The 56,567-nt window shown below is 65.1% G+C and carries 51 protein-coding genes (1 of these 51 running past the window's edge); 26 read left to right on the top strand and 25 right to left on the bottom strand.

The features are described from left to right. On the top strand, nucleotides 1-1,145 hold a 1,145-nt coding region (locus AC0L20_RS31270), incomplete at its 5' end, for an anthranilate synthase component I (RefSeq protein ID WP_473294425.1). An 8-nt stretch (nucleotides 1,146-1,153) separates the two neighbouring features. Then, nucleotides 1,154-1,693: an adenine phosphoribosyltransferase gene (locus tag AC0L20_RS31275; RefSeq protein ID WP_007595035.1), complete on the top strand. Its 540-nt coding sequence runs from the start codon at nucleotides 1,154-1,156 to the stop codon at nucleotides 1,691-1,693. 39 nt (nucleotides 1,694-1,732) lie between these two features. Here the strand turns inward: AC0L20_RS31275 and AC0L20_RS31280 are convergent, their stop codons facing one another. The 8 genes from AC0L20_RS31280 to AC0L20_RS31315 form a co-directional block, all read right to left on the bottom strand. Continuing rightward, nucleotides 1,733-2,401, bottom strand: a complete 669-nt coding sequence (locus AC0L20_RS31280; RefSeq protein ID WP_473294426.1) for a hypothetical protein — start codon at nucleotides 2,399-2,401, stop codon at nucleotides 1,733-1,735. Between the two features lie 60 nt (nucleotides 2,402-2,461). Beyond that, on the bottom strand, nucleotides 2,462-3,217 hold the full coding sequence (locus AC0L20_RS31285; protein ID WP_027516412.1) for a P-loop NTPase family protein: 756 nt from the start codon (nucleotides 3,215-3,217) through the stop codon (nucleotides 2,462-2,464). Nucleotides 3,218-3,420: 203 nt separating this feature from the next. Further along, entirely contained in the window at nucleotides 3,421-4,683 is a 1,263-nt protein-coding gene (locus AC0L20_RS31290; RefSeq protein WP_473294428.1) for a M48 family metallopeptidase, read from the bottom strand. A gap of 32 nt (nucleotides 4,684-4,715) precedes the next feature. Continuing rightward, nucleotides 4,716-5,276, bottom strand: coding sequence for a LemA family protein (locus AC0L20_RS31295; RefSeq protein WP_473294430.1), 561 nt, complete (start codon nucleotides 5,274-5,276; stop codon nucleotides 4,716-4,718). A gap of 140 nt (nucleotides 5,277-5,416) precedes the next feature. After that, complete coding sequence (locus tag AC0L20_RS31300) at nucleotides 5,417-6,394, bottom strand: small ribosomal subunit Rsm22 family protein (RefSeq protein ID WP_473294435.1); 978 nt, start codon at nucleotides 6,392-6,394, stop codon at nucleotides 5,417-5,419. A 57-nt stretch (nucleotides 6,395-6,451) separates the two neighbouring features. Next, on the bottom strand, nucleotides 6,452-9,916 hold the full coding sequence (gene smc / locus AC0L20_RS31305; RefSeq protein WP_473294439.1) for a chromosome segregation protein SMC: 3,465 nt from the start codon (nucleotides 9,914-9,916) through the stop codon (nucleotides 6,452-6,454). Between the two features lie 217 nt (nucleotides 9,917-10,133). Next, nucleotides 10,134-10,808, bottom strand: coding sequence for a DsbA family protein (locus AC0L20_RS31310; RefSeq protein WP_456769691.1), 675 nt, complete (start codon nucleotides 10,806-10,808; stop codon nucleotides 10,134-10,136). A gap of 127 nt (nucleotides 10,809-10,935) precedes the next feature. Then, a complete protein-coding gene (locus AC0L20_RS31315) occupies nucleotides 10,936-11,430 on the bottom strand; it encodes a DUF721 domain-containing protein (RefSeq protein WP_106945134.1) in 495 nt (164 codons plus the stop codon). 122 nt (nucleotides 11,431-11,552) lie between these two features. Between AC0L20_RS31315 and mutY the strand changes: the two genes are divergently transcribed. Beyond that, nucleotides 11,553-12,653, top strand: coding sequence for an A/G-specific adenine glycosylase (mutY, locus tag AC0L20_RS31320; RefSeq protein ID WP_473294441.1), 1,101 nt, complete (start codon nucleotides 11,553-11,555; stop codon nucleotides 12,651-12,653). 68 nt (nucleotides 12,654-12,721) lie between these two features. Beyond that, nucleotides 12,722-13,141 carry a PaaI family thioesterase gene (locus AC0L20_RS31325; RefSeq protein ID WP_473294442.1) on the top strand — a complete coding sequence of 140 codons (420 nt, stop codon included), beginning with the start codon at nucleotides 12,722-12,724 and terminating at the stop codon, nucleotides 13,139-13,141. Between the two features lie 191 nt (nucleotides 13,142-13,332). Here AC0L20_RS31325 and AC0L20_RS31330 read toward each other — a convergent pair whose 3' ends face one another. Further along, entirely contained in the window at nucleotides 13,333-14,610 is a 1,278-nt protein-coding gene (locus AC0L20_RS31330) for a flavin-dependent oxidoreductase (RefSeq protein WP_473294443.1), read from the bottom strand. Nucleotides 14,611-14,737: 127 nt separating this feature from the next. Between AC0L20_RS31330 and AC0L20_RS31335 the strand changes: the two genes are divergently transcribed. After that, a complete protein-coding gene (locus tag AC0L20_RS31335) occupies nucleotides 14,738-15,358 on the top strand; it encodes a glutathione S-transferase family protein (protein WP_027568589.1) in 621 nt (206 codons plus the stop codon). A gap of 125 nt (nucleotides 15,359-15,483) precedes the next feature. On the opposite strand, the gene AC0L20_RS31340 is transcribed toward AC0L20_RS31335, so the two are convergent. Beyond that, nucleotides 15,484-16,401, bottom strand: coding sequence for a LysR family transcriptional regulator (locus AC0L20_RS31340; protein ID WP_473294445.1), 918 nt, complete (start codon nucleotides 16,399-16,401; stop codon nucleotides 15,484-15,486). A gap of 90 nt (nucleotides 16,402-16,491) precedes the next feature. Between AC0L20_RS31340 and AC0L20_RS31345 the strand changes: the two genes are divergently transcribed. Further along, entirely contained in the window at nucleotides 16,492-16,935 is a 444-nt protein-coding gene (locus tag AC0L20_RS31345; protein WP_473294446.1) for a nuclear transport factor 2 family protein, read from the top strand. A gap of 337 nt (nucleotides 16,936-17,272) precedes the next feature. Further along, nucleotides 17,273-19,282, top strand: coding sequence for a HAMP domain-containing methyl-accepting chemotaxis protein (locus AC0L20_RS31350; RefSeq protein WP_473294448.1), 2,010 nt, complete (start codon nucleotides 17,273-17,275; stop codon nucleotides 19,280-19,282). A 58-nt stretch (nucleotides 19,283-19,340) separates the two neighbouring features. Here the strand turns inward: AC0L20_RS31350 and AC0L20_RS31355 are convergent, their stop codons facing one another. The 4 genes from AC0L20_RS31355 to AC0L20_RS31370 form a co-directional block, all read right to left on the bottom strand. Beyond that, entirely contained in the window at nucleotides 19,341-20,027 is a 687-nt protein-coding gene (locus AC0L20_RS31355; protein WP_473294450.1) for a glutathione S-transferase family protein, read from the bottom strand. A gap of 132 nt (nucleotides 20,028-20,159) precedes the next feature. Beyond that, nucleotides 20,160-20,486, bottom strand: a complete 327-nt coding sequence (locus AC0L20_RS31360; protein WP_473294452.1) for a hypothetical protein — start codon at nucleotides 20,484-20,486, stop codon at nucleotides 20,160-20,162. Nucleotides 20,487-20,606: 120 nt separating this feature from the next. After that, complete coding sequence (locus AC0L20_RS31365; protein ID WP_106945123.1) at nucleotides 20,607-21,737, bottom strand: site-specific DNA-methyltransferase; 1,131 nt, start codon at nucleotides 21,735-21,737, stop codon at nucleotides 20,607-20,609. A gap of 120 nt (nucleotides 21,738-21,857) precedes the next feature. Next, nucleotides 21,858-22,148, bottom strand: a complete 291-nt coding sequence (locus AC0L20_RS31370) for a hypothetical protein (RefSeq protein ID WP_473294453.1) — start codon at nucleotides 22,146-22,148, stop codon at nucleotides 21,858-21,860. On the opposite strand from AC0L20_RS31370, the gene ypfJ reads away from it, so the two are divergent. Both ypfJ and moaB read left to right on the top strand, forming a co-directional pair. After that, on the top strand, nucleotides 22,147-23,082 hold the full coding sequence (gene ypfJ, locus AC0L20_RS31375) for a KPN_02809 family neutral zinc metallopeptidase (RefSeq protein WP_027516429.1): 936 nt from the start codon (nucleotides 22,147-22,149) through the stop codon (nucleotides 23,080-23,082). The genes AC0L20_RS31370 and ypfJ overlap by 2 nt on opposite strands. A 135-nt stretch (nucleotides 23,083-23,217) precedes the next feature. Then, nucleotides 23,218-23,781, top strand: coding sequence for a molybdenum cofactor biosynthesis protein B (gene moaB / locus AC0L20_RS31380; RefSeq protein WP_473294454.1), 564 nt, complete (start codon nucleotides 23,218-23,220; stop codon nucleotides 23,779-23,781). A 189-nt stretch (nucleotides 23,782-23,970) separates the two neighbouring features. Here moaB and AC0L20_RS31385 read toward each other — a convergent pair whose 3' ends face one another. Continuing rightward, nucleotides 23,971-24,897, bottom strand: a complete 927-nt coding sequence (locus tag AC0L20_RS31385; RefSeq protein ID WP_473294455.1) for a bifunctional helix-turn-helix transcriptional regulator/GNAT family N-acetyltransferase — start codon at nucleotides 24,895-24,897, stop codon at nucleotides 23,971-23,973. Nucleotides 24,898-24,959: 62 nt separating this feature from the next. Then, a complete protein-coding gene (locus AC0L20_RS31390; RefSeq protein ID WP_473294456.1) occupies nucleotides 24,960-25,535 on the bottom strand; it encodes a glycosyltransferase family protein in 576 nt (191 codons plus the stop codon). A 334-nt stretch (nucleotides 25,536-25,869) separates the two neighbouring features. Between AC0L20_RS31390 and AC0L20_RS31395 the strand changes: the two genes are divergently transcribed. Next, nucleotides 25,870-26,709 (top strand): RMD1 family protein, encoded by an 840-nt coding sequence (locus tag AC0L20_RS31395; RefSeq protein ID WP_456765579.1) that lies wholly within the window; start codon nucleotides 25,870-25,872, stop codon nucleotides 26,707-26,709. Here AC0L20_RS31395 and AC0L20_RS31400 read toward each other — a convergent pair. After that, nucleotides 26,703-27,887 carry an acetate/propionate family kinase gene (locus AC0L20_RS31400; protein ID WP_473294459.1) on the bottom strand — a complete coding sequence of 395 codons (1,185 nt, stop codon included), beginning with the start codon at nucleotides 27,885-27,887 and terminating at the stop codon, nucleotides 26,703-26,705. The two genes, AC0L20_RS31395 and AC0L20_RS31400, sit on opposite strands and share 7 nt — an antisense overlap. Before the next feature lie 8 nt (nucleotides 27,888-27,895). Further along, entirely contained in the window at nucleotides 27,896-30,310 is a 2,415-nt protein-coding gene (locus AC0L20_RS31405) for a phosphoketolase family protein (protein ID WP_473294461.1), read from the bottom strand. 212 nt (nucleotides 30,311-30,522) lie between these two features. Here AC0L20_RS31405 and AC0L20_RS31410 point away from each other — a divergent pair, with 212 nt between their 5' ends. From AC0L20_RS31410 to AC0L20_RS31425, 4 genes are all read left to right on the top strand, one after another. After that, nucleotides 30,523-31,686 carry a PA0069 family radical SAM protein gene (locus tag AC0L20_RS31410; RefSeq protein WP_473294462.1) on the top strand — a complete coding sequence of 388 codons (1,164 nt, stop codon included), beginning with the start codon at nucleotides 30,523-30,525 and terminating at the stop codon, nucleotides 31,684-31,686. 25 nt (nucleotides 31,687-31,711) lie between these two features. Further along, nucleotides 31,712-32,167, top strand: a complete 456-nt coding sequence (locus AC0L20_RS31415; protein WP_473294463.1) for a VOC family protein — start codon at nucleotides 31,712-31,714, stop codon at nucleotides 32,165-32,167. Nucleotides 32,168-32,244: 77 nt separating this feature from the next. After that, nucleotides 32,245-33,102 (top strand): ribonuclease HII, encoded by an 858-nt coding sequence (locus AC0L20_RS31420; RefSeq protein WP_473294464.1) that lies wholly within the window; start codon nucleotides 32,245-32,247, stop codon nucleotides 33,100-33,102. Nucleotides 33,103-33,200: 98 nt separating this feature from the next. Continuing rightward, entirely contained in the window at nucleotides 33,201-34,709 is a 1,509-nt protein-coding gene (locus tag AC0L20_RS31425; protein WP_473294466.1) for a glycosyltransferase family 39 protein, read from the top strand. Between the two features lie 120 nt (nucleotides 34,710-34,829). Here AC0L20_RS31425 and AC0L20_RS31430 read toward each other — a convergent pair whose 3' ends face one another. Further along, nucleotides 34,830-35,639: a uracil-DNA glycosylase gene (locus AC0L20_RS31430; RefSeq protein ID WP_473294468.1), complete on the bottom strand. Its 810-nt coding sequence runs from the start codon at nucleotides 35,637-35,639 to the stop codon at nucleotides 34,830-34,832. 135 nt (nucleotides 35,640-35,774) lie between these two features. Between AC0L20_RS31430 and AC0L20_RS31435 the strand changes: the two genes are divergently transcribed. From AC0L20_RS31435 to AC0L20_RS31445, 3 genes are all read left to right on the top strand, one after another. After that, nucleotides 35,775-37,436 (top strand): electron transfer flavoprotein-ubiquinone oxidoreductase, encoded by a 1,662-nt coding sequence (locus AC0L20_RS31435; RefSeq protein ID WP_473294470.1) that lies wholly within the window; start codon nucleotides 35,775-35,777, stop codon nucleotides 37,434-37,436. Between the two features lie 319 nt (nucleotides 37,437-37,755). Continuing rightward, on the top strand, nucleotides 37,756-39,558 hold the full coding sequence (locus AC0L20_RS31440; protein ID WP_027568607.1) for a tetratricopeptide repeat protein: 1,803 nt from the start codon (nucleotides 37,756-37,758) through the stop codon (nucleotides 39,556-39,558). A 28-nt stretch (nucleotides 39,559-39,586) separates the two neighbouring features. Continuing rightward, nucleotides 39,587-40,471, top strand: coding sequence for a 4-(cytidine 5'-diphospho)-2-C-methyl-D-erythritol kinase (locus AC0L20_RS31445; protein WP_473294471.1), 885 nt, complete (start codon nucleotides 39,587-39,589; stop codon nucleotides 40,469-40,471). On the opposite strand, the gene AC0L20_RS31450 is transcribed toward AC0L20_RS31445, so the two are convergent. The 5 genes from AC0L20_RS31450 to AC0L20_RS31470 all read right to left on the bottom strand — a co-directional run bounded on the left by AC0L20_RS31450 (nucleotide 40,468) and on the right by AC0L20_RS31470 (nucleotide 45,106). Next, complete coding sequence (locus tag AC0L20_RS31450) at nucleotides 40,468-41,328, bottom strand: alpha/beta fold hydrolase (protein WP_473294504.1); 861 nt, start codon at nucleotides 41,326-41,328, stop codon at nucleotides 40,468-40,470. The genes AC0L20_RS31445 and AC0L20_RS31450 overlap by 4 nt on opposite strands. A 7-nt stretch (nucleotides 41,329-41,335) precedes the next feature. Further along, nucleotides 41,336-41,968, bottom strand: coding sequence for a LysE family translocator (locus AC0L20_RS31455; protein ID WP_473294472.1), 633 nt, complete (start codon nucleotides 41,966-41,968; stop codon nucleotides 41,336-41,338). Nucleotides 41,969-42,012: 44 nt separating this feature from the next. Next, on the bottom strand, nucleotides 42,013-43,269 hold the full coding sequence (gene fabF, locus AC0L20_RS31460; RefSeq protein WP_473294473.1) for a beta-ketoacyl-ACP synthase II: 1,257 nt from the start codon (nucleotides 43,267-43,269) through the stop codon (nucleotides 42,013-42,015). A 1-nt stretch (nucleotide 43,270) separates the two neighbouring features. Next, nucleotides 43,271-43,786: a winged helix-turn-helix transcriptional regulator gene (locus tag AC0L20_RS31465; protein WP_473294474.1), complete on the bottom strand. Its 516-nt coding sequence runs from the start codon at nucleotides 43,784-43,786 to the stop codon at nucleotides 43,271-43,273. A gap of 312 nt (nucleotides 43,787-44,098) precedes the next feature. After that, complete coding sequence (locus tag AC0L20_RS31470; protein WP_007594965.1) at nucleotides 44,099-45,106, bottom strand: polyprenyl synthetase family protein; 1,008 nt, start codon at nucleotides 45,104-45,106, stop codon at nucleotides 44,099-44,101. Nucleotides 45,107-45,238: 132 nt separating this feature from the next. Here AC0L20_RS31470 and AC0L20_RS31475 point away from each other — a divergent pair, with 132 nt between their 5' ends. The 6 genes from AC0L20_RS31475 to glyS all read left to right on the top strand — a co-directional run bounded on the left by AC0L20_RS31475 (nucleotide 45,239) and on the right by glyS (nucleotide 50,829). Continuing rightward, nucleotides 45,239-45,466, top strand: coding sequence for a putative signal transducing protein (locus tag AC0L20_RS31475; RefSeq protein WP_007594964.1), 228 nt, complete (start codon nucleotides 45,239-45,241; stop codon nucleotides 45,464-45,466). Continuing rightward, complete coding sequence (locus AC0L20_RS31480; RefSeq protein WP_473294475.1) at nucleotides 45,459-46,229, top strand: tRNA1(Val) (adenine(37)-N6)-methyltransferase; 771 nt, start codon at nucleotides 45,459-45,461, stop codon at nucleotides 46,227-46,229. The genes AC0L20_RS31475 and AC0L20_RS31480 overlap by 8 nt, the downstream gene beginning before the upstream one ends. 211 nt (nucleotides 46,230-46,440) lie before the next feature. Next, nucleotides 46,441-47,349 (top strand): S49 family peptidase, encoded by a 909-nt coding sequence (locus tag AC0L20_RS31485; protein ID WP_473294476.1) that lies wholly within the window; start codon nucleotides 46,441-46,443, stop codon nucleotides 47,347-47,349. Between the two features lie 118 nt (nucleotides 47,350-47,467). After that, nucleotides 47,468-47,659, top strand: coding sequence for a hypothetical protein (locus AC0L20_RS31490; protein WP_473294505.1), 192 nt, complete (start codon nucleotides 47,468-47,470; stop codon nucleotides 47,657-47,659). 135 nt (nucleotides 47,660-47,794) lie between these two features. Next, entirely contained in the window at nucleotides 47,795-48,730 is a 936-nt protein-coding gene (locus tag AC0L20_RS31495; RefSeq protein ID WP_473294477.1) for a glycine--tRNA ligase subunit alpha, read from the top strand. Continuing rightward, nucleotides 48,730-50,829 carry a glycine--tRNA ligase subunit beta gene (gene glyS, locus AC0L20_RS31500; RefSeq protein ID WP_473294478.1) on the top strand — a complete coding sequence of 700 codons (2,100 nt, stop codon included), beginning with the start codon at nucleotides 48,730-48,732 and terminating at the stop codon, nucleotides 50,827-50,829. Before AC0L20_RS31495 ends, glyS begins: the two co-directional genes overlap by 1 nt. A 268-nt stretch (nucleotides 50,830-51,097) precedes the next feature. Here the strand turns inward: glyS and AC0L20_RS31505 are convergent, their stop codons facing one another. Continuing rightward, nucleotides 51,098-51,451 carry a DUF1236 domain-containing protein gene (locus tag AC0L20_RS31505; RefSeq protein ID WP_007594952.1) on the bottom strand — a complete coding sequence of 118 codons (354 nt, stop codon included), beginning with the start codon at nucleotides 51,449-51,451 and terminating at the stop codon, nucleotides 51,098-51,100. Nucleotides 51,452-51,674: 223 nt separating this feature from the next. Between AC0L20_RS31505 and AC0L20_RS31510 the strand changes: the two genes are divergently transcribed. The 3 genes from AC0L20_RS31510 to AC0L20_RS31520 form a co-directional block, all read left to right on the top strand. Next, a complete protein-coding gene (locus AC0L20_RS31510; protein ID WP_007594951.1) occupies nucleotides 51,675-51,830 on the top strand; it encodes a DUF3096 domain-containing protein in 156 nt (51 codons plus the stop codon). Nucleotides 51,831-51,926: 96 nt separating this feature from the next. Next, the gene (gene ppdK / locus AC0L20_RS31515) at nucleotides 51,927-54,917 is read left to right on the top strand and encodes a pyruvate, phosphate dikinase (RefSeq protein WP_473294479.1); all 2,991 of its coding nucleotides are present in this window, start codon (nucleotides 51,927-51,929) and stop codon (nucleotides 54,915-54,917) included. Between the two features lie 472 nt (nucleotides 54,918-55,389). After that, on the top strand, nucleotides 55,390-56,567 hold the 5' portion of the coding sequence (locus tag AC0L20_RS31520; RefSeq protein WP_473294480.1) for a cell wall hydrolase. The gene runs 277 nt beyond the window's last position; the window shows 1,178 of its 1,455 coding nt (coding positions 1-1,178); its start codon is at nucleotides 55,390-55,392; its stop codon lies off the right edge, out of view.

Below are 56,567 nucleotides of genomic sequence, written 5' to 3' on the forward strand. Positions count from 1 at the left end.
GTGATGCCGAGCAGATCCGCCAGCTCCTGAACTCCGAGAAGGACGAGTTCGAGCTCAACATGTGCACCGACGTCGACCGCAACGACAAGGCGCGCGTCTGCGTCCCCGGCACGATCAAGGTGCTGGCACGCCGGCAGATCGAGACCTATTCAAAACTCTTCCACACCGTCGACCATGTCGAAGGCATGCTGCGGCCCGGCTTCGATGCGCTCGATGCGTTCCTCACCCATGCCTGGGCCGTCACCGTCACCGGCGCACCAAAACTCTGGGCGATGCAGTTCGTCGAGGATCACGAGCGCTCGCCGCGCCGCTGGTATGCCGGCGCGATCGGAGCGGTGAATTTCGACGGTAGCATCAACACCGGCCTCACCATCCGCACCATCCGGATGAAGGAGGGCCTCGCGGAAGTGCGCGTCGGCGCCACCTGTTTGTTCGACTCCGATCCCGCCGCCGAGGACCGCGAATGCCAGGTCAAGGCCGCGGCCCTGTTCCAGGCGCTGCGCGGCGATCCGCCAAAGCCGCTGTCGGCCTTCGCGCCCGATGCCACCGGAAGTGGCAAGCGGGTACTGCTGATCGACCATGACGACAGCTTTGTGCATATGCTGGCCGATTACTTCCGCCAGGTCGGCGCCGAGGTCACCGTGGTCCGCCATGTGCATGCGCTCGACATGCTCAAGCAGAAGCAATGGGATTTGCTGGTGCTGTCGCCCGGGCCCGGCAGGCCTGAGGATTTTGGGATCAAGAAGACCATCGACGCGGCACTGGAGAACAAGCTGCCGGTGTTCGGCGTCTGCCTCGGCGTCCAGGCGATTGGCGAGTATTTCGGCGGCGAACTCGGGCAGCTCACGCATCCCGCCCACGGCCGGCCCTCGCGGGTTCAGGTGCGCGGCGGGCGGCTGATGCGCAATCTGCCGAACGAGATCGTGATCGGCCGCTATCACTCGCTCTATGTCGAGCGCGACAGCATGCCGGAGGTGCTATCCGTCACCGCCAGCACCGAGGACGGCGTCGCCATGGCGCTCGAGCACAAGACCCTGCCGGTCGCCGGCGTGCAATTTCATCCGGAATCGCTGATGTCGCTCAGCGGCGAGGTGGGCTTACGAATTGTCGAGAACGCGTTCCGTTTGGATGCGCGCGCTGATTGAGAGGCACCATGACTTTTGACCACGATCTGAAGGCGAGCGTCCGCACCATTCCGGACTACCCGAAACCCGGGATCTTGTTCCGCGACATCACCACGCTGCTCGCGGATGCGCGTGCGTTCCGACGCGCGGTCGACGAGCTCGTCAATCCCTGGGCCGGTAACAAGATCGACAAGGTCGCCGGCATGGAAGCGCGCGGCTTCATCATCGGCGGCGCGGTGGCGCACCAGGTTTCGGCCGGCTTCGTGCCGATCCGGAAGAAAGGCAAGCTGCCGCACACCACCGTGCGGATCGCTTACTCTCTCGAATACGGCATCGACGAGATGGAGATGCATGTCGACGCCATCCAGCCCGGCGAGCGCGTGATCCTGGTCGACGACCTCATCGCCACCGGCGGCACCGCAGAAGGCGCGGTGAAATTGCTGCGTCAGATCGGCGCCAATGTGGTCGCCGCCTGCTTCATCATCGACCTGCCCGATCTCGGCGGCGCCGCCAAGCTGCGCGCGATGGACGTGCCGGTGCGCACGCTGATGACGTTCGAGGGGCACTGAGCCAGGACGCCGAGGAATATCGCCCGGGTAAATTCTCGCCTAGGACCGTTGCAGGATCAGGCTGAGCTCGAGCTCGCGGAAGGCGAGATAGTTGCGCCGGGTCCACTGGTGCAGCTCGGTCGAGGCATCCTTCTCCTGGCGCAGATAGCCAGTGAAGGAGAAATTCAGGCGGCCGATATAGGTCTTGAGGAAGCCGGGCAGCGCAGGCAGGCGGAATACCCGTCCGGTAGCCATCGCCGCCGGCAGCTCGCCGCGTATGATGTGCTCGTTGTCCACCGTGATCAGATTGATCCGCGGGATCTGTTCGCGCAGCATCTCGTGGGCGCGAGCCGAGACGCGGTCGGTGTCGGCGACGAACAGGATCATCGGCGCGACGTGGCGGCGCGCCGCCTCTTTCAACAGGCCGATCTCCTCGGTCATCTTGAAGAACTCGTCAAAGGCGTGGAAGCCGAGGTCGATAACCTTGGCAACCCCGTCATCGACGATCACGCGATCCATCAGCTGCATCTTGCCAAAGGTGTCGATCACGTCGGCGGTTTCCGTGATCTTCGGCAGGTAGTCGAGCAGCGACGGCTCCTTCAGGTTGACGTCGAAGGCCGCGACGTTGCCGTTCTTGAGCAGCAAAAATTCGCTCAAAAGCCGCGCCAGCAGGGTCTTGCCGACCTGCGGGCGGGGCGAGCAAATGATGTAGAGGGGCGTCGCGGGCATCGCTAGCTATATCAGTCGAACTTGGCGACCAATCCAGCCGTATCCGCCCGGCTTGCGCAACTATTTTTCGCTGTTGCGGCTCCCGGATTTCGTCGAGCCGACGATATCGGTCAGCCGGATCCGGTCGAATTCGCTCCAGACGTTCGCAAGCCAATGCCGGACATAGCCGCGCAGCACGAACGAATAGTTCGCTGCCTCGTCGTTGATGCCCTTGTTGGCGACGAATTTCAGGAACGGGACGGAGGACACCTCGACCTGCTCATAGGCCATTTCGTTGAGCTTGGGGATGGTCAGCTCGGTCGCGTCCTTGATGCGGTTGAAATACGATTGGTAGGTCGCCTGATCCCACTGGAAGAACTGGGTATCGTTGATGAAGTTCTTCACCAGGAAGTATTTGGCACCCCCCATGAAGCCCGCGGTCTCGGCGATTTCGTCCAGAGAGGCGATCGAGGGTCCGAGGATGTGGAACACGGCAAAGGTGATCTGGCCGGCCTTGGCGGCGTCGAGGAAACCGATGTCGCGCAAGGAGGCGAGCGCCGGCGAGAGCAGGCCGGCGCGGACGTCGATCACGGTGACCGACGGGCTCGTCGCGTTGAGCGTATCGAAGATCTTCATCTGATCCGACGTCGTCGTCATGTCGACGATCTCGGTGATGTCAGGGTGGAAACGCTTCAGGGTTCCGCGCGGCGACTCAGTGTCGAAGGCGCGCGTCGGCACGTTGTTGGCGGAAAAATAATCGAGCAGGGTGCGCGACACCGTGGTCTTGCCGACCCCGCCCTTGTCCGCGCCCACCACAACCACTGCCGGCTTTGCCATTGCTGTCCCCTAACGCGCCCCCGATCGCGAAGTCGCAATCGGACGGGCCCCAAATCGATGTCGCAAAGATGTCCCAAGTCTGCTGTTGGGCGCGAACATGGCAGAAACAAGGGATAATTCAATTCCGCCGGGCCCAGTTACGGCAATTCCCGAGGTTTTTCCCAATCGCGACGAAACCCGCCGCGCATGGCGTCAAATCACGCTCAATGGCGGCCCCAAGGACCCATAGGATTTCCTGTGGGATTGCCCAAGGAATTACCTATCGGGTTGCTGCTGGCGGTTCCGGCTGAGCTGGGTGCGGGCACGGGCGGCGGGCTGGCTGCGCCGCCTGCGTCGTTCCAAGGACCTTGCCTGGGACCCTGGCGCAGCGGCGGTGGAGCGTCCCGCCGGTCAGCTTGCGTGTCTGGCTCCTCGGCCTCCTCGGTCTCGTCGGCGGAAGGCGGCAGCGGGCCAGGATCATGGCCGCCGGCGAACTTGACCAGTGCGTCGACCCGGGACTGCACCGACGGGTGGGTCGCGAACAAATCGGCAAAACCCTCGCGTGGATTGTCGACGCAGAGCTCCATCACTGCCGAGGTTGCGCCCGGTAGTTCGCCGCGGTTCTCGATCTTGCGCAGGGCCGAGATCATGGCGTCCGGGTTTTTCGTCAGCTCGACGGAGCCCGCGTCCGCGAGGTATTCGCGCGAGCGCGACAGCGCGAGCTTCACCACCTGCGACAGCAGCCAGGCCACCACGATCAGCACGACCGCGATGATGATGACGATCACCGCGCCGCCCCCCGAACTCTTGCTGTCGCCCGACGACGAGGACGATCGTGACGACGAGGAGGAGCCCGACGACCACGAGCCGCCAGAACCCCAGCTGAAATTCGTGAACAGGCGGAAGAACAGTTCGCCGAAGAACCCGACCACACCCGCAATGATGACGGCGACCACCATGAGCTGCACGTCGCCGTTCTTGATGTGGGTCAGCTCGTGGCCGAGCACCGCCTCGATCTCCTTGTCATCAAGCGCATTGAGGAGACCAGTGGTGACGGTGACCGAATATTGCCGTGGATTGAGGCCGGTCGCGAACGCGTTCAGCGCCGGGCTCTCCATGATCTTCAGCTTCGGCATCGTGATGCCGCGCGAGATGCAGAGATTTTCGAGCAGATTGTAGAGCCGCGGCTCTTCCTGCCGGGAGACGTCGTGGCCGCCGGTCACCGCGTCGATCATCGACTGGTGGAAGAAATAGGCGATCACGACCCAGGCCGCTGCCACGACGGTCGCAACCGGTGCGGCGACTTTCAGATCATAGAAGGCGCGTCTCAGATAATGGACGACGGTCTCGTCGCCGTTGATGACGACTTCAGCGATCAGCGCGCCGGCATAGACCAGCACATAGACCAGCGCGAACAGGCCGGCGAGCAGCAGCATCGAACGAAACTTGTTCGAGGCGATGTGCGTGTAGAGACCATACGCGGCCATGACGCGATGCCCTGCCGGCCTATCGGTTCAACTCAGAACTTCACCTGCGGCGTGGCCTCGACCTCGGTGCGGCTGGCACCGAGATCGAAGAAGTCCTTTTTGGTGAAGCCGATCATGCCGGCGAACAGAGCGGCGGGCATCTGCTGGATGCCGGTGTTGTATTCCTGGACCGCGTTGTTGAAGAAGCGGCGGCTGGCCGCGATCTTGTTCTCGAGATCGGACAGCTCGCTGGCGAGCTGCTGGAAATTGGCGTTGGCCTTCAGGTCGGGATAGGCCTCCGACAGCGCGATCAGGCGGCCGAGCGCGCCGGAGAGCTGGGTCTCGGCCGCGGACACTTGCGCCGGTCCCTGCGCCGACATCGCCGAATTGCGCGCCTTGACGACGTCGTCGAGCGTGCCGCGCTCGTGCGAGGCATAGCCCTTCACCGTCTCGACCAGGTTCGGGATCAGATCGTGGCGCTGCTTGAGCTGCACGTCGACGTCGGCAAAGGCCTGGCCGACGCGCTGGCCGAGCGCCACCAGCCGGTTGTAGGCGGCGAAGGCAAAGAACACGAGGACGACGATAACGCCGAGGACGATCCAGCCGGTCGACATGGAGAACTCCTGAAGGGGGGAAGAAGGCGGGCGCTAGGGTAGACCAAATTGGCGCGGAGCGAGAGCCCCGGCGCAGAGGGAAGGTAGGATTTGGTCGGATGAAGGACTATCCGAGTTCAAGGTGAAAGAGCCGGAGGAGGTTAACTTTCGGCAATGGCGGCATCGCCCCAGCGCCAGCGCCGAGCGCTCGCATAGGCGGCCTTGTCACGGCGCGGCACCTTCGTGATCGCGAGGCCTTCCCCGGTGCAGAGCTTGGCCGTGATCTCGGCCTTGCCGACATCCGGCGGCGCCAGCACGCGCGCGGCGCGGGTTGCGGGCGGCGTACGGGTCAGCGCCACGTAGATGAATCGCTCGTCCTCGAACGGCACCTCGGCGCCCTTGATCTGGCGGTGAGCCTGCGAGCGCGGCAAGCGCTGGGAGAAATGGCACCAGTCGGGCGCCGTCAGCGGACACGGTTTTTCGTGCGGGCAGGGTGCGGCGACATAGGCGCCCGCCGCGATCAGTTGCTGGCGCAAAGCGAGGATGCGGGCGTAGCCGGCAGGCGTGCCGGGCTCGATCACGACCAGCGCGTGGCGCGCTTTCGCCCACATCGTTTCCGCGAGCTTGCGTTGATCGCCCTCACTGAGCTCGCCGATGACATAGCTCGCAACGACGAGATCGGCTTGCGAGACCTCGGCGAGGTTCGCGCCGGCATCGCCCGGCAGATAGCGGCAATCCGCCAGACGCGTGCTGTCGCGCGCCAGATCGAGCGCGAGACGGCTCAGCGTGTCGTTGGCGTCGAGCAGGGTGAAATCTTGCAGCGACGAAAACGCCTCCGCCGCGGCCCAGCTCGCGGTGCCCGGACCTGCGCCGACGTCGAGCAATGTTTCCGGAGCGAAGCCCGGGGCGATCTCGGTCAGCGCATTCAGGCTCGCCGCCACCGCCGCGTAGGTCGCCGGCATGCGCGCGAGCGCATAGGCGAGCGCATCGGCCTCCGACTTGATCGTGCCGGAGCCGCCGCCTGTGCGATAGGTCGTCGAGATTTTCTGCGATCGCTGCGCGGCGTCGGTGCGGGAAAAGCCCTGCAGCTTGCCGTCGAGGGCCGCTTTCAGTTCGGCGGGGAGCGTCGGAGAGATCATGTTTGATCATCCGCTTTCGCGGATGACGACGTCAATGGGTGCGTGACGGGCGCGGGTTCACGCCACGTTCTGGTCGAGAATGTCCACCGCCTCTTGCAGGTTCACCGACACCAGCTGCGAGACGCCGCGTTCGGCCATGGTGACGCCGAACAGGCGGTTCATCCGCGCCATCGTGATCGGGTTGTGCGTGATGATGATGAAGCGCGTGTCGGTCGAGGCGGTCATCTCGTGCAACAGGTTGCAATAGCGCTCGACGTTGTGGTCGTCGAGCGGCGCGTCGACTTCGTCCAGCACGCAGATCGGCGAGGGATTGGTGAGGAACACCGCGAAGATCAACGCCATCGCGGTCAACGCCTGCTCACCGCCGGAGAGCAGCGACAGCGTCTGCGGCTTCTTGCCCGGCGGCTTGGCGATGATCTCGAGGCCGGCTTCGAGCGGGTCATCGCTCTCGATCAGATGCAGCGCGGCTTCGCCGCCGCCGAACAGCTCGACGAACAGGCGCTTGAAATGGTTGTTGACGACGTCGAACGAGGTCAGGAGCCGCTCGCGCGCCTCCTTGTTGAGGCTCTGGATACCCTGGCGCAGCCGCTTGATGGCCTCGACGAGGTCGTCGCGCTCGGTGACCAGACCGTTGTGCTGGGTCTCGACCTCGCGCAGCTCTTCCTCGGCGCGCAAATTGACAGCCCCCAGGCGCTCGCGATCGCGGCGCATTTTTTCGAGGTCGTCCTCGATGTCGTGCAGCGGCGGCAGCTCCGTGCCGGGTTCGATCTCGGCGAGGCCGGCAACGGCCTGCGGTTCGACTTCCAGCATGTCGCGGATCTCGCGCTCGATGTCCTCGAGCCGGCGCCGCGCGCCTTCCATGCGCTCCTCGGCGCGGGCGGTGGCCTCGCGCGAGCTCGACAGCGCCTCCAGCGTCAGCTTGGCGACGCGATCGGTCTCGGCCATCGCGTTTTCCGCGGTCGCCAGCGCGTCAGCGGCCATGCGGCGGTCGTTCTCGGCGTATTCGATCTCGGTGATCAGCGCGCTGCGCTTCTCCGCGAACACGGCCGGCGCGTTCTCGAGATCGCTGCGCTCGATCGTAAGCTCGGCAATGCGGGCCTGAATGGTGTCGATGTGGGAGGCCGCGCTCTCCTTGCGGTTCTGCCACTCGGTGCGTTCGGCGAGGATCGCCTGCAGGCGGCGGTCGGCCAGCTCGGCTTCGCGCGCCAGCGCCTGTGCCTCGGCGCGGACCTGGGCGGCCATGCGGCGATGGCCTTCGATGTCGCTGCGGACGGCGGCGAGACGGGTTTCGGTGTCCTCGCTCGACGGCAGCTCGGAGATCCCGGCTTCGGCGTATTCGTAGGCGGCTTCGGCCTCGGCACGGTCGGCGGCCAGGCGGCTGTGCGCTTCCGACAGCGTCGCCTTGCGCGCGGCGTGGCGGCTGATCTCGCGCTCGACCGTGGCATGGCGCTCGCGCGCGACGTTAAGCTCGCGCTGCGCGGCGCGCCAGGCTTCGCGGCTCGCACCTTCGGTGCTGGCGGCCATCTGCAGCTCGGCCTCGGCGTTCTCCAGCGCCTGACGCTTGATCTGCGCGTCGATGCGGGCCTGCTCCAGGTCGTTCTCGATATCGACGAGGCGGGCGCGCTCGGCAAGCCGCCGTGCTGCGCCGGTCGGCGCGTGGGCGGCTGCGACAAAACCGTCCCAGCGCCAGACGTCGCCTTCGGGCGACACCAGCCGCTGGCCGGTCTTGAGCTGCGAGACCAGCTCGGCGCCGCGCTCGCGCGGCACCACGCCGATCTGCGCCAGGCGGCGGGTCAGCTCGGCCGGGGCCTGCACGTGGCTGGCGAGCGGCGCGACGCCTTCGGGCAGTTCCGGATCGCCGTCGGTGACGCCGGCATTGGTCCAGCGCATCGGTGCGGACGGATCGACCGGCGCGTCGAGATCGTCGCCAAGCGCCGCGCCGATCGCCTTTTCGAATCCCTTGTCGACGGTGATGCCGTCGATGATCGGCGGCCACAGATTCTTGGTCTCGCCGTTGAGGATCTTGGAGATCGTGCGCGCCTCGGTATCGAGCCGCTGCACGCGCTTGTCGGCTTCGACCAGCGGCGAGCGCGAGGATTCCAGCGTCTGCCGCGCAGCGACATGCGCGGCTTCGCTGGCCTGAGCGGCGGCTTCCGAGGCTGCCAGCGTCTGCTCGGCGTTCTCGACCGTCGCGGTCAGCTCGTCGAGATCGCCGAAGCCACCGGTCGCCTCGGTGAGCTTCTGCTCTTCCGCCGCGACGTTCGAAATCTCCTGGTCGAGCCGGGCGAGCTTGTCGCGGTGGGTCCGAACGTTGGCTTCGAGTTGATTGCGCTTGGCGGTGAGGTCGGCGAGCGCGGTGGTGAGCTCGGCGAACTGCTGCTCGGTTTCTGTCAGCACCGCCTCGGCTTCGGCGACACGCTCGTCGACGCCGGAGCGCTTCTCGACGCGCGACTTGATCTCTTCCTTCAGCTCGGCATCTTCGGCGTCGAGACGCTGCAGCGCGACATCGGCATCCATGGTCTGCTGCTGGGCACGCGAGATGTCGCCTTCGAACTGTGCGAGGCGCCGCTCGAGCTCGGCGACGCGCTCCTTGGCGCGCTCTTCCTCGCGATCGAGCAGCTCGCGGGCGTTGGTCAGGCGCTGCAGCCCCGCCGCGGCGCGGGCTTCGGCATCGCGCAGCGCCGGCATTTCGGCAGCGCGGATCGCCTGGATGCGGGCGGCCTCGGCCTGGTGCTGGGTCCGCTCGGCCATCTCGCGGACGGCGAGATCGTGGGTGTGGCCGGATTCGTTGACGTCGGCATGGGCGCCGATCCAGCGCAGATGGAACAGGGTTGCTTCGGCCTTGCGCACCTTGGCCGCGACCTCGCGATAGCGCACGGCCTGGCGGGCCTGCTTCTTGAGGCCTTCCATCTGCCCCGCGAGCTGGCCGATCACGTCCTCGACGCGGGTGAGATTGGTTTCGGCCGCCTTGAGCCGCAGCTCGGCTTCGTGGCGGCGGGCGTGCAGGCCGGCGACGCCGGCGGCGTCTTCCAGCACGCGGCGGCGCTGCTCTGGCTTGGCCTGAATGATCTCGCCGATCTTGCCCTGGTGGACCAGGGCCGGCGAGCGCGCGCCGGTGGCGGCGTCGGCGAACAGAATCTGCACGTCGCGGGCGCGCACGTCGCGGCCGTTGATACGGTAGACCGAACCGGCCTCGCGCTCGATGCGGCGGGAAATTTCCAGAAGCTGGCTGTCGTTCATCGCCGCCGGCGCGGTGCGATCGGAATTGTCGATCGTCATCGTCACTTCGGCGTGGTTGCGCGCGGGGCGATTGCCGGAGCCGGCGAAGATCACCGCGTCCATGTCGGCGGCGCGCAGCGACTTGTAGGAGGTCTCGCCCATCGCCCAGCGGAGCGCCTCGACGAGATTCGACTTGCCGCAGCCGTTGGGGCCGACCACGCCGGTCAGGCCGGGCTCGATGACGAAGTCGGTGGCTTCAACGAAGGACTTGAAGCCGTGAAGGCGCAGGCGGGTGATTTTCATAAGCACGCATCTCTGTTGGCAGGCGCGAATCCCCCTGCCGGGACAATACCATGGAAGGCAATGTCGCTATCCGGGCGAGTCGCGCGAGGCGCCTCATGCGGCTGGACAATGGCCGCGGTGCGTCGCGAGGGCAACCGGCGAAAGCCGCTTTTCCCAAGGGATTTATGCCGGGAAAGATACGGTTATCGAGATGCGAATCAGAATCTTGACGAGCGAATCAGCTCTTGAGCAGCGGATTGATCTTCTTGGCGAATTCCTCGAACGAGGTCTCGCCCTTGATCTTCTCGCCGTTGACGAAGAACGTCGGCGTCGAATCGACCTTCAGAACGTCGCTGGCATATTTCTGGTCGGCGGCGATCTTGTCGAGCAGGGCCTGGTCCTTCAGGCAGGCCTCGACCTGCTGCTGGGTGAGACCGGCCTGCTTGCCGATCCGGGTCAGGGTCTCCGTGGTGTTCTTCATCACCCAGTCGTTCTGCTGGCGGAACAGCATGTCGGTGACGGCAAAGTATTTCGGCGCATCGCCATTGGCGATGCAGCGCGACAGCATCGAGCCGGCGGCGGCTTTGATGTCGAGCGGGAACTCGCGGAAGACGTAACGCACCTTGCCGGTGTCGATGTATTCCGACTTGATCTTGGGAAACACCTGCTCGTTGAAGGCCGCGCAATGCGGACAGGTCATCGAGGCGTATTCGGTGATGGTGACGGCGGCGTCCTTCGGGCCCAGCGCCATGTCGGGCAGCGACACCGGCTTGGCCACGTCGCCAGCCGCCGCCTGCGCCATGGCTTCAGGGATCATGGCATCGGAGATGAACCGCAGTGGCGAGAACCCGGCGAGCGCGGCAAGCCCGGTCAGCGACAGCATCGAGGTGAAGGCGCGGCGGGTGATGATCAAGGTCGGCTCCCGGATTGGCGTGGTCTCGCCCGAAATTCCCATTCAGACGGCCTGTCGCTAGCTTGAAACGTCGTTTGAGGCAATGGCGAGCGGCAAGGACAGGTCCAGTTTGGCCGCAGAATAAGGCTCAATTTCGCTTGATGGCGGCCCCGAGGCGCGCCAGCGCCGACTTCAATTGTTCATCTTCGATGTCGCCCAGGCGCTCAGCCACCTCGGCCACCGATTTGGCGTCCGGCGGGCCGGGTCGGGTTGGCCGCCGGGCGCGCGACAGTGGAGCCTGGCGGAAGGCCAGCTTGCCGACCGCGCTCCAGCCGAAGAAGCGGTTGACCCGCTGCAGGATCACATCGGCGGAGTGCTGGATCTCCAGCGCCATCGGCCCCTCGACTCGCAGCACCAGCGTGGCCGGCTCCTGCGGCTGGCCCTCGACCGGCCGCGGCCATTGCATCTTGAGCGGCTCGGCATGGGCCGCGATCTCCGGCCCGGCAATCTGCGCCCATCGCGTCACCAGTTCGCGCGCGGCAAAACCCTGCTTGGCATAGGCCTCGGCGAAGACGTCGTTGAGCAGGAGCGACAACGGCTTGGCGCTGATAGGACCGGGTTTCATGGGGCGAAGTTTGGACATGGGACCTTATAGCACTCCGGCGCGTCGGCCACAGGCTCTTCGCCGCGAAGAAAAACGTGGATGCCCGCGACAAGCGTGGGCACGACGTGGAGAGATCGGTGCATTGCCGCTACAGTGCGAACATGAGCCCCAAATCCGCCCTCAAGGCGAAATCGGAACCAGTTCCGCCGGAGACCTCGTCGCGCCCGCTCGCGCTGCTCCAATGGTACGACCGCCACCGCCGCCGCTTGCCCTGGCGCGCTGGGCCCGGCGAGGCATCCGACCCTTACCGCGTCTGGCTGTCCGAGATCATGCTGCAGCAGACCACCGTGAAGGCGGTCGGGCCCTATTTCGAAAAATTCGTCGCGCGCTGGCCTGATGTCACCGCGCTCGGGCGGGCCTCGCAAGACGACGTGCTGCGGATGTGGGCCGGGCTCGGCTATTATTCTCGCGCCCGCAATCTCCATGCCTGCGCGGTCGCGGTGACGCGCGAGCATGGCGGCACCTTTCCCGACACCGAAGCGGGCCTGCGCGCGCTGCCGGGCATCGGGCCCTATACGGCGGCAGCGATCGCGGCGATCGCGTTCGACCGCCGCACCATGCCGGTCGACGGCAATATCGAACGCGTGGTCTCGCGGCTCTTTGCAGTTGAAGAAGAGCTCCCGCAGGCCAAGCCGCTGATTCAGGAGTTGGCTGCGACGCTACTCGCCGATTCTCGCGCCGGTGATAGCGCACAGGCGCTGATGGATCTGGGGGCCTCGATCTGCACGCCGAAAAAGCCGGCCTGCTCGTTATGCCCGCTGAACGAGGACTGCACGGCGCGCGCGCTGGGAACGCAGGAAACGTTTCCGCGCAAGGCGCCGAAGAAGAGCGGCGCGCTACGGCGCGGCGCCGCCTTCGTTGTCACGCGCGGCGACGAGCTTCTCGTCCGCAGCCGTCCCGAAAAGGGTCTGCTCGGCGGCATGACCGAGGTACCGGGATCGGATTGGCTGGCCGGGCAGGACGATGCCAAGGCAAAACAGCAGGCACCCGAGCTGAAGGGGCTGTCGCGCTGGCAGCGCAAGATCGGCGTGGTTACCCACGTCTTCACGCATTTTCCGCTGGAGCTGGTGGTCTACACGGCGAGGGCCGAAGCGCGGACGCGGGCACCCGCGGGCATGCGCTGGGTGCCCATCGCCACACTCGCCGACGAAGCATTGCCCAACGTCATGCGCAAGGTGATTGCGCATGGATTGGACCCCTAGCAGCCCATCCTGCTGACAACATGCTGGCAGCAGGCCTGCGTTAGCTGTGGTCGGCAACGGAGGCTCGCATGATCAAGACCGCCCTGGACAACTTTCCCAGGCCGCCCTGTGCTGAGCTATTGGGGTGGCGCCTGCTCGATGCCCGCCCCGGGGAAGGCTGGATCAAGCTCGCCTTCGACGGCAAGCCGGAGTTCTGCAATCCGGCCGGCTTCATCCAGGGTGGCATGCTCTCGGCCATGCTCGATGACACGATGGGCCCCGCTGTGCTGGTGATGAGCGAGGGCCGGCTCTACACCACGACCATCAGCATGACCGTGAATTTCCTGGCGCCCGCGAAGCCCGGACCGATCATCGGCGAGGCCAAGGTGACGCAGCTCGGCAAGACGATTGCGTTCGTCGAGGCGAGGCTGACGGCAGAGGACGGCACGCTGCTGGCGACGGCAAGCGCGAGCGAGCGGCTGCTGGAGGCGGCGAGGGTGGTGAAGTAAGGCGGGCAACGCGCTCTCACTCCCTCGCCCCGTTCTTACGGGGAGAGGGTGGGGTGAGGGGCCTCTCCGCGAGTGAGCTCTCCGTGAGACCTGTACCCCCTCACCCGGATTGCATCTTCGATGCAATCCGACCTCTCCCCGCAAGCGGGGCGAGGTGAAGGGGAGTTCGCGGCGAATGCTCTGCCAAACCCTCACACCTTCGCGCGCGCACCCGCGCTCACGATCGGCGGCTTCGCATTCAGCGCTTCCACCTGGAAGCCGGCGACGCGCTTGTAGTTGGCGGCAACATCCTCCAGCTCCTGTTGCGACAGCACGTCGGTGACGACCTTGTAGCCGTCGGGCGCGCGCTCTTCGACGAGCTGCATCACCTGTTCGGGGCCGTTCTTGCGGTTGAGCAGGACGAGGCTGGTGGTTGCAGGCCGCCGCTCGGCCTCATAGGCGAGCAGGGCCGCTTGCGTCGGGCCGTGCGCCAGGATCTCGCGGGTGATGGTGCGGGCATCGAGGATCGCCTGCGAGGCGCCGTTGGAGCCGATCGGGTACATCGGATGTGCGGCGTCGCCCATCAGCGTGACGCGGCCGAAAGTCCATTGCGACACCGGATCGCGGTCGACCAGCGGATATTCATAGGCGTGCGGGCAATTCTTGATCAGGCCGGGCACGTCGAGCCAGTCGAACTGCCAGCTCTCGAACCAGGGCAAAAACTCCTCCAGCCGCGCGGTGCGGTTATAGTCCTCGCGTCGCCATTGGTAGGTCGGCGGCATGTGGCGCTCGGCAACCCAGTTGATCAGATGGTTGCCCGCGGCGTCCGGTTCCTTCGAGATCGGATAGCAGACGAATTTCAGGATCTCGTGGCCGGCCATGATCATGGTGCGGCCGCTGAGGAAGGCTTTTGCAGGCGTCACGCCGCGCCAGAGGATGCGGCCGTTCCAGATCGGGGGGCCCTCGTCGGGATAAAGTTTTTCTCGCGCGGCGGAATGGATGCCGTCGGCGGCGATCAGGATCGTGCCCTCGTAAGTCCCCGCGGCCTTGCCGGTGGCCTTGTCGATGAAATCGGCGCGCACGCCGTCAGGCGTTTCGCTCCAGCCGGTCAGATGATGGCTGGTGAGGATGTTGTCGCGGCCGAGGCGCTCGATCGCGGTGTCGAGCAGCAATTGCTGGAGCGTGCCGCGATGGATCGAAAACTGCGGCCATTTATAGCCGGCCTCCAGCCCGCGCGGCTCGCTCCAGATCGGCTTGCCGTGCTTGGAGAAATAGGCCAACTCGCGGGTGCGCACGCCGCTGGCATCGAGCTTGTCCATCAGCCCGAGCTCGATCAGCTCGCGCACCGCATGCGGCAGCACGTTGATACCGACACCGAGCGGCCGCAGCTCGGCGACGCTCTCGAACACTTTCACGGGAATGCCGATTCCGTGCAGACTGAGCGCAAGCGTCAGCCCGCCGATGCCGCCACCGGCGATGAGTACGGTCATGGGAAAGCCCTCCAACTCGGGGCGTCTTGGCACAGCCGGCCGCCGGTGGGCAACTGCGAAGAGAAGTTCGTGCTATGGACCTCGGGGCCCGCAGCCGTTACCTTCCACCTTTCCCATGAGGTCCGACATGCTCAAGCTCTACTACGCCACCGGCACCTGCGCGCTCGCCACCTACATCACCCTGGAAGAAGCCGGCGCCGACTACGCGGCCGAGCGGCTGAGCTTCAAGACCAACCAGCAGAACAGCGCGGAGTACCTGGCGATCAACCCGAAAGGCCGCGTGCCCGCGCTGGTGACCGATCGTGGCGTCCTGACCGAGACCCCGGCGATGCTCGCCTATCTCGCGCAGACCTTCCCCAAGGCCAAGCTCGCGCCGCTCGACGATCCCTTCGACTTCGCCCAGGTACAGTCGTTCAACTCCTACCTCTGCTCGACCGTGCACATCAACCATGCCCACAAGATGCGCGGCGCGCGCTGGGCCAGCGAAGAGAGCTCGTTTGCCGACATGAAGGCGATGATCCCAAAGACCATGGGCGCCTGCTTCGCCCTGATCGAGCAGAAGATGTACAAGGGGCCCTGGGTGATGGGCGAGCAGTTCACGATCTGTGATCCTTATCTCTACACCCTGTCGACTTGGCTCGAAGGCGACAGCGTCGACATCAACGCGACGCCGAAGATCGCCGATCATTTCAAGCGCATGTCCGACCGCCCCGCCGTGCGCAAGGTGATGGACGCGCAGAAGGCGTAGGGCTCTTGGAGGGTGGGCAAGGGCGCGAAGCGCCGTGCCCACCATCTTTCCAAGCCATAAAAAAGTGGTGGGCACGCTTCCGCCTTCGCTCTTCGAGCTATGGCGGACAAGTCGCTTTGCCCACTCTACGAAGCCTTCGGCTTTTCCAATTCCCGTCCCGTCTCCAGCATCAGTCGCCGCAACCAGATTGAGCCCGGATCCATCTGCGCGCGGGTCGGGTAGAACATGAACTGCTCGTCGATGCCGGGGTCGAGCGGCGGCGTCACCGTGACGAGGCCGAGCTGCTTGGACAGCGCCCCGATCAGCCGGCGCGGCACGAAGGCGACGAGGTCGGTGCGGGCGGCGACGTGCAGCGCTTCGAGATAGCCCGGGACGACGAGAGTGATGTGCCGGTCGATGCCCTTGGTGCGCAGCCAGGTGTCGATTAAGTCCTCCGGCTGGCCGCGGATAATTACGCCGACATGGCGCGCGGCCAGGAACGTCTCGCGCCGTTTCAGCTTCGCCGCCATGGGATGGCCGCGCCGCACCGCCAGCGCGTCGCTGTCGGTGTAGAGCAGCTGGCGGTGAAAGCCCTTGAACGCGTTGCCGATCGAGATCACGAGGTCGATGGTGCGGGCGAACTCGACGTGGAAAATCGCCGGTCCCCGCCACGGCACCACGTCGATGCGGACGTTGGGGGCAGCCTGCGTCACCTTTTGCATCAAGGGCGGCATCAACAGCTCGACCGCGAGATCCGGCATCATCAGTCGGAATTGCCGCTCGCTACGCGCCGCATCGAATTCGTCCGATACGAACAGCCCGCGCACCTGGTCGAGCGCCTGCGACAGCGGCGCGCGCAAGGCTTGCGCCCGCGGCGTCAGCTCCATCCGCGCGCCCGCGCGGACCAGGAGCGGGTCGCCAAAGATGTCGCGCAGGCGCTGGAGCGCATGACTCGCCGCCGGCTGCGACAGCCCGATCCGCAAGGCGGCGCGGCTGACGCTGGCCTCGCGCAGCAGCGCGTCGAGCGCGGTCAGGAGATTGAGGTCGAGCGAATTCAAATTCATGAGGCGAATAGATATCATATTCACTATCGATTTGAAGAATTTAGAACCGGCGGCGATGATCTCGGTGTTCTCACCGAAGGAGATGCCGCCATGAACGCGAGCGCCAACAAGAAGCTGATGCAGGATATCTTTGCAGCCGCCGCCAGCCCCGATCCGGCTGCGCGCGACCGCGGCTTGTTCACCGAAAGTCTTGCCGACGACGCCAAATGGATCGTGACCGGCCAATACTCCTGGTCGCGCACGTTTTCGGGCAAACAGGCGATCCTCAACGATCTGCACGCCTATGTGCGGACCCGTCTTGTCGACCGGACGCGGACGGTCGCCCACCGCTTCATCGCCGACGGCGATGTCGTCGTCGTCGAAGCCAAGGGCGACAACGTCACGCCCGAAGGCGTACGCTACGACAACGACTATTGTCTCGTGTTTCGTCTCGAGGACGGCAAGATCAAGGAGATCCGCGAATATTGCGACTCGGTACTGACCGAGAAGGCCCTCGGCCCGTTTCCGCAAACGGCCGTGAGGGCCGCGAGCTGAGCGGATCGAGCGGCGTCGCGTCCGCCGACCGGTGCCGTCTGCCGCGGCCGGCGGTGACCGTTTCGGTGGCGCAAGCCGGACAGGCTGCAGCGGCATGCACGGTGCTGCGGGCTTCGCGCCAAAACCTTGCTCACCTGCCGATAAAATCAGCAGATGTTGTGCCGTCTGACGCATGCGCGCGCGAAAAATTTGAAGGTTCAATTAACGAGTGTCCCCCATTGTGTCGCGGTGCAGCGTGGTTCGCGAACAACATGACCCGCGGCTGCCGGGGTGGCCCGACAAATCGCCGGAGTTGTTCGTCCGCCCGAATTGACATGCTTCTGAGTGGACAGTGGGAATGCCGAAGTTTCGTTTGCGGATCAGGGGACGCCTGTACGCAGGTTTCATGGCCTTGGTGGCGGTTGGTCTTGTGATGGCGGTGGTCGCCATCTGGAATTTGCGGTCCGTCCAGGATCAGGTCGCAAAACTCTCCGCGTTGTCGGACAGCACGGCGCGTATCCTGGAGATATCGACCCATCTTCAGGCCATCCAGCGCGCCAATCTGCGCTACATTTACGACGCCAACGAGCCTGCGATGCGGGAGGCTGCCGAGCGAGAGACCGCGGCGACCGGGCTGTTGCAGCTCGGAGCAAAGGGCACCCTCTCGGAGGAGCGGCGGAAGCTCTACAATGATCTGATCGCCGACATCGCCAAAATGAAAAGCCTGCGCGACAGTCTCGGCGACGCCGTCAACGAGGCGCGGACCGGCAAGGCGACGCTGTTGCCGAGTGGCGAGGAGCTGACGGTCAAGATGGCCAAGCTGGTCGACGTGGCCCGCGCCGCCGCCGACGACGACACGGTGTCGCTCGTCGCGGACCTCGAGTCCCGGGTCCTGCTGGTTCGAATCGCGAACTGGCGCTTCCTCGCTCTGCGCGACACCAACGGGCCCACCGCCTTCAGAACCAATGTCGACAGGGCGGTGCAGCGGCTGGCAGCCGTCGAAAGGAGCCCGCAAGCGGCGGACCTTCGGTCGTCTCTGACGCCTGTGAAGACCGCGCTCGGTATCTATAAATCCGCGTTCGAAACGACCTCCGCCGCGATGCTGCGGTCCGATGAGATCTACCACAAGGATCTCGCACCGCTCATCTCCGCGAGCATCGCCAAGCTCAAGGTCGCGGAAACCACCTTGAAGACCGATTACAAGGATTCGCGCACCGCGGCCGATGCCGTGATCGACGGCACGACCTCGCTCCAGGCGATCGCGGGCGGCCTCGCCGTCCTGTTCGGGCTGATCGTCGCCTTCCTGACCGCCCGCAGCATCGTGGGGCCGCTGACCTCGATGACGCGCGCAATGGGGCTGCTTGCCGGGGGCAATCTCGCCGTCGAGATCCCTTCGCGCGGCAAGGCCGACGAGATCGGCGACATGGCCAAGGCGATCGACGTCTTCAAGACCAACATGATCGAGACCGAAAGGCTGCGCCATGAGCAGACCGCAACCGAGGCCCGGCAGGCCGAGAGCCGCAAGGCCGACATGGCCCGGCTCGCCAGCCAGTTCGAGCAGGCGGTGGGCGAGATCGTCGATACCGTATCCTCGGCATCGCACGAGCTCGAGGGCTCGGCCGGCACCCTGACCGCGACCGCGAGGCGCGCTCAAGATCTCTCCACCGAAGTGCAATCCGCCTCCCAGGAAGCCTCGGCCAATGTGCAGGCGGTCGCCTCCGCGACCGAGGAGTTGTCCTCCTCGGTGACGGAGATCGCGCGCCAGGTGCAGGAATCGGCCCGCATCGCGGGCGAAGCCGTCGGTCAGGTGAGCAAGACCAACGCGCGCGTCAGCGAGCTCTCCAAGGCTGCAGCCCGCATCGGCGACGTGGTCGAACTGATCAGCACCATCGCCGGCCAGACCAACCTCCTGGCGCTGAACGCCACCATCGAGGCGGCGCGCGCGGGTGAAGCCGGCCGCGGCTTTGCCGTGGTCGCCTCGGAGGTCAAGGCGCTTGCCGAGCAGACCGCGAGGGCCACCGGTGAGATCGCCCAGCAGGTCTCGGGCATCCAGGCCGCAACGGAGGAGTCGGTCGGCTCGATCAGGGAAATCAGCGGCACCATCGAGCGGCTGTCGGAGATCTCGTCGACGGTCGCCGCCGCCGTGGAGGAGCAGGGTGCGGCGACGCAGGAGATCTCCCGCAACGTGCAGCAGGCGGCCCAGGGCACGCAGCTCGTGTCGTCCAACATCGGCGATGTGCAGCGCGGGGCGTCCGAGACCGGCTCGGCTTCTTCGCAGGTGCTCTCGGCGGCACGCTCGCTGTCGGCCGACAGCAATCGCTTGAAGCAGGAAGTCGCCAACTTTCTGAACTCGGTCCACGCCGCTTGAGCCTCAAAAGCAAAAGGCCACGCGCATGCGCGTGGCCTCGCGTTGTGACCGGACGCGATCAGGCGACTTTCGTCGTCATGTGCTTGAACATGTTGCTGCGGGCCTCGTCGTCCATCTCGGCCTTGAAGGTGAACTTGTCCTTCAGAGCGATCGCGCGCGCCGCCGCGGGCCGCGCCGAGATCTCGTCCACCAGCCGCTTCACGTTCGGATATCGCGCGAAGGCGTCGTCGCCGAGCTTGAACGGCACCATCCGTGCCCAACCCCACAACGCCATGTCGACGATCGAATAGCCGTCGCCGACCATGTAGCGGCGGCCTTCGAGGTGACCGTCGAGAATCTTGTAGTGACGATCGGTCTCGAACTGGTAGCGGTTATGCGCGTAGTCGTGGTTCTGGTCCTTCGGCGCAAAATGCTTGAAGTGCACGGCCTGACCCGAATACGGCCCGACGCCGGTGGCGATGAACATCAGCCATGACAGCATCTCGCCGCGTACATTGGCGGCGGGCAGGAATTTGCCGGACTTCTCGGCGAGATAGAGCAGGATGGCATTGGAATCGAACACGATGGTGCCGCCGTCGTCGATCGCCGGCACCTTGCCGTTCGGATTGATCTTCAGATAGTCCGGCGTGAACTGCTCGCCCATGCGGGTATCGATCTTCACCGGCTCGAAGGGCAGGCCCGACTCTTCGAGATAAAGCGCGACCTTGGTCGGGTTCGGCGAGCCATTGAAATAGAATTTGAGCATCGGGCATCTCCCCTGTGTTTGTTGGCCGAGAGTGGAGGCAGCAACGTGTCCGCAAGCGGCCTTGTCTTGCCTGAACCTTGTCGGGGAGGGCAACCGGCGAGTTTGCCGGGCGGTATCTGCGCGCCACGCAGATCAGCCGGCGTAACAAAGGCCGATCGCCGCCGTAATGACCATGGCCGCGCCCACGACCTCCAGGCGCAGCCCGAGCCGGGTAGCGATATGCATGTCGGAGGCCCGCGCCGCGCGCTCCGATCCGCGCGCGTAGCCGTGAACGATGACGTCGTGATTGAAGCTGTCATGGGCCTCGTTGCTGCTGGCGAGCCCGACACAGACCACGAGCACGCCGAACAAGGCGAGGCCGAAAAATCCCAGCAGCGCGATCAGGAACATCGGAAGCATGCCGAGCAGGAAGATCGGCAGCAGCGGCACCAGCAGCAATGTCTCGGACTGTCGTCGCATGGCTCGACCGGTCAAGACGGGGCGTAGGCGGGTAATCTAGTCCCGGCGGCGGCCGTGTTCAACCAGTCTCGTCATTCCGCGCTCGCGCCGGAGGCGCGCTCCGGGATGACGAAAGGAAGGCTAGCCCGCCGCCATTCCGGCGCGGATTTCGGCGCGGAGCTCGTCGATCAGCTTGAGACCCTTCTTGGTCTCGATGTGCCAGAAGGTCCAGCCGTTGCAGGCTTGCGCGCCTTGCGCCACCGCGCCCATGCGGTGGATGGAGCCGACCTTGTCGCCGAACATGATAGCGCCGTCGGCGCGGACCAGTGCGCCGAGCTTCTTCTTGGCGTCGAACAGCTTGGTGCCGGGCATGATCATGCCACGCTCGATCAATTCCGAGAACGCAACCCGCGGCGCTTCGCGCGCCGTCATGAACGGGGCGAGGCTTGCCTCCGGCAGCGGCTCGACCGCGGCGATGCGCGCTTGGGCGGCTTTCGCATAGGTCTTGTCGCGCTCGAAGCCGATATAAGAGCGGCCGAGGCGCTTTGCGACCGCGCCGGTGGTGCCGGTGCCGTTGAAGGGGTCGATCACGAGATCGCCGGGCTTGGAGGACGACAGCAGCACGCGCGCGAGCAGGCCTTCCGGCTTCTGCGTCGGGTGCACTTTCTTGCCGTCGGCGCCCTTGAGGCGCTCCTCGCCGGTGCAGAGCGGGATCAGCCAGTCGGACCGTGCCTGCACGTCCTCGTTGGCGGCTTTCAAGGCTTCGTAGTTGAAGGTGTAGCCCTTGGCCTTTTCGTCGCGCGCGGCCCAGATCATGGTCTCGTGCGCGTTGGTGAAGCGACGGCCGCGGAAATTCGGCATCGGATTGGTCTTGCGCCAGACGATGTCGTTCAGGAGCCAGAAGCCGAGGTCCTGCATGATCGCGCCTACGCGGAAGATGTTGTGATAGGAGCCGATCACCCAGATCGTCGCCGACGGCTTCATCGCGCGGCGGGCGGCGAGCAGCCAGGCGCGGGTGAAATCGTCATAGGCGGAGAACGAATCGAACTTGTCCCAGTCGTCGTCGACCGCATCGACATGCGATTCGTCGGGGCGCTTGAGATCGCCCTTGAGCTGGAGATTGTAGGGTGGATCGGCGAACACCAGGTCGACCGAACCAGCCTGAAGCTTCGACATCTCGGCGACGCAATCACCGAGAATGATGCGATGCGATGAAGACTCAAAATTTGTGCGGGGCGCCCTTGCAGACGCCCCGCGACGCGACTCTACCATGACTCAAGAACTCTGACTCAGGCGACGCTGTCGGCGACGCGGGACCAAACAACCGACTGACCGTTACATTGAAGCGGCAAAGTAAAAATCGACTTAACCCGCCGCTTTCGTGAATAGCTCTCACATCGCGACTTGCACGCGGTTCGCTTCGCGCATTCGCCGTGTTTTGCAGTGTATTTCGCGTTTCTTCGCGTTGCGGCTGTGATCGGAGCGCAAAAAGACTCGAAATTCCTCTCGGAAAAAATTGCTCGATGCCCGGAAAAAATTGCTGGCATTGCCGTGCTGTCGCACTAGGCAATAATTGCCGAGCGGGATATTGATTAACGCAATGGAAATTTTACGTGCATGGTGCGTTGAGCTTTGCCGCCTTTGCGCCCAATGATGCCAGCCAGGACTGAGGGAAGCCGCCATGCGCTACGATGATTTCCGCCGCAGCGACGACATCGAGGATCGTCGCGACGATGGTGGCGGCGGCGGTGGAGGAGGCGGGTTCGGCCTCCCCATGGGCGGCGGCGGGCTCGGCATCGGCACCATCATCGTGCTCGGCCTGGTCGGTTACGCCTTCGGCATCGATCCGCGCATCCTGATCGGCGGCGCCGAGATCCTCACCGGTGGCGGCCAGGCGCCGTCCTACCAGACCGATCGCCAGTCGTCGTCCAACGCCAAGCGCGGCGCGCCGACCGACGAGATGGGCAGCATGATCTCCGGCATCCTCGGCGAGATCGACGATCGCTGGAGCGAGATCTTCCAGGCCTCGGGCCAATCCTTTACCGGTCCGAAGGTCGTGCTGTTCCGCAACGTCACCAATGGCGGGCGCTGCGGCCGGGCGGAGTCGGCGATGGGACCGTTCTATTGTCCGCCCGACAGGACCATCTTCCTCGACACCGGTTTCTTCCGCGAGGTCGAGACACGTTTTCGCGGCTGCTCCGGCAAGTCCGCCTGTAACTTCACCACCGCCTACATCATCGCCCATGAGGCCGGCCATCACATCCAGAACCTGCTCGGCATCATTCCGCGCGTGACGCGGTTGCAGCAGCAGGCCGGCAGCAAGGCGGAGTCGAATGCGCTCCAGGTGAAGGTCGAATTGCAGGCGGACTGCCTGTCCGGTGTCTGGGTCAATCGCGAGGCGAAGAAGCGGCCGAACTTCCTGGAGCCGGGCGACATCGACGCCGCACTCACCACGGCGAGCGCGATCGGCGACGACACGCTGCAGCGCCAGTCCACAGGCCGCGTCGTGCCCGATTCCTTCACCCACGGCTCGGCGGCGCAACGCAAACAGTGGTTCATGACCGGCTACCAGCAGGGCACCGTCCAGGCCTGCAACACGTTTGGGGGCGGACAGTAGGGGTTATCCGTCATCCTGAGGTGCTCGCCAATTGGCGAGCCTCGAAGGATGGCGAGCCTGTGGCCCATCCTTCGAGGCGCGCAAGAGCCCGCACCTCAGGATGACGTCAGTGGTCTGGGAAGAAGGTGCGTTGCAATGACCTCCATCGACGAAACAAAACAGTTCGTCCCGCTCAACATCGCGGTGCTCACCGTGTCCGACACGCGCGCGCTCGCGGATGATAAATCCGGCCAGACCCTGGCCGACCGCCTCCTTGCGGCCGGCCACCATCTCGCCGCGCGCGAGATCGTCACCGACGACGTCGAGGCGATCCGCGCCGTCATCCGCCGCTGGATTGCGGACGCAGGCGTCGACGTCGTCATCACCACCGGCGGCACCGGCTTCACCGGGCGCGACGTCACGCCGGAGGCGATCGAGCCCTTGTTCGAGAAGCGCATGGACGGTTTCTCGATCGCATTCCACATGCTGAGCCACGCCAAGATCGGCACGTCGACGATCCAGAGCCGCGCCACGGCCGGCGTCGCCGGCGCAACCTACATCTTCTGCCTCCCAGGTTCGCCCGGTGCCTGCCGCGACGGCTGGGACGGCATCCTCAAAGCCCAGCTCGACTACCGCACGCGTCCCTGCAATTTCGTGGAGATCATGCCGCGCCTGGACGAGCACCTGCGCCGGCCAAAGGCGCAAGGCGCGACGGTGTGAGTGCTTGCTTCCCTTCCCCCCTTGTGGGGGAAGGTGGCGCGAAGCGCCGGATGAGGGGTTTTCTCCGCAGGCACGAACGCTCGCGGAGACATACCCCTCACCTTACTGAGCGCGCGTCCGCCAGTGCTGCTGCCCTCTCCCGCAAGGGGCGAGGGCACATTTACTTGCATCTCGCTCGTTGCGAGAGTGCTACAGATCTCGCTCCCAGGTCTCGCCGATCAGATCGACACCGAAGCTGTGGTGCTTCTCTTCCTTCACGAGCTTGAAGCCTGCACTTTGATAGATGCCACGCGCGGCGACCAGGATGCTTTGCGTCCACAGCGTCATCTTGCTGTAGCCCCTCTCGCGTGCGCCCTGGATGCATTGCTCGACCAGCGCGCGGCCGACACCGAGTCCCCGCGCTTTCTTCTCCACCTGCAACAGGCGCAGCTTGGCAATCTCATCCGTGGCCTTGACCAGGAAGATCGAGCCGACCGGCTCGCCATCCACTTCCGCAATCCAGCAGTGCTCGCGCGCGGCGTCATAGTTCTTGATGAACTGTGCGCAGATCTCGGCGACCAGGGCCTCGTAGTTGATATCCCAGTTGTAGTCCGCCGCATAGGCGGCGGCCTGCCGGGAGATGACCCAGCCCATGTCGCCGACGCGATGGCTGCGCAGCATGAAAGCCGCGGGCTGGCTTCGATGCTCCAGCACAGCCTCGATGGTCGCCATAGCCTGCGTGAGCCGCGTTGCATCGCTGGCCGAAAGCTGAGCCAGCATTGCGGCGACCTCGTTTTGCGAGCCCAGGTTCAGCTTGGCAAAGCTCTGGCGCCCCTTGGCGGTGAGGCTGAGCTGGTATTGCCTGCGATCCGCGGGCAGGGGTCTGCGGGTGATCAGCCCCTTTTCGTCGAAGCTCTGCACGATGCGGCTGAGATAGCCGGGGTCGAGGCCAAGCTCGTTGCCGATCTCCTTTGCGGCAAGGTCGTCCCGTTGTGCGAGCTCGTAGAGCACGCGGGCCTCGCTGAGCGAGAACGGGCTCTTGCCAAGGTGCTGGTCGAGCACGCCAAGCTTGCGGGTATAGAAGCGGTTGAAGGCGCGAACCGCTGCGACGTGGTTCTCGGTACCGTCAAATGACATGGCTCACCTCGATACTTGCCATTGTCAAATAATTATTTGACTTTGGCAAGCATTGAAGTGCTTCAGCCGACCATGACAATCCGGCTGCGCAGCATGATCCGCGACGAGCGGCCGAGCCGCCGGAGCAACCGCGCCTCGGAGCGGCGGGCTTGGGGCGGGTAGCCGCCGATGCGGTCGTAGTGATCACGCGCGATCAAAAGTCCCTGATCGCCGAAGGGACCGACGAGCTTGCGCATCAGGGCCCAGAGGATATCGCGGAAGCCGGCATCGGCGTAGGGTGAGCGGGCATAGCGGAAGACGGCCGCACGATCTCGGCCGCTGGTCGAGACGGACTGGATAAACTGAGCGGTTTCCTCGATCCAGCCGGTTTCCAGCACGGCGCCCGCGGGGAGGAACATCAGCCAGGACGAACGGGCCTGGAGTGCGCCGGCGGCAAGCGCGGCGCCCTGCGTGGATCCTTCGAAGCCGATGAAACGGCAGCCCGCGACGTCGGCAACGCGCTCGATGACGCCATTGCGGGTGCTATCGACGAGGAGCACTTCCCGGACGATGCCTGCGGCGGCACCGGGTACCAGCGCGGCCAGAGTTGCGACCGCGGTCTGCTCGACGCCTTCGGTCGGAATGATGACGCTCAGCATGATTGAGGCTTCAGTGTCCACACTTCGGGAGAAGCGTAGCTCATTGTCAGGGCGTCATAAAACATGTGGCGCTGCCGAGTGCAACTTTCCGGCCGTGCTTCGGTATACGATGGTAAACCGCTGCAGCCGTCGCATCCAAATTTGTCCCGTACGGGGCGGCGATATTGCCGAATGTGTCGGCGCCGCCCTTGCTTGACCGTATTAGTCCGGAGGTTGCCGCAACATTGCGCGACGCGCAGGCCGTTCGCAATCCTGCATGAAGAGGATGCGATAGCTGACTGACGAGCGCGGGAACGGGAAAAACGTGCAAGCACGCCGCTGACGAGGGCTTCGTATGAACGCTGATCAACTTGCTGTTAACACGCCGGCGACATCTCCCAGGCCGGACAGCGCGCCGATCTTGCGGATTCGGGCGGTGATGCTGGGTGAACGCATCAATCCCTCCGGCCTCGAGCTGGGTGCGACCGTCTCCTCGACCCCGGCCGCCTTCCGCGTCCATGCCGGCCTCGCGGTAATCTTCCGCTACGGCGTCGTGGTGCTGATCGGTCTCCTCCCTTCGGAGGAGAAGGTGCTGATCGACAGCCTGAAGCCCCGCGTGATCGGCGAATTCAGCCCCTACGAGGAGGAAATCGCGCAGGCGCAACTCTGCAAGGATGAAAGCGCCGAGGCGATCCTGCCGGGCGGCCCGATCTGCCTCGCCAAATTCTCCGACGACCGGCTGCTGCTGATCGCGGACGCGCTCGCCAAGAGCACTTCTCTTGCGCGCGACGAGCGCCGTGTCGCCGCGGTCTTCGACGTGATCGAGCCGTTTGCGCGCAAGCTCGCCGAGCAAGGCCGCACACCGCCCCGGCGGAAGGGCATCTTGCAATTGATCGGCAATGCGCTTCTCGTCCAGCAGCGCGTCGCCGGCCGTGTCGCTGTGGCCGAGAAGCCCGACGTGCTCTGGGAGAAACCCGAGCTCGACCGGCTCTATGCCCGCCTTGAAGACGAGTACGAACTGAAGGAGCGCCTCGACACGCTCGAACGCAAGCTCACAGCCGTGTCCGAGACCGCCAACGCGCTCACCGACATCATCGACACCCAGCGCTCGCTCCGCCTCGAGATCGCGGTGGTGGTGCTGATCGTGATCGAGGTCGCGATCGGATGTTTTCAGATCCTTGCCGGCATTCACTGAGCGCCTTGCAACAGCGCCGCGCAATTGCGCGCGATCGTCAGTTCTTCGTTGGTCGGGATGATGAAGACATCGACTGCGCTGTCGCCGCCGCTGATACGCTCGCATCCCTCATCATTCGCAGCCGCATCGATGCGCACACCGAGCCAGTCGAGACGCTCACCGATCGCGCTGCGGATTTCCCCGGCATGCTCGCCGATACCGCCGGTGAAGACCAGGCAGTCCAGCCCGGCAAGCGTTGTCGCCATCGCCGCCACCTCCTGCGCGGCGCGGAAGGTGAAGAGCTCGACCGCCTCCCGTGCCGCAGCTTCGCTGCTCGCAAGCAGCGTGCGCATGTCCGACGCGATGCAGGAGACGCCGAGCAGGCCCGATTCGTGGTAGAGCAGGTGCTGGACATCGTCGACCGACATCTTCTCGTGCTGTTGCAGATAGAGCAGCACGCCCGGGTCGATCCTGCCGCACCGCGTGCCCATCACCAGCCCGTCGAGCGGCGTCAGTCCCATCGTGGTGTCGATGCTGCGGCCGTCGCGCAAGCCGCACAGGCTCCCGCCATTGCCGAGATGCGCGATCACAGTGCGCTTCGCCACGAGCTGCGGCGCGATTCGGGCGAGCCGTCCCGCGACATATTCGAACGAGAGGCCATGAAATCCGTAGCGCCGGATGCCGCGCTCTTCATAACGTCGCGGAATGGCGAAGCGGCTGGCGGGCGGCGCAATGCCGTGGTGGAAAGCGGTGTCGAAGCAGGCGATCTGGGTCAGGTCGGGCCTGATCGCCCTGATGGCGCGGACCGGCGCCAGACACCGCGGCTGGTGCAGCGGCGCCAGCGGCGTCAACGCCTCCAGTTTTGCGGTGACATCGTCCGTCAGCTCGACCGGAGCGGAATAGTCCGGACCGCCATGGACGACGCGATGGCCGACGGCGCGCAAGCGGTGGTCGCCGAAACGATCCTCGATGAAGCCGAGCACGTCGACGAACAGATGATCGCTGTCCGCATCCGATGCTTCCCTCCGTCTCTCGAACAGGTCTTCGCCCGCGGGGCTCTTCACGACGAGCCGCGGCTTCGTCTCGTGCTCGTCGAGCAGGCCCTTGCAGAGCAGGGTGGGCTCGGCCGCCGAGATCTCGAACAGGCCGAATTTGATGCTCGACGATCCCGAGTTGAGAACGAGAACGGTGTTCAACATGGCTGCTGTCAGTCGCCTGCCTCCGCCGGCGTGTTGCCGCCGGCGCTGTTCTGCCAGACCCATTCCTGGATTTCCGGCATGTCCTCGCCGTATTCGCGCACATAGCGCGAATGCTCGATCAGCTTGTCGCGGAACTGCTGCTTCACCTGCGCCGCTTTGGTCGCGAGCCCCGGCACGCGCTCGATCGCCTCGATCGCGAGGTGATAGCGGTCGAGCTCGTTGAGCACGACCATGTCGAACGGCGTCGTCGTGGTGCCTTCCTCGGCAAAGCCGCGGACGTGCATGCCGGCGTGGTTGGTGCGGCTATAGGTCAGCCGGTGGATCAGATAGGGATAGCCGTGATAGGCGAAGATCACCGGCTTGTCGCGGGTGAACAGGCCGTCGAAGTCGCGGTCGGACAAGCCGTGCGGGTGCTGCTCCCTGGGTTGCAGCGTCATGAGGTCGACGACGTTGACGACGCGGATATTCAGCTCGGGCAGCGCCTTGCGCAGCAGGTCGACGGCGGCGAGTGTTTCCAGTGTCGGCACGTCGCCGGCGCAGGCCATCACGACATCGGGCTCGCCATTCGCGTCTTCCGTGCCGGCCCAGCTCCAGATGCCGATGCCGGCATCGCAGTGCGTGGCTGCCTCCTGCATCGACAGCCATTGCGGCGCCGGCTGCTTGCCGGCGACGATGACGTTGATGCGATCATAGGTGCGCAGGCAGTGATCGGCGATCCACAGCAGCGTGTTGGCGTCCGGTGGGAAGTAAATGCGGACGACGTCAGCCTTCTTGTTGGCGACGAGATCGACGAATCCGGGGTCCTGATGGCTGAAGCCGTTGTGGTCCTGGCGCCAGACATGCGATGTCAGCAGATAGTTGAGCGAGGCGATCGGGCGTCGCCACGGCAGATGCCGCGTCACTTTCAGCCATTTGGCATGCTGGTTGAACATGGAATCCACGATGTGGATGAACGCCTCGTAGCAGGAGAAGAAGCCGTGCCGGCCCGTGAGCAGGTAGCCCTCTAACCAGCCCTGGCACAGATGTTCGCTCAGGACTTCCATCACGCGTCCGTCCTGGGCGAGATGCACGTCGTAAGATTTTGTCGGCTCCATCCAGACGCGTTCGGTGGCCTCGAACACTGCATCGAGCCGGTTTGAGGCGGTTTCGTCCGGGCCCATGATGCGGAAGTTGCGGGCCTCGGCGTTGAGGCGGATGACGTCGCGCAGGAATTTGCCGAGCTCGCGGGTTGCCTCCGCCACGATGCCGCCCGGCTGAGGGACCTCGACGGCGAAGCTGCGGAAGTCCGGCAGCTTCAGCTCCTTCTTCAGAAGGCCGCCATTGGCGTGCGGATTGGCGCCCATGCGGCGATTGCCTTCGGGCGCGAGCGCCTGGAGCTCGGTAACGAGCGCGCCGTTCGCCTCGAACAGCTTTTCCGGCTCGTAGCTGCGCATCCAGTCCTCGAGAATCTTCAGATGCGCCGGATTCTCGCGGCAGTTCGCGACGGGCACCTGATGCGCCCGCCAGAAACCTTCCACCTTCTTGCCGTCGACTTCCTTGGGACCGGTCCAGCCCTTGGGGCTGCGCAGCACGATCATCGGCCAGCGCGGGCGTTCGACGCTCTCGCGGCCGTCGCGGGCGTGCTGCTGGATCGACCGGATGCTGACGAGCGCGACGTCGAGCGCGTCTGCCATGGCCTGGTGCATCAATTTGGGATCGTCGCCCTCGACGAATAGCGGCTCGTGGCCGAGCCCGCGGAAGAGATCGCGGATCTCGCCGTCGCGCATCCGCCCGAGCACGGTTGGGTTGGCAATCTTATAACCGTTGAGATGCAGGATCGGCAGCACCGCGCCGTCATGCGCGGGATTGAGGAACTTGTTGGAGTGCCAGGACGCCGCGAGCGGGCCGGTCTCGGCCTCGCCGTCGCCGACGACACAGGCGACGATCAGGTCGGGATTGTCGAACGCCGCGCCATAGGCATGAACCAGCGCGTAACCGAGCTCACCGCCTTCGTGGATCGAGCCCGGCGTTTCCGGCGCCGCGTGACTCGGGATGCCGCCGGGGAAGGAGAATTGCCTGAACAGCTTGCGCAACCCCTCGGTATCGCGCGCGATATCGGGATAGATCTCGCTGTAGCTGCCTTCGAGATAGGTGTTGGCGACCATGCCGGGGCCGCCATGACCGGGACCGCAGACATAGATCACGCTCAGGTCCAGCGCGCGGATGACGCGGTTGAGATGGGCATAAATGAAGTTCAACCCAGGCGTCGTGCCCCAATGGCCGAGCAAACGCGGCTTGATGTGCTCGGGCCCTAACGGCTCGCGCAGCAGCGGATTGTCGAGCAGGTAAATCTGCCCGACGGAGAGATAGTTCGCGGCGCGCCAATAGCGGTCGAGCAGATCGAGGTCGCTGCTCGCTGCGGCCGATTGTTGTTGATTTGTCATGTTCCTGCCGACCTTCACCCGGGATCGTCACCAACCGAGTTCCGGCGAGATCGATCCTTCGGCAGCATCAAACGAGATCGCCGTGACGCCACTGTTGCGTGAGGTCAAAAGCGGGCGCGCGAAGTTTGGGCAGCTCTACTGTGCATGGGGTTGTTTTCACGTTTTTTGGTTTGTGTTCTTGATTTGTTCCTTCGGCGTGCTATCTTGGCTTCATGAGTCCAGCATCCTCACATGCTCTCAAGCACCCGCCGGTCACGGCGCCCTCCGAGCCGGCGGGTGCGCCTTCTGACTTCCCTGAGCTGGCGGTCGCCATCGACCGCCAGCGCAGGCGAGGCCGGGGCGCGCAGTCCAACGCCAGCGGCCGCTTTGAGGCCGAGGCGCGCGTCGCATTCGACGATGGTTGGCAGAGCCTTGAAGAACTGCCGCCGTTCAAGACCACGGTCGGGATCGACACCTCGCGCAAGGTGATCACCCGCAACGAATCTCCCGACATCGGCTTCGACCGTTCGATCAATCCCTACCGCGGCTGCGAGCACGGCTGCGTCTATTGCTTCGCGCGGCCGACGCATGCCTATCTCGGCCTGTCGCCGGGGCTCGACTTCGAGTCGAAGCTGTTCGTGAAGCCCGAGGCGCCGGCTCTGCTCGAGAAGGAGCTTGCGGCGCCGGGCTACGAGCCGCGGATGATCGCGATCGGCACCAACACCGATCCCTATCAGCCGATCGAGCGCGAGCGCAAAATCATGCGCGGCATTCTGGAGGTGCTGGAGCGCGCCGGCCATCCCGTCGGAATCGTCACCAAGTCGGCGCTGGTGACCCGTGACATCGACATTCTCGCGCGCATGGCCAAACGCAACCTCGCCAAGGTCGGCATCTCCGTGACCTCGCTCGATCCCAAGCTGGCGCGCACCATGGAGCCGCGGGCGTCCACGCCGTCGAAGCGGCTGGAGGCGCTGAAGCAGCTTTCCGAGGCCGGCATTCCGACCACCGTCATGGTCGCGCCCGTGATCCCCGCGCTGAACGATTCCGAGATCGAGCGCATCCTGGATGCCGCCGCCCATGCCGGCGTCAAGGAAGCCTCCTACGTGCTGCTGCGGTTGCCGCTCGAGGTGCGCGATCTCTTCCGCGAATGGCTGATGGCGAACTATCCGGACCGCTATCGTCACGTGTTCACGCTGATCCGCGACATGCGCGGCGGCCGCGACTACGACGCGAAATGGGGCGAGCGCATGAAGGGCACCGGCCCGATGGCTTGGACCATCGGCCGCCGCTTCGAGATCGCCTGCGACAGGCTCGGGCTGAACAAGCGGCGCTCCAAGCTGACGACGGATCATTTTGCCAAGCCGAAGCGGAACGGCGATCAGCTCAGCCTGTTCTGAGGGGACGAAGTGAGAGAGGCCTAGTATGAGTCAGGAACTGCCAGCTCCAATCCCGCGACTTACCGTCATCACGCTGGGCGTGAACGACATCAGCGCGAGCATTGCCTTTTACGACGCGCTTGGTTTCTCGCGCCGGCTCAAGGCGACCGGCGAGGCCGTTGCGTTCTATGACACTGGCGGTCCGGTGCTCGCGTTGTTTCCCTGGGATCAGCTCGCGGTCGACGCCACATTGCCTGATCATCCGAGGCCATCGACGTTCCGCGGCATGACGCTCGCCTGGAACTGCCGCGCGCGAGAGGAGGTGGATGCGGTGCTGGCCTTCGTCGTCGGCAAGGGCGCCGCGCTGCTGAAGGCCGCACATGAGACCGACTATGGCGGTTATTCCGGCTATTTCGCCGATCCTGACGGCCATCCCTGGGAAGTCGTGGCCGCGCCCGGCATCGAAGTCGGCGAGGACCGGCGGGTGCATCTGGCGGAATAGGGCGGCTGACTTGAATAACGGGAATTGTCCGGGGTTCCCGGTTGCGCAGGCGATGCCGCTTGCGCACGATCCCGGCCATGATTCGGGATCAATCCGCCAAGAAGCCGGCCAAAGGCGCGCCCAAGAAGGTTGCGCCTGAAAACAAGAAGGCTGCGGCTAAGAACGAGAAGGCTGCGCCGAAAAAAATCGCCAAGGCGCTGGCCGGCACCAAGAGCGCCATCATCGTCGCCCCAAGCTTCCGCCGCGAGCGCGCGCTGATCAAGCGCGGCGTCTGGCCGGTGGCGGGCTGCGATGAGGCCGGCCGCGGGCCGCTGGCCGGTCCTGTGGTGGCGGCGGCGGTGATTCTTGATCCCGACCGCATCCCGCGCGGCATCGACGATTCCAAGCGCCTGACCGCCGAGGAGCGCGAAAGGCTGTTCGACAAGATCTGCGCCACCGCCCAGGTCTCGGTGGCCGTCGCCTCGCGCGCCCGCATCGACCGCGACAACATCCTCCGCGCCTCGCTGTGGGCGCTGAAGCGCGCCGTCGTGGCATTGCCCGAGCAGCCCCGGCACGTCTTCGTCGACGGCCGCGACCGGCTCGACACGGCATGCGATTGCGAGGCCGTGATCGGCGGCGACGGCATCGTCCTGTCGATCGCAGCGGCCTCGATCATCGCCAAGGTGACGCGGGACCGCCTGATGTGCGCGCTGGCGCAGGACTGCCCCGGCTACGGTTTCGAGCAGCACAAGGGCTACGCCGTGCCAGAGCACCTCGACGCGCTCAACCGCCTCGGCCCCACCGTCCACCACCGCAGCTTCTTCGCCCCCGTCGCCGCCGCACGCGCCAAGCACATGCCCTGGACGGTCGAGTCGGCGCAGGATCTGTTTGCGGTGACCGAGATCGAGCTGCAGGTGGACACGAACTCGGAAATCGACGCGTCGGCAAATCTCTAGACGAGACTCGGTTGCCACGACGCGTCGCGCCCTCTATCAAAATAGTCGTGAGCGAATAGGGCCGGCTTCACGGGTTGGCTGCATCTTTCGGACGTTGCATGCGGTTTACCTCCCTGGTCATCGAGCTCATTCGCGCGCGGCCGCGGCTGATCGTCTGGATCGCCGTGCTGCTCCAGGCGGCGATGTGGCTGTTCGTGGCGCTGGTGTTTTATCGCAGCCCGCCCGGCAGCCTCGCGACCCTGCTGGCCTTCGGCCGCGAATACCAGGTCGGCACTGATTTGGGCCCGCCCTTGCCGGTCTGGCTCGCCGACATCGCCTATCGCGCTGCCGGCGGCCACGTGTTCGGCGTCTACGTCCTGGCGGAGCTCTGTGGGGTCGCGACCTTCATTGCGCTCTATCATCTGTCCCGCGCGGTGGTCGGCCCCCAGCAGGCAGTGCTGGCCGTGCTGCTGACCATGACGCTGCTGGCCTTCTCCTCGCCCGTACTCGACTTCGGCCCGCTGGTGCTGGCGCGGCCGCTCTGGGCGCTGCTGCTGCTGCATTCCTGGCAGATCATCGGGCAGCGCCGCGGCAACGCCTGGTTCGCCTGGTCGATCGAGGCCGGTCTCTTGCTGCTGACGACGCCGGCTGCGATCTTCCTGCTGCTGCTGATCGTCGTCTTCGCACTCGCAACGGCGGACGGCCGCCGCACGCTGCGCGCATTCGACCCGCTGTTTGCGCTGGTGGTCGTCGCCGTGCTGGCATTGCCCTATGCCGTCTGGCTGATGCGCGCCGAGGTGCTCGTCCTGCCGGCCTTGCCTGCGGTCAACGAGCTCAATGCCCGCGCACTGCACGCGGCCTGGCTGCTCGGGGGGCTCCTGCTCGGCGCGGCGGCGATCCCGGCGCTGACCGTGCTCAACACCGGCCTGTTCGTTCCCAAGAGCGAGGAGGCGCCGATCATCTACCGCCCGCCGGTCGAGCCGCTCGCGCGCAATTTCGTCTATTTCTTCGCGTTGGCGCCGGCGCTCGGCGCAGTGCTGATCTCCGGCCTGCTGGGCCTCGACGCCGTCGTGGGCGGAGCCGGCGTCGTGCTGGTGTTGTCGGGGCTTGCTGTGGTCGTGGGGGCCGGCGATCTCATCGCGATGCGCCGCGCGAGGATGCTGCGGATGGTCTGGGCGGCCGCCGTCATCGCGCCCGCAATCGGCGTCGTGCTCGCCGTCCTGCTCCTGCCGTGGACCGGTGCCAACGAGATCGCGACCTCGATGCCGGCGCGCGCGATTTCGGACTTCTTCGACGAGAGCTTTGCCCGCCGCACCAATCATCGTCTGCGCGCGGTCGCGGGCGAGACCCAGCTTGCCAGCCTGATCACGCTGCATTCCGGCCGGCCGCATCTCTTCATCGATGCCGAGCCCGCGCGTACGCCTTGGATCAACCAGGCCAAATTCAGCGAGACCGGCGGCGTCGTGGTCTGGCGTGCCTCCGATACCGCGGGCACCCCGCCGCCGGACATTCTCGCGCGCTTTCCCGGCATCGTCCCGGAAGTCCCGCGCGCCTTCGAATGGCTGGTGACCGGACGCCAGCAACTGCTGCGCATCGGCTGGGCCATCGTGCGGCCGAAGGGGACGTAGTCCTTCCTTCCGTCGTCATTGCGAGGAGCGAAGCGACGAAGCAAATCCAGAGTCTATCCGCGGAAAGATTCTGGATTGCTTCGCTGCGCTCGCAATGACGGGGAGAGGTCGTACGCCTCCTCACGCGCCCGCCAGCACCTTCGCGATCGCGCGCAGATCCTGCCAGGCCAGCCGCTTGTATGAGGGCGAGCGCAACAGATAGGCGGGGTGGAAGGTCGGCAGCGCGCGGATGATGCGCGCGCCCGTCTCGTAGTCGAACCAGCGGCCGCGGGTGCGCATGATGCCTTCGCGCGTCGATAGCAGCGTCTGCGTCGAGGGATTGCCGAGCGTCACCAGCACATCCGGATTCACCAGCTCGATCTGGCGCTGGATGAACGGCAGGCAGATTTGCGTCTCCTGCGGCGTCGGCGTGCGGTTGCCGGGCGGCCGCCAGGGAATCACGTTGGCGATGTAGGCGGTGGTGCGGTTGAGGCCTATGGCTCCGATCATCAAGTCGAGCAGCTTGCCGCTGCGCCCGACGAAGGGCAGCCCTTCGATGTCCTCGTCGCGGCCCGGTGCCTCGCCGACGAACATGATGCGCGCCTGCGGATTACCGTCAGCGAAAACCAACCGTGTCGCCGTGTGCTTCAGCGCGCAGCCGTCAAAACTCTGCATCAACTCGCGCAGCGCCTCCAAGGTCGGCGCGGTGCGTGCGGCCTCGCGCGCCGAGGCGATCGCGATGTCGGGGGCGGGCGCAGCCTCGCCGCGCAACACCGCCGGCGCGGCGGCCGGCCGTGGCGCCTCGAGCGGAGGTGGGGCGCGCGGGGCCGGAGGTGGAGCATCCAATTCCGCCAGGCGGTCGATCGGTTCCTCCGCGAGCGTGCAATCGACTCCGGCCTCCAGATAGAAGGCGAGAAGCTCTCGGACCGTGGGTGCGGGTTCTGGGATCATCGGAAAGTCTGACTATTAGTCCAGTTTGGGGCGCCTTGCACCCCGGCGAAACGCATTTCCGAGGTTGTCCTACCCGGAAAAATCGGAAACAAGAGGGCGCAATCGACCAAGGACCGTCTCAAGGGCTGAGATCAGATGAGCACCGAAGAACTTCCCCCGCGCGAATCCATGGAATTCGACGTCGTCATCGTCGGCGCCGGCCCCTCGGGCCTGGCTGCAGCGATCCGGCTGAAGCAGATCAATGCCGATCTCAATGTCGTCGTGGTGGAGAAGGGCTCCGAGGTCGGTGCGCATATTCTCTCCGGCGCCGTGATCGATCCGGCCGGGCTCGACAAGCTGATCCCGGACTGGCGCGAGGATTCCGATTGTCCTCTGAAGACCCAGGTAAAGGACGACCGCTTCTACTGGATGACGGGCGGCGGCGCGATCAGGCTGCCTAACTTCATCATGCCGCCGCTGATGGACAATCATCACTGCTTTATCGGCTCGCTGGGGAACGTCTGCCGCTGGCTCGCGCGCAAGGCAGAGGCCCTCGGCGTCGAGATCTATCCGGGCTTTGCCGCGGCCGAAGTGCTCTATGACGAGCAGGGCGCGGTGAAGGGCATCGCCACCGGCGACATGGGCATCGGCCGGGACGGCAAGCCGAAGGACTCCTTTACCCGTGGCATGGAATTGCTCGGCAAGTACACGCTGTTCGCGGAAGGCGCGCGCGGCAGCCTGACCAAGCAGCTCATCGCGAAGTTCGCGCTGGATACCAAGAGCGAGCCGGCGAAGTTCGGCATCGGGCTCAAGGAAGTCTGGCAGATCGATCCCGCCAAGCACCAGAAGGGCATGATCCAGCATTCGTTCGGCTGGCCGCTCGATCTGAAGACCGGCGGTGGCTCGTTCCTCTATCACTACGACGACAACCTCGTTGCCGTCGGCTTCGTCGTGCATCTCAACTACGATGACCCGTATCTGTCACCGTTCGACGAGTTCCAGCGTTTCAAGACGCATCCCTCGATCCGCTCTACCTTCGAAGGCGCCAAGCGGCTCGCCTATGGCGCGCGCGCCATTACCGAGGGTGGCTATCAGTCGGTGCCGAAACTCAGCTTCCCCGGCGGCGCACTAATCGGCTGCGCGGCCGGCTTCGTCAACGTTCCCCGCATCAAGGGCGTGCACAACGCGATGGGCACGGGCATGCTCGCCGCCGAGCACGTTGCGTCCGCCATTGCGGCCGATCGCGCCAATGACGAGATCGTCGACTACGAGAACGCCTGGCGCTCCTCCTCGGTCGGCAAGGACTTGTTCCTGGTCCGCAACGTCAAGCCGTTGTGGTCGAAGTTCGGCACGGTGCTCGGCGTTGCGCTCGGCGGCTTCGACATGTGGTGCAACACGCTGTTCGGCGGTTCGCTGTTCGGCACCCAATCGCACGCGAAGCCTGATCGTGCGACGCTCGATCCGGCCAAGACCCACGCGCCGAGGACCTACCCGAAGCCGGACGGCAAGATTTCCTTCGACAAGCTCTCGTCGGTGTTCCTGTCCAATACCAATCATGAGGAGGACCAGCCGGTCCATCTCAAGGTCACGGACATGAACCTCCAGAAGACGTCCGAGCACGACGTGTTTGCAGGTCCGTCGAATCGCTATTGCCCGGCCGGCGTCTATGAGTGGATCGAGGAAGGTTCGGGTCCGCGCTTCCAGATCAATGCCCAGAACTGCGTTCACTGCAAAACCTGCGACGTGAAGGACCCCAACGGCAACATCACCTGGGTTCCCCCGGAGGGCGGTGGCGGTCCGAACTACGAGGCGATGTAGGCGGGGTCAGCAGCCACGGGCTAGTGCGACGAATATTGCGTGACCTTGGCCCTGTGACGCACGTTCGCGTGAGAACCCGGCCGCGGTCCCGCTCCATGGTCACGATAAGGCCATACTGGCGGCGTCTTGGGGCGCTCTTGACCGGTCACTTGGTCGATTTGGGGCGTGCGGAGGGGATCGTCCGGCCCGAATCCTTGCGGTGAAGCGCCAAAAGCGGCATTGTCGGCCCGACGGTTCCGGGTCCCCATGCCACCGGCCGCGTTCGCATGCGATACGGCCTTCTTCAGACCCAGGCACTACCAACTCAAGGCGAGCCCTGATGTTTTCAAATCGTTTCAACCGCTGGACTGTTGCCGCCATCGCCCTCATGGGCACAGCGATCGCGACGGTCCCCGGCAGGGTCCTGGCGCAGACGCCGGATCATCCGTCCGACACGGCGGCGCAGTTTCCGACCCGAAACGATCTGAAGGCGCTGACCACTTCCGGCAGCTATCTCGCCGCCCGCCACGCCAGCGTCGAGCGCGATGCGGCGTCCGCCGCCGCGTTCTATCGCTCGGCCCTGCGCACCGATCCCAAGAACAACGAGCTGCTCGACCGCGCCTTCATCTCCTCGGTTGCCGACGGTGACATCGACGAGGCCGTCAAGCTCGCCGAGCGCATCCTGACCATCGACAAGACCAACCGCGTTGCGCGCCTCGTCGTCGGCGTGCACGATCTCAAGTTCAAGAAGTACGCGACCGCGCAGACCAACATCAACCAGTCGATCCGCGGTCCGATCACCGATCTCGTCGCCACGCTGCTGTCGGGCTGGGCCGCCTATGGTGCGGGTGATGCCAAGGGCGGCGTCGCCACCATCGACAAGCTGGCCGGTCCGGAATGGTATCCGCTGTTCAAGGATCTCCATGCCGGCATGATCCTCGAGCTCGCCGGCAAGGAGAAAGACGCTGGCACCCGGTTCGAGCGTGCCTACAAGCTCGACGATTCCATGTTGCGCGTCACCGAGGCTTATGCGCGCTGGCTGTCGCGCAACAAGGACTCGGCCGCCGCGACCACCGTCTACCAGGCTTTCGACAAGAAGCTCGCCCGCCATCCGCTGATCGTGGAAGGGTTGCGCGACACCAAGGCCGGCAAGAAGATGCCGCCGCTGGTCGATAGCGCGCAAGCCGGCGCCGCCGAAGCACTCTACGGCATCGGCGCCACACTGACCCGCCGCGGCGGCGAGGATCTGGCGCTGGTTTATCTCCAGCTCTCGCTCTACCTCCAGCCCACCCATCCCCTGGCGCTGCTCTCGCTGGCCGATCTCTATGAATCGGTGAAGCGGCCGCAGATGGCGATCAAGGTCTATGAGCGGGTGCCGGCGTCCTCGCCGCTCAAGCGCAACGCCCAGATTCAGCTCGCCATCGATCTGGATTCCGCCGACCGCACCGACGAGGCGATCAAGATCCTCAAGGGCGTCACCACTGAGGATTCCAAGGATCTCGAAGCCATCATGGCGCTCGGCAACATCGAGCGCGGCCGCAAGAAGTTTGGCGAATGCGGCGCGACCTATTCGCAAGGCGTCGACGTGCTGCCGGCCGGCAACGACAAGGCCAACAGCGTCTGGTATTATTATCGCGGCATCTGCGAGGAGCGCTCCAAGCAGTGGGGCAAGGCCGAAGCCGACATGAAGAAGGCACTCGAGCTGCAGCCCGACCAGCCGCACGTTCTCAACTATCTCGGCTATTCCTGGATCGACCAGGGCATCAATCTCGACGAAGGCATGAAGATGATCAAGCGGGCGGTCGAGCAGCGCCCGGACGACGGCTACATCGTCGACTCCCTTGGCTGGGCCTATTACCGCATCGGCAATTACGAGGATGCGGTGAAGAACCTCGAGCGCGCCATCGACCTCAAGCCCGAGGATCCCACCATCAACGATCACCTCGGCGACGCCTACTGGCGCGTCGGCCGCACGCTGGAAGCCAAGTTCCAGTGGGCGCACGCCCGCGATCTCAAGCCCGAAGCGGATGAGCTTCCGAAGATCGAGGCCAAGATTGCAAACGGTATGACCGACGACAATTCGAACTCCTCGGCTGCGCAGGCGGAGAAGGAGAAGAAGAAGGACGACGGCAAGGGCGGCTGAGCGAGTTGAAGTTGGGGGCGTGTCGTCAATGCCGGCGTTGATTGAAGAAGGGCGCGCGAAGGTCAATCTGAGCCTTCGCGTGGTCGGCCGTCGTGCCGACGGCTATCATGATCTCGAAAGCGTGGTCGCCTTTGCCGACTGCGCCGACCGGCTCACGCTGGAGCCCGGCGGCGAGCTGAAGCTCACCACGACGGGGCCGCTTGCGGCGGCCTGCGGCGATATGGCCGACAACCTCGTGTTCAAGGCGGCCAAGCTCCTGGCCGAAGCCGTCCCGAACCTGAAGCTGGGCGCCTTCGCGCTCGACAAGGTGCTCCCGGTCGCTGCCGGCATCGGCGGCGGCTCGGCAGACGCCGCGGCGGCGCTGCGATTGCTGGCGCGTCTCAATGGTCTGTCGCTCGACGACCCGCGGCTGCAGAAGGTTGCACTTGCGACTGGCGCCGACGTGCCGGTGTGTCTGTTCTCGCGCGCCTGTGACATGACCGGTGTCGGCGAACAGCTGCTGCCGCTCGCGTTGCCGAGCATGCCCTGCGTGATGGTCAATCCGCGCGTGCCGGTCGCGACCAAGGATGTGTTCCAGGCGCTGGGCCTGCGCAACGGCGAACTCCTGGTCGGCGCCACCTCCGTCTTCGACGGTCCGGCCTGGCCGGACGAGGGCGCCTCCATTGCCGATTGGGTCGACACGCTCGAGACCGTCGCCAACGATCTCGAAGCCCCCGCGATGCGCATCGAGCCTGTCATCGGCGAGGTGCTGGAAGCCTTGCGTGGCTCCGCCGGCGTCAAGCTCGCCCGCATGTCCGGTTCGGGTGCAACGTGTTTTGCGATCTATGGCGCATTTGCCGAGGCGCATGCCGCCGCCGAGAAGATCCGCAGGGATCATTCCGGCTGGTGGGTGCACGCGGGAACGCTGAGCTAGGCCAGCCCGAGAAACCGCCGGATCTCGCTCAACACCTCCTGCGGCTTGTCATGTTGCAGCCAGTGTCCGGCCCCGGCGATGGTCTCGACGCGCGCCTGCGGAAAGTAGCGCTCCAGGCCCGCGGCTCTCGCGCCAGCCAGAAAGCTTTCGCCGGCATTCAAGAGCAGCGTCGGACAGGTGATGCGCGACCACAGCGCGATGTGATCGTCCGGCCAGAGCCGGTGCGGCGCAGAAGCGCGCTGGTAGGGATCGAACTTCCAGCTATAGGTGCCGTCCTCGTTCTGCCGCGCGCCGTGGGTGGCGAGATGCAGCGCGAGGTCGCGGGACAGCCGCTTGTTGTGAAGGACCATCTGCGCCGCGGCGTCTTCGAGGGTCGAATAGCGGCGCGGTGCGCGGTCGTGCAGCTTGTCGAGCTGACCGACCCATTTGCCGATCCGCTCATGCACCGGCGGTTTTAGTGCATCCGGCAACATCGTCACGCCGTCGAGCACGACCAGCTTCGAGACCTGTTCGGGGAATGCCCCTGTAAAGATCAGGCTGACCATGCCGCCCATGGAATGGCCGATGAGAGTGACTTGAGGCGCCGCGACGACACGGACGAGCTGGGCGAGATCGTACACATACTCCGTCAGCGCGTAGCTGCCGCCTTTGGTCCAATCGGAATCGCCGTGACCGCGCAGGTCGGGTGCGACCACGTGAAAATGTGGCTGTAGCGACCGGGCGATGACGTCCCAGCTCCGACAGTGATCGCGGCCGCCGTGAACCAGGATGGCGACGGGCGCGCCGTCGTTGCCCCAGTCGGCATAGTGCAGCCGCAGGCCGTGAGACTCGTAGATGCGGCTTTGCGGGGCGAGCATGGTGGCGCTATCCATTCACGGGCCGCCGCGCCAGTGCGAGCGACAGGCCGAGCCCTGCGATGAAGACGCCGGAGCCCTGGGTGAGACGTCGCATCAAATGCGGCCTTCCGATCAACTGCGTGCGTGTCGCGGAGGCCATCAGCACCACCACGATATCGGCGAGCGTGTTCAGCGTCACCGAAATTGCACCCAGCATGATGAATTGCAGCGTCGGGTTCGATCCCGCCGGGTCGAGGAACTGCGGAATGAAGGCGAGGAAGAATGCGGCGGTCTTCGGGTTCAGCGCCTCGACCAGCACGCCGTCGCGAAAGGCGCGCTTGTCGCCGACGGGCTCGCTGTCGAATGACAGCGCGCGGCGGGCGCCGCGAAAAGTCCTGATGCCGAGCCAGACCAGATAGAGTGCGCCGACAAATTTCACGGCGGCAAACAGCTCGGCGCTGGCAAGGATGATCGCAGAGATGCCGAGGCTGCCTGCGACCACATGAACCAGCCCGCCGAGCGCGGTGCCCGCGGTGGATGCAAAACCGCTGCCGCGCCCTTCCGATAGGGTACGTGCCGCGACGTAGAAAATGCCGGGGCCGGGAACGGCGGCGATGAGACAAGCGGCGGCCAGGAACAGCCAGAAATTCGTGTTGATCATCCTGTTTTGGTAGCGCAGCTTGCCGCGATTGCAAGCCCTCTTGCCTAGCCCATCCGGCGGAAGATCACGCTGGCATTCACCCCGCCGAAGCCGAACCCGTTCGAGATCGCGTGCTGCATCGGCATCGGGCGCGCCGCACCGGCGACGATGTCGATGCCGTCAGCGGCGGGATCGGGGTTTTCGAGATTAAGCGTCGGCGGTGCGATTTGGTCGCGCAGGGCGAGCACGGTGAAGATCGCTTCCAATCCGCCGGCGGCACCGAGCAGATGGCCGGTGGCCGATTTGGTTGCGCTCACGGCGATGCCGCGGTGACGGCCGAACAGCGCGGCAATCGCGCCGAGTTCGCTCTCGTCGCCGGCCGGCGTCGACGTCGCATGCGCGTTCAGATGCTGCAAATCCGCAGGCGCAAGCTTGGCCTGCCGGAGCGCGATCTCCATGGCGCGCCGCGCGCCGTCGCCGTCAGGCGGACCCGATGTCATGTGATAGGCGTCCGCGGTCGTGCCGTATCCGACGATCTCCGCGATCGGCGTCGCGCCGCGTGCCAAGGCATGCTCCAGCTCCTCGATCACCAGGATGCCGGCACCTTCGCCCATGACAAAACCGTCGCGATCGCGATCGAACGGGCGCGAGGCGCGCGCGTCGTTGAACCCGCTCGACAGTGCGCGGGCCGCGGCAAAGCCGCCGAGGCTGACGATGTCGATGCAGGCTTCCGCGCCGCCGCAGATCGCCACATCAGCCTCGCCCGCGCGGATCATGCGCGCGGCATCGCCGATCGCCTGAACGCCGGCGGCGCACGCCGTGACCGGTGTGCCCAGCGCTCCCTTGTAGCCGTATTTGATCGAGACGTGGCCGGCCGCGAGATTGGCGAGGAAGGAGGGGATCGTGAACGGCGACAGCCGGCGCGGGCCGCGTTGTTCGGTGATGCGCACCGCTTCCGCCATCGCCGGAAAGCCGCCGACGCCGGAGGCGATGATCGTCGCGGTTCGTTCCTGCGCCGCCGCGTCCTGCGGCGTCCAGCCGGCCTGCGCAACCGCTTCTGCGGTGGCGAGCAGCGCGAACAGGATGAAGCGGTCCATCTTGCGCTGGTCTTTCGGCGCGGCGGCCTGCGCGGGATCGAAGCCGCCGTCGGCGTCATCGGCCTTGTCGGGCACGAGGCCGGCAATGCGTGCGGGCAGCGCCTGCGACCATTCCGGCAGCGGGCGCAGCCCGCTTTGGCCGGCCAGCAGCCGGCGCCAGGACAGTTCGACACCGCAGCCAAGCGGCGATACCGCGCCCATTCCCGTCACGACGATACGACGCATGTCAGTCTCCAGCCGGCGCGACGGCCGGGTTCATGGCTTTGAGCGAGGTCAGCCGTTTACGCATGAGGCGGCTGGCGCGGGGACCGGCGATGATGACCGCATTGGTGAGCGTGATCGGCTGCATGTCGGCGGCATCGACCACGACCGGATTGAATGGACGACGATCGGAGCGGTTCGCGAGCAGGATCGCTTCGCCCTTCGGTGCGAGATGCTTGTTGCCCCAGGCGAGCAGGGTTGCGATCACGGGGAAGAAGTCCCGGGCCTTGTCCGTCAGCACATATTCGTAGCGCGGCGGCCGATCGTGATAGCGGCGGCGAACGAACATGCCGCTTTCGGTGAGATGGGCCAACCGCCGCGACAGGATATTCGGCGCGATCCCGAGGCTTTGCGAAAATTCATCGAACTTCGTTGCGCCCTGGAACGCATCCCGCAGGATCAAAATGCTCCACCATTCGCCGACCGTCTCCACGGCGCGGCCGACCGGACATTCCTGGATGGAGGGGGATTTGGGCTGCATCGTTCGAAAGTAGGGTTGTAACTTTCAAAATGCAAGTGACAAGGGGCAACTTCTCCGCACGGGAGGACGAGGTGCGGGACTGCAAAACTGTCTCTGTGATCCCGGATGCGAGTTGGCGAGCGACGCCTGCGCTCCTTGCTCCGTCATTGCGAGCGGAGCGAAGCAATCCAGAATCTTTCCAAGGAGGGACTCTGGATTGCTTCGCTTCGCTCGCAATGACGATGGCTATGCCGCAGCGGCAATACGATTTCAGTGGACGCCGTAGCGGCCGTCACCGAGACGGGTACGGGTAGAACACCGAAGACGCGCGCCCTAATGCGACCGTGCCAGACAGAACGCCACGACCTGCTCCAGTGCGCTCTTCATCGGCGAGGACGGGAATAGCGCCAGCGCGTCCACCGCCATGGCGCCGTAGTGTTGGGCGCGGCTGCGCGTGTCTTCGAGCGCACGATGCTTGTTCATCAGCCCGATGGCGTGGTCGAGGTCGGTGTCGCCGATCTCGCCGCGCTCGAGCGCGCGGATCCAGAAGGCGCGCTCGGTGTCGTTGCCGCGGCGGAAGGCGAGCACGACGGGCAGCGTGATCTTGCCCTCGCGGAAATCGTCGCCGGTGTTCTTGCCGAGCTTGGCGCTCTTGCCGCCATAGTCGAGGACGTCGTCGACGAGCTGGAAGGCGATGCCGAGATTCATGCCGACCGAGCGACAGGCGGTCTGCTCCGCCTTCGGGCGGTTGGCGATCACGGGGCCGACCTCGCAGGCGGCCGCGAACAGCTCGGCGGTCTTGCCGCGGATCACGGCGAGATATTCGTCCTCGGTGGTCGCGGTGTTCTTGGCGGCGGCAAGCTGCATCACCTCGCCCTCGGCGATGGTGGCGGCGGCCGCGGAGAGAATGTCGAGCGCGCGGAGCGAGCCGACCTCGACCATCATGCGGAAAGCCTGGCCGAGCAGGAAGTCGCCGACCAGCACGCTCGCCTCATTGCCCCAGAGCATGCGTGCCGACAGCTTGCCGCGGCGCATCTCGCTCTCGTCGACGACGTCGTCATGGAGCAGGGTGGCGGTATGCATGAACTCGACGCTGGCGGCGAGCTTGATATGGCCGTCGCCGGTGTAGCCGGCGAGGTTGGCCATGGCCAGCGTCAGCATCGGCCGCAGGCGCTTGCCCCCGGAGGAGATCAAGTGGTTGGCGACCTCCGGGATCATGGTCACGTCCGAACCGGTCCGCGACAGGATCGTGGCGTTGACGCGCTCCATGTCACCGGCGACAAGGGCAACCAGCTCTTCGATCGACGCGCCGGGAGTTTCGAAAGGTACGATGACGGCCACGCCGGTCTCCAATATTTGCCCCGGAAGGGCTATTCTGATGGAAAGACAATAGAAACTGGACGGGGATGCGGCAAGGGCCGTGGAACCATTGACATTTGGCGCTTAATCCCCGTCAGGCAGGAGGCCTTCGTTTTGCGAGAACTGGTTCGGACCAACGATATGGTGCTGGTGTCGGCGATTGGCGCGCTGCTCGACGGCGCCAACATCCATCATCTGGTACTGGACCAGAACATGAGCATCATCGAGGGCTCGCTCGGCATTTTGCCGCGGCGGATCCTGGTCCATGAGGACGACGCCCTCGAGGCCCGGCAGCTTCTGACCGAGGCCGGCCTCAGCCACGAACTGCGCGGCGATGAGTGAAGCCCTGGCAGACCTCACCGAGGACGCCTTTCTCGGCGGGCAATTGCGGCTGAAGCAGAAGCGGTCCGGCCATCGCGCCGGCCACGACGCCATTCTGCTCGCGGCGGCGACGGAGGCGAGCGCGGGCGACCGCGTCGTCGATCTCGGCGCCGGCATTGGCACGGCCGGGCTTGCGTTAGCGCGGCGCGTGGCCGGGATCAGGCTCGGCCTGGTCGAGATCGATCCCGAGCTGGCGGAGCTTGCGCGCGCCAATGCGGCAGCGAATGCGATTGCCGCCGAGACGATCGTGCTCGACATCACCGCGGACGCGCAGGCCTTCGCGGCCGGCGGGCTCGCGCCCGACAGCGTCGACGTGGTGCTGATGAACCCGCCCTTCAACGATTCCGCTCGCCATCGCGGCTCGCCCGATCAGGCGCGCCAGATCGCGCATGTGGCGACGGATGAGACGCTGAATGCCTGGGTGCATGCCGCGCGGCGCATCCTCCGATCGCACGGCGCGCTGACATTGATTTGGCGCGCAGATGGGATCGCGGAGGTTTTGGCGGCACTGTCTCGCGGCTTCGGCAGTCTCGCGATTCTGCCGGTTCACGGTGAAGCCGGGCGGCCCGCGATCCGCGTGCTGGTGCGCGCGGTCAAGGGCGGGAGGGCCCCGGCACGATTGTTGCCGGGCCTCGTCCTCAACGAGGAGTCACGCGTGCCCAAAAAAGAGGTGGTGGATATTCTGGAGGGAAGGGCGGTTCTACCCCTGGTGGAACCGTGCTGAGCTATTGCGGAAGCGATTCCGACTGCTGCTCTTGCGGAGTCGTCAGGCGGATCGCCATGAACAGCGCACCGATCAGCAGCATCAGCAGATAGATTTTCATGGTGTTCTCCGCTGGCCCATTGCAGCCTCTCAACGGGGTTTCTGCAAAACACGTTCCGGGCCCTTCCAATGACAGTCGCGTGATAAGAAATGGTTAATCAGAGGTAACGGCATGGCCGAACAATTGAACGATCGTGAGAGTTCCGGCCTGGCCGACAAGCTCATGCAATATCTGCCGGCGCGCTTCCGTCCAGGCACGGCCGTGGTGCCGGTGGTGCGGCTGTCCGGTGTGATCGGCGCGGTGACGCCGCTGCGCCCGGGCATGACGCTCGCGACCGTTTCGCGGGTGCTGGAGCGGGCGTTTTCGACGCGCAACGCCAAGGCGGTGGCGCTGGTGATCAATTCGCCGGGCGGCTCGCCGGTGCAGTCGCGCCAGATCTACCTGCGCATCAAGCAGCTCGCGGCGGAGAAGAAGCTGCCGGTGCTGGTGTTCGTCGAGGACGTCGCGGCCTCCGGCGGCTACATGATCGCCTGCGCGGGCGACGAGATCATCTGCGATCCGTCCTCGATCCTCGGTTCGATCGGCGTGGTCGGCGGCAGTTTTGGTTTCCAGGAGGCGATCAAGCGGCTCGGCATCGAGCGGCGCCTCTACACCGCCGGCGCGCACAAGGCGATGCTCGACCCGTTTCTCCCTGAAAACCCCGACGACGTCGCCAAGCTGAAGGCGCTCCAGCGCGAGATCCACCAGATATTCATCGCCCTGGTGAAGGAGAGCCGCGGCGCGCGGTTGAAGGGCTCCGACGACACCCTGTTCACGGGCGAATACTGGGCTGGCGAGAGTTCGATCGCGCTGGGGCTCGCCGACAGCATCGGCGATCTCCGCTCAACTCTTCGTGCCCGCTTTGGCGAGAAAGTTCTCACCCCCGTGATTGCCCAGCCGACCGGTCTGCTCTCCGGCCTTTTGGGCCGGAAATCGCCCGGCGCGGGGCAGCTTTCGGCCATGGAATCAATGGCCAGCCTGCCGGACGACCTGATCTCGGCGGTCGAGACGCGCGCGATCTGGGCGAAATTCGGGTTCTAGACGGAGCCCTGCCGCGCCATTTGGCCCCAAGGAGACTTGAAGCTGGGCCAATTGCGGCGCGGCCCGGTCTGCGCAAGAATGCGCGTGGGGGCTGAGCATTGTGAACAAGGAACGACCGATGCCGCCGTTCGTCGCATTCGCGGGCGTCCTGGGCGGGCTTGCCGTGGTCCGCTGGGCCTACAAGACCGCTGTCAGGATCAACCATGAGCTGGAGGAGATGCGCCTCTCACGCGTCGCCGAGGCCGCCCATAGGGGGGCCGTCCAGACGCTGAAACAGGATCCGGTGACCGGAGCCTATCGGCCGGGTTAGCCGGCGTCTTTCTTCCGGGTTCGATGCTTCGCATCGCCCCGGAATGACGCCATTCAACCCCTTCACCTTGATTCCGACCCCTGCCGTCGATACGGTCCCGCGCGATTCAACCCCCCGCGAGAGCCCGATCTGACGATGGACGCCTCCTTGCCCGCCCATATGCGCCCGGAACGCTCGTTCCAGGGTTTTATCCTCGCGCTCCAGCGGTTCTGGGCCGAGCAGGGCTGCGTGATCCTGCAGCCCTACGACATGGAGATGGGTGCGGGTACCTTCCATCCGGCGACTACGCTGCGCGCGCTCGGGCCAAAGCCCTGGAATGCGGCCTATGTGCAGCCCTCGCGCCGGCCCAAGGACGGCCGCTACGGCGAGAATCCGAACCGGATGCAGCACTATTACCAGTTCCAGGTGATCATGAAGCCGTCGCCGCCGAACCTTCAGGAGCTGTACCTGAAGTCGCTCGCCGCGATCGGCATCGATTCCGCCATGCACGACATTCGCTTCGTCGAGGACGATTGGGAGAGCCCGACGCTGGGCGCCTGGGGCCTCGGCTGGGAGTGCTGGTGCGACGGCATGGAAGTCAGCCAGTTCACGTATTTCCAGCAGGTTGCGGGTGTCGAATGCGCGCCGGTCGCGGGCGAGCTCACCTACGGGCTCGAGCGGCTCGCGATGTATGTGCAGGGCGTCGATCGCGTCTACGACCTCAACTTCAACGGCCGCGACGGTGACGCCAAGGTCACCTATGGCGATGTCTTCCTGCAGGCCGAGCGGGAATATTCGAAGCACAATTTCGAAGTCGCCGACACCGCGATGCTGTTCGAGCAATTCAAGATGGCGGAAGCTGCTTGCAGGAAATATCTCGATGCGGGTTGGAAAGATGGCAAACGCGAAGCGCATTTGATGTCCCTGCCGGCCTATGACCAATGCATCAAAGCGAGCCACGTGTTCAATCTGCTCGACGCGCGCGGCGTGATCTCGGTGACGGAGCGGCAGAGCTACATTCTTCGCGTGCGCGAACTGGCAAAGGCTTGCGGCGAGGCCTGGATCCATACTGAAGCGGGCGGAGCGGCCTGATGCCCGATTTGTTGCTTGAACTGTTCTCCGAAGAAATCCCCGCGCGCATGCAGGCCAAGGCGGCCGACGATCTGCGCCGCATGGTCACCGACAAGCTCGTCGCCGAAGGTCTCGTCTACGAAGGCGCAAAGGCGTTCGCGACGCCGCGCCGCCTCGCGCTGACCGTGCACGGCATCCCGGCGCGCCAGCCTGACCTGAAGACCGAACGCCGCGGCCCGAAAATGGGCGCGGCCGATGCGGCCGTGCAGGGGTTCCTGAAAGCGACAGGTCTGGCTTCGCTCGACGAAGCCAAGATCCAGCGCGACCCGAAGGGCGACTTCTACATCGCGCTGATCGAGAAGCCCGGCCGCGACGCGATCGACGTGCTCGCTGAAATCCTTCCCGTGATCATCCGCACCTTCCCCTGGCCGAAATCGATGCGCTGGGGCGCGCGCTCCGGAAAACCGGGAGCGCTGAGCTGGGTGCGTCCGCTGCACGCGATCACCGCGACGTTCGGGCTCGAGACCGAAGAGCCCGACGTCGTGAAATTCTCGGTGGACGGCATCGAGGCCGGCCAGACCACCTACGGCCATCGCTTCATGGCACCAGCTGCGATTTCCGTGCGCCGCTTCGAGGACTATGAAGCGAAGCTGAAAGCTGCAAAAGTCATCCTCGATCCGCAGGCGCGCAAGGACATCATCTTCGCCGACGCCAAGGAGCTGACCTTCGCGCAAGGGTTCGAACTGGTCGAGGACCAGGCGCTGCTGGACGAGGTATCGGGCCTCGTCGAATGGCCCGTCGTCATGATGGGATCGTTCGAAGCAGAATATCTCGCGATTCCGGAAGAGGTGATCCGCGCCACCATCCGCAACAACCAGAAGTGCTTCGTCGTCAGGGATTCCAAGACGGGCAAGCTGACCAACAAATTCGTCCTGACGGCGAACATCGAGGCGCCCGACGGCGGCAAGACCATCGTCGCCGGCAACGAGCGCGTGATCCGTCCGCGCCTGTCGGATGCAAAGTTCTTCTATGAGACGGACCTTAAGACGAAGCTGGAAGACCGGCTGCCGAAGTTCGAGCAGATCGTGTTTCACGAGAAGCTCGGCACACAGGCCGCGCGCATCAAGCGGATCGAGCGTCTCGCCGCCGAGATCGCGCCGCTGGTCGGCGCCGATGTCGCCAAGGCCACGCGCGCCGCGCATCTGGCGAAGGCGGATTTGCTGACCGAAGTCGTCGGCGAATTCCCCGAGGTGCAGGGCCTGATGGGCAAGTACTACGCGCTGGCCCAGGGCGAGGACGCCTCCGTCGCCGCCGCCTGCGAGGAGCACTACAAGCCCCAAGGTCCTGCCGATCGCGTGCCGACCGATCCGGTCAGCGTCGCAGTAGCGCTCGCGGACAAGCTCGACACGCTTGTCGGCTTCTGGGCGATCGACGAAAAGCCGACGGGCAGCAAGGACCCGTATGCGCTGCGTCGTGCGGCGCTGGGCGTAATCAGGCTGATCACCGAGAACGGACTGCGTCTATCCCTCATGAAGGTGGCGGCGTCCGCGCTCGCCGGCTTGTCCTTGAAGCCTGCCGATGCGCAGAAGCTTCCGAGCGACCTGCTTGCCTTCTTCGCTGACCGTCTGAAAGTCCAACTCCGTGAGCAGGGCGCGCGGCATGATCTCGTCGACGCCGTGTTCGCGCTCGGCGGTCAGGACGATCTCCTGATGATCGTCCGCCGCGTCGACGCGCTCGGCAAATTCCTCGAGACCGACGACGGCAAGAACCTGCTCGCCGGCATCAAGCGCGCCAGCAATATCCTCGGCATCGAGGAGAAGAAGGACAAGCGCACGTTCGACGGGGCGCCCGACGCTGCGCTCTACGGCCTCGGCGAGGAGAAGGCGCTGGCCAAGGCGATCGGCGAAGTGAAGGTGGAGGCAAGCGCCGCCGTCGCAAAGGAAGACTTCGCTGCCGCAATGAGCGCGATGGCCAAGCTGCGTCCACCGGTCGATGCGTTCTTCGACAAGGTCCGCGTCAACGACGACGATGCGAAGGTGCGCGAGAACCGCCTGAAGCTGCTCAACGAGATCCGCAGCGCCACGCGTGCGGTGGCGGATTTCTCGAAGATCCAGGATTGAGCGCGTCTTGGCCTAACTGGACACCGTCATGCCCGGGCTTGTCCCGGGCATCCACGTCCTTCTTCGCTCGTGGAGACGCGTGGATGGCCGGGACAAGCCCGGCCATGACGACGGAGTTGGTGGCCGCAATTCCTGTGCACGAAGAGTGCCCACACAAAAAGCCCCGCCCGGCGGGGGGAGGACCGGGCGGGGCCTGATGTCCGACTCTACTGCTCGCGTCAGCCTGATTGATGTGACGCGCCGGACATCGAGTCGATCCCTGAAAGCGCTAGTCCATCACCTCGACGATGCGCCGCGAGCGCGGCTCGACCAATACGGTCTCGCCGTTCACGACGGTGTAGCGATAGGTGGTGGCGCCGAAACGTTGCGGCACGTCATAATAGGTGACGCCGCTCTCAGGTAAGGTGGCACCGACCACCACGCGATCCGGGATGCGGAAAGCCGGCACGCGTTGTTCGACGACATAGTCGCGGAAAGCCGGCCGCTGCTCGACGGCAATGGTCGGGCCGCTGTCGACGACGACGGGCGCGCGTCCCACTGTGACGCTGCTTTGCGCCTGCGCCGCAAGGGGCGAACCGATCGCGGCCGCGAGCGCTGCAAGAGCAAGAATCCTGTTCCGCATGGGCAACTCCTTCGAGAAGGTTTTCGGGAAGCGCCAATGGCGCGACCGGTTGCCAATGCATGCGTCTTCGCGATGTTCCGGAAAACGCCCGCCGCATTCGCGGCATTTTCGGGCTGTTTTCGCGGAGCCGGGAACTCGCGCGGGCCCAGTGCGTCTCTACCGGCGGAACCCAGTCCGCTATGATCCCGCCGCGATTCGCCCCCATTCCACGGAAAGAAAATTCATGCACATCACCGTCGCCCATATCTCGCCGATCCTGTCGCTGCTTGCGGGTGTGCTCATCCTGATCATGCCGCGCCTCCTGAACCTGATCGTCGCGATTTTTCTCATCATAAATGGTGCGATCGGGCTCGGATTGTTGAAGTGGCTCCATCTCTAGGCCTTCATTCTACGGAACTCTTCGACTTGCGCGGACCTGCCCAAAGTGGTGTAAGGCCCGCAATTACCCATTCCTCTCGCAGGTTGTGTGCAAGCTATGGCCAAAGCCGCCTCGAAAACTTCAGCGAAAATGCCAGCGAAATCAAAGTCCTCCGCCAAGGCGAAAGCCGCGCCGGCGGCCCGCAAGGCACTTGCCAAACGCGCCCCGAAGCCCGTGGCCAAGGCCGCTGTTAAGCCGGTTGCCAAGGCTGCTGCCAAGCCGGCTGTGAAGCCTGCCGCCAAGTCGGTTTCCAAGTCGATTTCCAAGGCTGTTGCTAAGGCACCGACGAAACCGGTTGCGCCGAAGGTTGCCGTGAAGCCGGCACCGAGCAAGGCTGCTTCAAGCAAGGCGGCGCCTGTTGCGGCCAAGGCCGGCAAGTGGGTGTTCACGTTCGGCGACGGCAAGGCCGAGGGCAAAGCGGAGATGCGCGATTTGCTCGGCGGCAAGGGCGCCAACCTGGCCGAGATGGCCAATCTCGGCCTGCCGGTGCCTCCGGGCTTCACCATCCCCACCTCGGTCTGCACCTATTTCTACGCGCACGACAAGTCCTACCCGAAGGAATTGAAGTCGCAGGTTGAGAAGGCGCTCGACCATGTCGGCAAGTTGACCGGCAAGATCTTCGGCGATTCCAGGAACCCGCTGCTCGTCTCCGTGCGTTCCGGCGGCCGCGCCTCGATGCCGGGCATGATGGACACTGTGCTCAATCTCGGCCTCAACGACGAGACCGTGGAAGCGCTGTCGGAACTGTCGGGCGATCGCCGCTTCGCCTATGACAGCTATCGCCGCTTCATCACCATGTATTCGGACGTGGTGCTCGGCTTCGAGCACCATCACTTCGAGGAAATCCTCGACACCTTCAAGGACAGTCAGGGCTATACGCTCGACACGGATCTCACTGCCGACGACTGGGTCGATCTGGTCGGCAAGTACAAGGACGCAGTCGCGCGCGAAACCGGCAAGGATTTTCCGCAGGATCCGCACGACCAGCTCTGGGGCGCGATTGGCGCGGTGTTTTCATCCTGGATGAACGCCCGCGCGGTGACCTATCGCAGGCTGCACGACATTCCGGAATCCTGGGGCACCGCGGTCAACGTGCAGGCCATGGTGTTCGGCAACATGGGCGAGACCTCGGCGACCGGCGTTGCTTTCACGCGCAATCCCTCGACCGGCGAGAGCAAGCTCTACGGCGAGTTCCTGATCAACGCGCAAGGCGAGGACGTGGTGGCGGGCATCCGCACCCCGCAGGACATCACCGAGGAAGCGCGGAAAGACTCGGGCTCCGACAAGGCGTCGATGGAATCGGCGATGCCGGAGGCCTTCAAGGAGCTGACGCGGATCTACACGCTGCTCGAGAAGCACTACCGCGACATGCAGGACATGGAGTTCACGGTCGAGCAGGGCAAGCTCTGGATGCTGCAGACCCGCGGCGGCAAGCGTACTGCCAAGGCGGCGCTGCGCATCGCGGTCGAGCTCGCCAATGAAGGCCTGATCACCAAGAAGGAAGCGGTGACGCGGATCGACCCCGCCTCGCTCGACCAGCTGCTGCATCCGACCATCGACCCCAACGCCAAGCGCGACGTGATCGCGACCGGCCTGCCGGCTTCGCCGGGTGCGGCGTCCGGCGAGATCGTGTTCTCCTCGGACGAAGCGGCAAAGCTTCAGGCCGACGGTCGCAAGGTGATTCTGGTCCGGATCGAGACCAGCCCCGAAGACATCCACGGCATGCACGCCGCCGAAGGCATCTTGACCACCCGTGGCGGCATGACCTCGCATGCCGCGGTGGTCGCGCGCGGCATGGGCAAGCCCTGCGTCTCCGGCTGTGGCACCATCCGCGTCGATTACGGCCGCGGCACCATGAGCATCGGCTCGCGCACCTTCAAGACCGGCGACGTCATCACCATCGACGGCTCGCTCGGTCAGGTGCTCGCCGGCCGCATGCCGATGATCGAGCCCGAGCTGTCCGGCGAGTTCGGCACGCTGATGAAATGGGCCGACCAGGTCCGCAAGATCGGCGTGCGCGTCAACGCGGACACGCCGGAGGACGCGCACACCGCGATCAAGTTCGGCGCGGAAGGCATCGGTCTCTGCCGTACCGAGCACATGTTCTTCGAGGAGACGCGCATCCGCACGGTGCGCGAGATGATCCTCTCCGAGGATGAGCAGTCCCGCCGCGCCGCGCTGGCAAAGCTGCTGCCGATGCAGCGCGCCGACTTCGTCGAGCTGTTCGAGATCATGAAGGGCCTGCCCGTCACGATCCGTTTGCTTGATCCGCCGCTGCACGAGTTCCTGCCGCACACCCATGCCGAGGTCGAGGAAGTGGCGCGTGCCATGAACACCGACCCGCGGCGTCTGGCCGACCGCGCGCGCGAGCTGTCGGAGTTCAATCCGATGCTCGGCTTCCGTGGCTGCCGCATCGCGATCGCCTATCCCGAGATCGCCGAGATGCAGGCGCGCGCGATCTTCGAAGCGGCGGTCGAGGCCGAGAAGCGCACCGGCAAGGCCGTCGGTCTCGAGGTGATGGTGCCGCTGATCGCCACCAAGATGGAGCTCGACCTCGTTAAGGCGCGCATCGACTCCACCGCGAAGGCGGTGATGCGCGACACCAACACCAAGCTGACCTATCAGGTCGGCACCATGATCGAGCTGCCGCGCGCCTGCCTGCTCGCGGCCGAGATCGCGGAGAGCGCCGAGTTCTTCTCGTTCGGCACCAACGACCTCACGCAGACGACCTACGGCATCAGCCGTGACGATGCCGCGAGCTTCCTCGGGACCTACGTGTCCAAGGGCATCCTGCCGATCGATCCCTTCGTCGCACTCGACCAGGAAGGCGTCGGCGAGCTCGTCAAGATCGGCGTCGCACGCGGTCGTAAGACGCGTGCCTCGCTCAAGGTCGGCATCTGCGGCGAGCACGGCGGCGATCCCGCCTCCGTCGCCTTCTGCCACGCGATCGGCCTCGACTACGTCTCCTGCTCGCCCTACCGCGTCCCGATCGCCCGCCTCGCCGCCGCGCAAGCTGCGCTCGGCAAGGCGGTAGCGAGCCAGGCATAACCGATCTGAAATGCTGAATCCGGAGAGGCGGGGCCAAGCCCCGCCTCTTTCTTTTTGAGGCTCGACTGCTTCCACGCCGTCATTGCGAGCGTAGCGAAGCAATCCAGAATCTTCGTGCGGCAGCAGTCTGGATTGCTTCGTCGCAAGAGCTCCTCGCAATGAAGAGCTTGAGGAGCGTGCGTGTGAGAACATCGCGCAACACCGGGAACCCATCGCGCGTCCCGTAATGACACGTGCAGGCAAGAGTTCCTTCACCATTCGCGTTGACCAATTGTTTACCTCGTCGCGTGAGAGCGCGTTTACCAACGCGCATCATCACCCCGTGAAAACACCTGCGATTGCTTGCGTGTGCCGCATGCGCAACGCCGATTAACGCCCCGGCAACCTAAATTAGATACTCACGAGAAAGATCGAATTGCACGGATGTACTGCGGCTCGATTTTTCTAGCGTAAGCGTAGCGTGAGCGTATCGATGTTTTTGTTGCGTACCCATCCGAAGGGCGCGCGGTTCGCGTCCTTCGGTATCGGTCTCTGCATCTTCGCATTGATGCCGAGAGAGACCGGCTATCAGGACATTGCCTCGCTGCTGGCGCGCCAACCCGGCGTCGCGGAGCGTTGGCAGAAGCAGGTGTTCTCTGCTGCCTCCTCCATACAGCTGGCCACTTACAGTTTTTCCCGGCCGATCGGCACTTCGGCTCCGCAGAGCGCGATGGTTCGTCTCGCGAGCCTTGACGGCCGCGACATCACCGGCGCGATCAGCCGCAATCCGGCGCTCCAGGCGCCCCCGCGCTACCAGGCCGCCGATTTTCCCAAGGTCGATCGCTCCATGAAGGGTGATCGCCTCGCAACGGTCACACCGACGCAAGCTCCCGAAGCGGGCGCGCCGACGGCAGCGCCGACGCAGGAAGACCCCGCGACGTCGAACAGCTCGGTGTTCGGCGCCAAGACCGTCGCGCTGCCACCGGCGATGTCGCCGGAGTCCGCGGCCGCGCTCGATCCCGAACTTGCGGAAGCGCTACGCGCGCCGCCGCTGCCGCAATACACCAATGCGCCACAAGCCAGCGACGCTGCGCGCTCGCTCGCGCTCCAACCGCTCGAAGCGCTGAAGCAGGCCACCATTCCGGCTGCACCGCCGCGCGATCCATTCCGCATCAAGACCTCGAACCTGTTCTTCGGCAGGTCCTCGCTCGGCGGCAACGTCGAGAGCATCGAGAGCTGGCAACCCGGTGCGGAGCCGCTGATCGTGATGCCGGACCCCGACATGAAGGTGACGGCCTCACTGTCGCCGCCGTCGGAGGATATTGCGAAGGATATCGAAAGCGGCGAGAGCGTCGCGCCGAAAGGTGAGGTCAACGTCGACAACCAGCGCGCCAGATCGCCGGCGGAACGGCTCGCGCTCGACGACAAGTCGCGCGCGAAGTCCGAAAAATGCCTGGCGGAGGCCGTCTATTTCGAGTCCCGCGGCGAGGCCGTGCGCGGCCAGATGGCGGTTGCGCAGGTGGTGATGAACCGCGTGTTCTCCGGAAAATATCCGGACACGGTGTGCGGCGCCGTCTATCAAAACAAGCACCGCCACCTCGCCTGCCAGTTCACCTTCGCCTGCGACAACAATGCCGACGTGATCCGCGAGCCCGAGATGTGGGAGCGTGC

This window comes from Bradyrhizobium sp. Kon58 (assembly GCF_055807455.1).

Coding starts and splice junctions, on each gene's coding strand:
- AC0L20_RS31335 (WP_027568589.1), top strand. CDS start 14,738: ATGCTCAAGCTCTACTACGCCACCGGCACCTGCGCGCTCGCCACCTAC.
- AC0L20_RS31415 (WP_473294463.1), top strand. CDS start 31,712: ATGAGTCAGGAACTGCCAGCTCCAATCCCGCGACTTACCGTCATCACG.
- AC0L20_RS31440 (WP_027568607.1), top strand. CDS start 37,756: ATGTTTTCAAATCGTTTCAACCGCTGGACTGTTGCCGCCATCGCCCTC.
- AC0L20_RS31420 (WP_473294464.1), top strand. CDS start 32,245: ATGATTCGGGATCAATCCGCCAAGAAGCCGGCCAAAGGCGCGCCCAAG.
- AC0L20_RS31330 (WP_473294443.1), bottom strand. CDS start 14,610: ATGACCGTACTCATCGCCGGTGGCGGCATCGGCGGGCTGACGCTTGCG.
- AC0L20_RS31370 (WP_473294453.1), bottom strand. CDS start 22,148: ATGGCGGCTTCCCTCAGTCCTGGCTGGCATCATTGGGCGCAAAGGCGG.
- AC0L20_RS31280 (WP_473294426.1), bottom strand. CDS start 2,401: ATGCCCGCGACGCCCCTCTACATCATTTGCTCGCCCCGCCCGCAGGTC.
- AC0L20_RS31510 (WP_007594951.1), top strand. CDS start 51,675: ATGCACATCACCGTCGCCCATATCTCGCCGATCCTGTCGCTGCTTGCG.
- AC0L20_RS31450 (WP_473294504.1), bottom strand. CDS start 41,328: ATGCTCGCCCCGCAAAGCCGCATCTACGAGTCTCACGGCCTGCGGCTG.
- mutY (WP_473294441.1), top strand. CDS start 11,553: ATGAGCCCCAAATCCGCCCTCAAGGCGAAATCGGAACCAGTTCCGCCG.
- AC0L20_RS31350 (WP_473294448.1), top strand. CDS start 17,273: ATGCCGAAGTTTCGTTTGCGGATCAGGGGACGCCTGTACGCAGGTTTC.
- AC0L20_RS31505 (WP_007594952.1), bottom strand. CDS start 51,451: ATGCGGAACAGGATTCTTGCTCTTGCAGCGCTCGCGGCCGCGATCGGT.
- AC0L20_RS31425 (WP_473294466.1), top strand. CDS start 33,201: ATGCGGTTTACCTCCCTGGTCATCGAGCTCATTCGCGCGCGGCCGCGG.
- AC0L20_RS31300 (WP_473294435.1), bottom strand. CDS start 6,394: ATGATCTCTCCGACGCTCCCCGCCGAACTGAAAGCGGCCCTCGACGGC.
- AC0L20_RS31485 (WP_473294476.1), top strand. CDS start 46,441: ATGGCCGAACAATTGAACGATCGTGAGAGTTCCGGCCTGGCCGACAAG.
- AC0L20_RS31430 (WP_473294468.1), bottom strand. CDS start 35,639: ATGATCCCAGAACCCGCACCCACGGTCCGAGAGCTTCTCGCCTTCTAT.
- AC0L20_RS31455 (WP_473294472.1), bottom strand. CDS start 41,968: ATGATCAACACGAATTTCTGGCTGTTCCTGGCCGCCGCTTGTCTCATC.
- AC0L20_RS31395 (WP_456765579.1), top strand. CDS start 25,870: ATGAACGCTGATCAACTTGCTGTTAACACGCCGGCGACATCTCCCAGG.
- AC0L20_RS31295 (WP_473294430.1), bottom strand. CDS start 5,276: ATGTCGACCGGCTGGATCGTCCTCGGCGTTATCGTCGTCCTCGTGTTC.
- AC0L20_RS31435 (WP_473294470.1), top strand. CDS start 35,775: ATGAGCACCGAAGAACTTCCCCCGCGCGAATCCATGGAATTCGACGTC.
- AC0L20_RS31495 (WP_473294477.1), top strand. CDS start 47,795: ATGGACGCCTCCTTGCCCGCCCATATGCGCCCGGAACGCTCGTTCCAG.
- smc (WP_473294439.1), bottom strand. CDS start 9,916: ATGAAAATCACCCGCCTGCGCCTTCACGGCTTCAAGTCCTTCGTTGAA.
- AC0L20_RS31355 (WP_473294450.1), bottom strand. CDS start 20,027: ATGCTCAAATTCTATTTCAATGGCTCGCCGAACCCGACCAAGGTCGCG.
- AC0L20_RS31315 (WP_106945134.1), bottom strand. CDS start 11,430: ATGTCCAAACTTCGCCCCATGAAACCCGGTCCTATCAGCGCCAAGCCG.
- fabF (WP_473294473.1), bottom strand. CDS start 43,269: ATGCGTCGTATCGTCGTGACGGGAATGGGCGCGGTATCGCCGCTTGGC.
- AC0L20_RS31360 (WP_473294452.1), bottom strand. CDS start 20,486: ATGCGACGACAGTCCGAGACATTGCTGCTGGTGCCGCTGCTGCCGATC.
- AC0L20_RS31275 (WP_007595035.1), top strand. CDS start 1,154: ATGACTTTTGACCACGATCTGAAGGCGAGCGTCCGCACCATTCCGGAC.
- AC0L20_RS31445 (WP_473294471.1), top strand. CDS start 39,587: ATGCCGGCGTTGATTGAAGAAGGGCGCGCGAAGGTCAATCTGAGCCTT.
- AC0L20_RS31365 (WP_106945123.1), bottom strand. CDS start 21,737: ATGGTAGAGTCGCGTCGCGGGGCGTCTGCAAGGGCGCCCCGCACAAAT.
- AC0L20_RS31405 (WP_473294461.1), bottom strand. CDS start 30,310: ATGACAAATCAACAACAATCGGCCGCAGCGAGCAGCGACCTCGATCTG.
- AC0L20_RS31400 (WP_473294459.1), bottom strand. CDS start 27,887: ATGTTGAACACCGTTCTCGTTCTCAACTCGGGATCGTCGAGCATCAAA.
- ypfJ (WP_027516429.1), top strand. CDS start 22,147: ATGCGCTACGATGATTTCCGCCGCAGCGACGACATCGAGGATCGTCGC.
- AC0L20_RS31465 (WP_473294474.1), bottom strand. CDS start 43,786: ATGCAGCCCAAATCCCCCTCCATCCAGGAATGTCCGGTCGGCCGCGCC.
- AC0L20_RS31410 (WP_473294462.1), top strand. CDS start 30,523: ATGAGTCCAGCATCCTCACATGCTCTCAAGCACCCGCCGGTCACGGCG.
- ppdK (WP_473294479.1), top strand. CDS start 51,927: ATGGCCAAAGCCGCCTCGAAAACTTCAGCGAAAATGCCAGCGAAATCA.
- AC0L20_RS31490 (WP_473294505.1), top strand. CDS start 47,468: ATGCCGCCGTTCGTCGCATTCGCGGGCGTCCTGGGCGGGCTTGCCGTG.
- glyS (WP_473294478.1), top strand. CDS start 48,730: ATGCCCGATTTGTTGCTTGAACTGTTCTCCGAAGAAATCCCCGCGCGC.
- AC0L20_RS31290 (WP_473294428.1), bottom strand. CDS start 4,683: ATGGCCGCGTATGGTCTCTACACGCACATCGCCTCGAACAAGTTTCGT.
- AC0L20_RS31385 (WP_473294455.1), bottom strand. CDS start 24,897: ATGTCATTTGACGGTACCGAGAACCACGTCGCAGCGGTTCGCGCCTTC.
- AC0L20_RS31325 (WP_473294442.1), top strand. CDS start 12,722: ATGATCAAGACCGCCCTGGACAACTTTCCCAGGCCGCCCTGTGCTGAG.
- AC0L20_RS31340 (WP_473294445.1), bottom strand. CDS start 16,401: ATGAATTTGAATTCGCTCGACCTCAATCTCCTGACCGCGCTCGACGCG.
- AC0L20_RS31390 (WP_473294456.1), bottom strand. CDS start 25,535: ATGCTGAGCGTCATCATTCCGACCGAAGGCGTCGAGCAGACCGCGGTC.
- moaB (WP_473294454.1), top strand. CDS start 23,218: ATGACCTCCATCGACGAAACAAAACAGTTCGTCCCGCTCAACATCGCG.
- AC0L20_RS31480 (WP_473294475.1), top strand. CDS start 45,459: ATGAGTGAAGCCCTGGCAGACCTCACCGAGGACGCCTTTCTCGGCGGG.
- AC0L20_RS31345 (WP_473294446.1), top strand. CDS start 16,492: ATGAACGCGAGCGCCAACAAGAAGCTGATGCAGGATATCTTTGCAGCC.
- AC0L20_RS31285 (WP_027516412.1), bottom strand. CDS start 3,217: ATGGCAAAGCCGGCAGTGGTTGTGGTGGGCGCGGACAAGGGCGGGGTC.